This is a genomic window from Paenarthrobacter aromaticivorans (assembly GCF_019038615.1).
Taxonomy (GTDB): domain Bacteria; phylum Actinomycetota; class Actinomycetes; order Actinomycetales; family Micrococcaceae; genus Arthrobacter; species Arthrobacter aromaticivorans.
In genome coordinates this window covers 634,388-684,950 of the sequence record NZ_JAHOPC010000002.1, presented here as the reverse complement: position 1 = coordinate 684,950, position 50,563 = coordinate 634,388, and the positions used below count along the sequence as shown (strand labels likewise).

Genomic DNA, 50,563 nt, shown 5'->3' with positions numbered 1-50,563 from the left:
CATGAACCCTCCCGCGATCCCGTGTGATGGACAGCTTCAGATAAGCACCTCCATCACGCGGAACTGTGCGGTTACGGGCCTCGTGCTGCACGTCAAAGACACCCCGGTTCCGGCCCCAGATAATCTGCACGAAGGCCGCGTCATAACCGGCTTCGATCAGGTGAGTCACGTAGGAATGCCTGAGGCAATGCAGGCCCAACTCCTGCGGCAGACCGACGGCATCCCGCGCGGCAGCGAACGCATCACCGAACGAGCCCAGGGACATCCGGGCGCCACGCTCACTGGGCCACAGCGCCGAGGACCGTTCAGCGGTCGGAAACTGTTGCCGCATGCCGCCGGCTGTCCAGGTCTTGAGCTGGTCCACGACCCAGTCGAACTCCGGAACGGTCAACACGGTCCGCCTTCTGGGTCCTGAGGCTGCCGCGCCTTTGGCGAATCGGACCTGGACGGCACCGAACCGGCCGTAGTCGCTGACGTGTGGGTTCGGGCCGAAGTCCTCCAGGTCCAGCATGGTCATTTCACGGCGGCGAAGCCCGTAGGCGTAGCAGACCTTGAACGCCACAGGGTCCCGGAACAGGGGCAGCCAGCGTTTGCTGCCAGCGGCAAATTCCTGGTCGACCAGGTCATCTAGGTAGTCGAAAAGACGCTGCAGTTCCGCCTTCGTGAACGAGCGTTTCTTCGCCGGGACAGCATCATCGGTGGTGTGCCGTGGCATGTTCCACTCGAAGCAGATCTGGCTCGGAATATCGCCGAATGTCCGTTCGCAGAACTCGCCCCATCCGTAGGCAGGATGCGTGAGGTAAGAGCAGAACATCGCCACGGCGTTGCTGTACGAGCGCAACGTCTTCAGGCTGATCGGCTTCTCGCCAGAACGCAGATCGGCCAGGAAATCATCGATGTCCGCGGGGCGCCATTGCCACGGAAATTCACCCGTGAACCGCTGAAAACGCTCCAGCAGCTGGCAACGCTGCTTGATGGTGTCCGCCGTGAGGCCACGGGCAAGCATCTGTGCCCGCCAGCCATCCAGCATGGCGGTAAAAACCCGTTCATCAGCACGGAACAGCCCAATGTCCGGATCCACCAGCATCCGCGGGACAAAACCCGGAACGGCACCACTCACAACGACCCCTAAACCATGGAAACATGCATTAGATGCAGGAAACCTACAGGCGCAAAGGATCCGGGCGCAAATTCAAGTCCGAACCGAGAACACTTTCTTCCTCGTCAATGCGTTCTGACCTGCGCAAACGTTGGATACGTCGCGGGACGGGAGTTCTCGCAGCTACTTCCACTCCCGTTGTTTTAACGCCGATAATCTACATTATGTAAAGTAAAACAGTGCTGTCACCGCCACGGCAGCAGATGCCAAGGTCCGCAAGGTCGCCTCCGATGCCAATGTCGTCGACCTGAACAAGAGCGCCCGTGCCCGAACCGTTCGCCTCACGCCTAACAGAAAACCTGGCCGCACGCCCCAACATGCGGACCGGCAGCAGTTCGGGTTGCGAATGGCTGTTTCCCGGATGACGGCCCGGGTAACACATCCACCCAACACGCTCATGGAACGTCTCCGGGAAATCGGCATCGACCTCTTGGGCGCACGCAATGAATCCCTCCGCGCCCTTGTGAAGAAAGTGCCAGCCCCGCTGGTGGCCGAAATGCTCGGCTACAGCTACCAAGTCACCCAGAAACACTCCGCAGCGGCCGCCGAACCCTGGTTCCGCTATCCAATAATCCAGGCGACGCGGATTATGACTGACACCATCGGAATGGGTCGATAACCGCTCCGCACCGACGAGAGGGCGCAAGCGTCCTGCGAGCAACCGCGCGGACCGGCCAGGGTCTGAGAGCCCGGTGTCTACACCTTGCTAGCGACCACCATGTAGTTCTCGGCCTCAAGATCGAACGTGCTCACTTCCGTCCGGAGTCCGACCCGGTGCAGCTCGACTTCGAGTTCCTCGTACCGGTAGGGCCAGCAGGACAGCAGTTCCGAGCGGACAAGAACCAGCCCAGTCGTATCAACTTGGGCGATCGCAATCTCGATGTGGTGCTCATCCTCCCAATGCGGCGCAATCTCCCAGCGGTAGACCACGACGGCATCGCGACCGTTCCGGCGGACAAGTCGGTCCCCGATGTCCAGCCGGGAACCTCTGGCCCTCACGCGTTCCCAAGTGCGGGAGGTGAGCACCAAGCGCCCGCCAGGGCGCAGAAGCCGTGACATCGACTCCAGAGCAGCACCCCTGCCTGTCGCGCCCGCGGCATGGTGAAGCGAGTTGCCAACGCAGAACACCATGTCGAACGTGTCGTCCTCGAAATGTTCGGGCAACTCTTCCCAGTTCGCCCGCACGGCCCGGACGGAGGCCCCGAACTGCTCAGACAACTCTGCAGTCCGGCGAACCATCGCTTCGCTGGCGTCGGTTGCGACAACATTCATGCCAAGACCGGCGAGGCCAACCGCCAACTGTCCGGTTCCGCACGAACAGTCGAGGACGTGAGCGTTCGACGGCAGGAGACTGAGGACGTCATCGAACGACGCAGCGAACTCGGCGGGAGGCAACTTTGCATCCGAGATGAGCCATTCGTACACATCGGCAAGCACGTCATATTCGGTCACAACCACCACCTCCGTCACGCAGCACACTCATGGCGGGACGTCAGTCCATCAGCGGAGCAAGCCGGACACCAATGTTTTCGCAAGGATAACCCGTCCGCGCATGCCGCGGATAGCGCGAGATTATCAACCTGCAGCAGGGTCACGGTGATAAGACAAGCCAACCGGGACGACCAAATGGCAATAGGCAATTTGATATTCCCTTGGGACCTGGAGAACGGTCAGACCGTGGCTGCCGTCTCACCGTCGACAGACGCTGAATAGTTCCGAATCGAATATGCACCGTTTACCAGTAAGCATTGATTACAGCACTTCGTTGACATCCCTGCCGCCCCCTCTTTGTCTCCGTTAGGGTGTGCCGGTAATGGAACGATTCCTGATACTCCTGCCAGCGGCCAGTCCTATCCAGCGCCGGAACCGCCCTGTTTCATTCTTGACTGAACTTCCACCAACTCAGCCAATACCCTGGTGCACCGGAGGCAATTGTCCAGGTGCCGGCGAACTTTCTCCTGAGCGGCCCGGCGCACGGCATTGCGGGCGTATTGACCTAAGTAGCGCGAAAAGTCCATGCAGGGGTCCGTAGCTGATTCCTGCACGTGTTTTTGCAGGTACGCCTGGCGGAGACCCTCCCGTGCCCGGATGAGCAACGACGACACAGCGTTTGGAGTCAGTTCCATAGCCCGCGCCGCTGCAGCTGGCTTCATGCCCTCGACGTCCACCTGCCAAAGTACCGTCTGCCAGCGGGACGGCAGCGAACGGAAAGCCAGCAGAAGGATCGTATTCTCGAAGTCTTTAACAACAGGATCATCATTAAGAACCACGACCTGACTCACAACGCCATCCACCGTCGCCGACGCTCGTCTGCTCTGCAGATTACGTCGGTGCGACATCCGCCGAACGGTGGTCAACAGATAGGCCCTGAATGAGTCCACCGGTCCCCTGCCTTCCAGCAGGGATTTCAGGATCGATGCAAACGCCTCGGAGACCACGTCGTCAGCATCCGTTGGATTATCCGATTCCGTCCGGGCAACATGGGTGGCAACGCCTTGGTACCGGCGAAAAAGTTCCTCGAAGGATCCCGAGTCACCCCCTCGAACGGCAGCGAGCAGGCATGTGTCACTCTCGCCCGCCGGCAGCGCATGTGTGCCGGATCCCCTCCCCTGCTGACGTTGTGCAGGTTTCAGAAGCACTTGTACTTGCTGAGCCGTCGTGGAGGATTGGACGCGGCCAAACGACAGGACGGGAACAAGCATGCTTGCCTTCCGACGTGTTTGAGTGATGACGCCTAGAATCTAGGCAGCAAGTGATTGGTCACACTCAAAACGCAGGCAATTTGTTGGAAGTAGACGTTCCATGCAGGATTTCGACTTTGATGAACGGGATCTCAGGCTTTTACATGCCCTGCAAATCCGACCTCGGGCACCGTGGACGGCTTTGGCGCCTGTAGTCGGAGCCGACGCAGTCACGTTGGCCCGCCGCTGGAATTTCCTGTCCGCGGAAGGCCTGGCATGGGTAGCAACCCACCATGGCAGTGGTTCCAAAGTAGCGTTTGCCATTGTGGAAGTTGAGTGCTCGCCTGCCAGCCTGGCAGCAGTGACCGACGAACTAGCGGCCGATCTGGATGTCCTGTCAGTGGACCACACCGCGGGTGGCCGGGACATGGTCCTCTCTGTTATTTGCCGCGACGAGGCGAGCCTTGGACGGTTCATTTTGGACCGCCTGGGCGCCATCAAAGGAATCCGCAGTACAAGAACCCATGTGGGCATCAATCTGATAGCAGACGCCCGAAGTTGGCGGTTGCGCTCATTGCAGGATCACGAGGTAAAGCTCATAGAGCGGGAAGCACCCCAACCTAGTCCCGCCACCAGGGCCGCATCGACAGACGTGGAGGGCCACCTGTTCCGGATCCTTCGCTCTGATGGTCGAGCCTCGATAACGGAAATATCCCACCAGCTCGGAATCAGCCCCTCGCGCGCGAAAAGCGCCCTAAACGCTGCCTTGGCGCAAGATCGAATCGTAGTCCGACTCGAAATCGCCCGCACACTATCAGCATGGCCTGTAAGCGTTTGGTATTTTCTTCGCGTCCCAGCCACCCAGGTGGAGGCAGTTGCGGGCAAGTTGGTCGGTCTCGGAGAAGTGCGTCTCGTCGCAATGACGGGAGGGCCATACTCGCTCGTGATGTGTGTTTGGCTTCGCCGACTTGAGGACATGACCGTTCTCGAGCGGCAGCTGGGTGAAAGGTTGCCGACGGTGGAGATCATGGATCGCTCCATCGCGTTGCGTACGCCTAAGCATGTTGGTGTCAGACTGGACCCTTCCGGTCGGCGGATCATGTAGGTGCCGGACATACGAATGCCCCGTCCAGCGCGAGCCGGACGAGGCGTTCGAGGCTACATTGCCCTGCGTGGCCGCTATTGCTCCTGTTGCGCTCCTGCAATATTGACCAACCAGGCAATGCCGAACTTGTCCACACACATCCCGAAGGTGTCACCCCACGGTGCGCTTTCAAGTGGCATAGTGACGGTACCGCCGTCGGCCAGCTTGTCCCAGTAACCACGGAGCTCGCCTTCGTCCTCGGACTGGCCGCTGAGTGACACCGAGATGTTATTGCCAGGGTTGTAGTCCATACCGTTGGGCGTGTCGGCGGCCATCAGTGTTAGTCCGTTCGGAGTCACCAGCATGGCGTGCATGACCTTCTCCGCTTCGGCTGGGTCCTGACTTGCCTGGAATTCGCCAAAAGTGCTGAGTGTTAGTTCGCCACCGAAGACGGACTCGTAGAAGTTGATTGCGTCCCTGGCATTATCGCGGAACGAGATATATGGGTTGAGGCGGGTTGTCATTAGTCAGTTCTCCTCATGGTTGTAATAGGTGCGCACGTCACCGTGCGGTAATGCTAGCAGCGCCCAAGGCGCCTGTCCCCCAAACTTTCAGTCGCCGTCGTACGCCTTTTGCAGGGCATTGATATCTAGCTTCCGCATCTTCAGCATCGCTTCCATTGCCCGCTGGGAACCTGCTGGATCCGGACCATTCAACAGGCTCGGCATCCCAGCAGGGACGATCTGCCACGACAAGCCAAACTTGTCCTTCAGCCATCCGCACTGGCTTTCTTCTCCCCCTCCTTCCAAGAGCGCATCCCAGTAACGGTCAACCTCGTCCTGCGAGTCGCAGTTGACCACCAGGGACACTGCTTCGTTGAAGGTAAAGGCCGGTCCCCCGTTCAAGGCCATGAACTGCCGTCCTTCAATTTCAAAGTCCACGGTAAGAACCTGTCCGTCTGGACCCGGCATCGATGTCAGGATGGACGAATCATCAAATGTCGACGTGTAGAACTCCGCCGCCTCCGCGGCCCGGCCGTCAAACCACAAACAGGTGGATATCTTCTGCATTCTGCAAGTCCTCCAGGATCGCGAGGAACCACTTGTCCCCCGACTGAGGCTAGTCGCGTGGGTTCCACCACACAATGCCCGACGGCGGCCGGCAACCTTGCTACCCTTCGCCGATGTCGATGCCCGTAACGGGCACACCCGCGCGCTCGTAGGCAAGGGCCACTGCGCCCGTCGGGAACCCCTGCGGTGGTTGCGCGAACCGGAACGCTGCCGGCACGCCGGCACCGTCGGGGAACAACTTCTTTCCGGCTCCAAGCGTGATGGGGTAGAGGAAGAGGTTCAATCGATCAACGGCGTCGACCTTCAGCAAGGACCGCACGAGCTCGCCGCTGCCAATGACGTGGATGTCCTCGAACCGATCCTTCAGGGCAGCCACTTCCGCCACTTCGGACAACGCCGTAGTGCCCGCCCAGCCAGGATCCGTCAGCGAGCGGGAGACGACGAACTTCGGCAGGGCGTTGAAGGTGTCGGCGATCGGGTCATCGGTGCGGTTGGGCCAGTATCCCGCGAAGATGTCGTAGGTTTTGCGTCCCAAGAGCAGCGCATCCATGCGGTTGATTCCCGCGACGATCGCTTGGCCGGTTTCCTCATCCGAATATGCCGCCTGCCAGCCGCCGAATTCGAAGCCGCCCTCACGGTCCTCATCAGGTCCACCCGGGCCTTGGTACACGCCGTCAAGGGTGATGAACAGGTCGACGGAGAGGATTCCCATAATGTACTCCTTCGCATGTGAGGCAACCCGGATGCCGCCTCCAACCGTACGCCGATCGGGATTACCCGGGATCGACATCACTGCGAGCCAGACTAGCGACGCGTGCACACGATGGGTAGGGGTTTCCGTCGACGCTCCACCGTCGGAAGCGATCCGGGCGTCAATGACCAGCGGCATAGCAAACGCTTGATTATTGTCAACAATTGACGATATTGTTGTTGCATCCGTCTGCGAAAGGCAGCCCCCATGCGACAACGTCGTCGTGTCTTGCCCTGGAACTTAGCCAAGCCTGGGAAGGTTATGACGCCATGCTTAGCTTGAGCGTCATCATCGCCGCAGCACTGATGACCAGCTTCAGCGCCGTCTCCCTCATGCCACGGTCCGCGCCAAGAGGACTGCGGCGTTCAAAGGACGGCTTCCTCCTACAGCTAGGCGCGGGAATCCTCGCGCTGGCGTCCGTGGTGCTTGCCGTCAACATCCAGCTCGGCGTGTTCCGGTGACAGAGGCCCCGTCGCGTACTTTCCCCGCCAGGATTGGGGATTGCGGCGCAGTGGTATTTGGCGCAAAACGGCCATAAGTCAGCGAAGAACGGATAGTCCAGTCAGCCTGCGGTCCGCAGAATTGTGGAACGTTCGTAACACTGACTGGAGGTGGCACGTGATGTTGACTGACAGCATCCAACAGCAACCGTTTGTAGCAAAAGACCTGGAACCCTCTGAGGTTCCGCCGGACCTGAGGTCCGTCATGCGGCATTGGCCCTCGGGCGTCAGCGTCGTGACAACCGCGGCGGGCAACCGACGGGCCGGCATGGTCATGAACAGCTTCGCCTCCGTCTCGCTGGATCCGGCCCTTGTCTCCTGGTGTGTGGACAGAGCATCGTCCAGCTTTGAGACCTGGATGGCGACAGATAACTTTTCCATCCACGTTTTGGGTAAGGATCTTGGGCACTACGTCCCCCGCTTCGCCCAACGCGGCAATGACAAGTTTGAAGGCCTCACTCCTCTTGTGGGATCTACCGGTGCGCCCGCTTTGCCGGGCGTGGGACTGCGACTCGACTGCCGGCTATGGGCACGCTATGAGGGCGGCGACCACATGATCCTGGTCGGCCAAGTGGACCACATTACACAAGCGGAGCCGTTCGAGCCCCTTCTGTTTCAGCACTTGCGGAAACCGTAGAACCAGGGCCTGACGGCTCGTGTATATCACCAACACTCACACTGGACCCGAAAGAGGAATCATGCATCCCATGAACAGAAAAGACCACTTCAAGCTCGGACTATTCTCGGCAAATTGTTCCGGCGGATTGGCCGTCACAAAGATCCCCGAAAGGTGGGGGGCTACGTGGGAGGAAAACCTTCGGATGGCCCGCATAGCCGACCAGGCAGGAATTGATTTCCTGCTGCCCATTGCGAGATGGATCGGTTACAAGGGCGATACGAATTTTCATGGTTCGGTGCTCGAGCCCATCCCATGGGCCGCCGCGCTCCTGGCCGCCACCGAAAAAATTTCTGTCTTTTCAACGGTTCACACAGCGTTCAACCACCCATTGGTGACGGCGAAGCAGATCGCCACCCTTGATGCGATCGGTGGCGGCCGCGCTGGGCTGAATATCGTGGCTGGCTGGAATCAACCCGAGTACGAAACCATGGGCGTAGATATGGCGGAGGCCCATGACGATCGCTACGGTTTCGCCCAAGAGTGGTGGGACGTGGTGCGTCGGGCATGGCAAGAGGAAGAAATCTTTGATTTCGACGGGAAGTTCTTCTCGCTTAAGCATGTTGAGGCATTGCCGAAGCCCGCCGGTGGAAAAGTTCCTATTCTCAATGCGGGTTCGTCCACGCAAGGCAGGAACTTCGCTGGAAGGAACTCGGATTTCGTCTTCACGGTGGTCGGCGGACCCGAGGACGGGGCAGAAATTGTTCGCTCCGTGAAAAGCCAGGCGATGGCGAATTACCAACGTGAGGTTGGTGTTCTGACCCTCAGCCATGTGGTGTGCCGGCCAAGCCATCAGGTGGCAGCGGACTATCTGGCGTATTACGCAGAAGAGAATGCTGATTGGGGTGCGGTGGATTACCTCATGAACCTGCAGGGACTGCACGCGGAATCCTTCACTAAAGAAATGTTGGCTACCATGCGGTCGCGTTTTGCCGCCGGCCATGGCTCTTGCCCGATCGTTGGCACACCTGATGAAGTAGCCGCAGAAATTGCCCGTTTCGCCAAGGCCGGTTTTGACGGGATGACCCTTGCGTTTGTCGACTACGCCGGCGAGCTTGAGTACTTCGCCCAGGAGGTACTCCCGCGCCTGGAGAAGCTGGGCGTTCGTGAACCGGCACTTGCCAATGTATAGAAGGCATGACTATCGTCAAGAGCACTCTATATATCCGTCGGATGGTAGAGGCGGTCTCGGTGCAACCAGGATCAAGATTCCCTTCCGGGAAAGGTCATTACATGGATTCAACTGGAGCGGCCGACGCTGTCTCCCATCAGTTGCCTGCGGATAGACCCCTTGAAGCACATGCGCTAACCCGCAGCACCTCGGCAGCAGTTGTCCGCGACTCCGTCAACAGCCTGACGTCGGATGAGCATCTGCTGGTTCCGCATCAGGGACACGGAATCGACGGAACCGTCAACGGCCTGGTGGCGGGTGCCATCAGCCTGGTATTCGTCTCGTACGGTACGGGTGTCACCATTGTCAGTCCACCGTCGGGCCGCCGGGCGCTCCTCGTCATCCCGAGGGGTCCAATGCTCGTGGAATCCTGCGGCAACCAATGGGTGGCGAATACTCCGTTCGCCTTGAGCTCGCATCATCAGACCAAGATGGTTCCGGACCCACTGCGCGGAGCCCTCGTTGGCGGCGTCGACGCTGATGTGCTGGAAAACTATCTGGCTGCTACGGCCGGCCGGGTGCTGGTCAAGCCCATTTCCCTTGCCAGCGACGTTCCATTGCAGCTCAGCAATCCGAACATGGTGTCGCAAACCTGGTTGGAAGCCTGCCGCCAGCTGGACCAAGGCCTCCCCGGAGAGTCCGTGACTTGGCTTGAGAATATTCTTCTTGCCACAATGTCCGCCGGGCTTGCTCCTTTTTTGGAGCCGGCTTTCGCTCCCTTGCCCGGCAACAAGGGGGCTCCGGCGTACGTTGAGTTGGCTTGCAATTACCTGGAGCAGAACCTGGGGGCAAACATCCGGATTGATGATGTCGCCTCTGCCGTCGGGATCAGCACAAGGCAACTGCATAATGCCTTCCAAGCACACGTCGGCCAGAGTCCCGCGCACGTCCTGCGCGATATGAGGCTGGCGCGTGCACGCCGGATTCTAGAGGGACAGGCAGGTCCAGCCGCCGCAACGGTTGCCGAAGCAGCCTTCGACGCCGGGTTCTCCCACCTTGGGCGGTTTGCCGCGTATTACAGCGAAAAGTACAAGGAGTCTCCGTCCGCAACGCTCCAAAGATTGCGGGGGCGTCCTTTGGCGGCTACGGCCTTCCGGTGAAGTGAGTAGGCGGAGGCACTGACGTTGCCCCGGCTACAGGGGGCTCTGGCAAGCTCTACGGTACCGGCGGAGATTCAGATCACGTGACAGGCGGTGCACTTCAAAGGAGCCTGCTGTGGCCGGATGGAATGCAGATAACGCGGCGGGTCCTGTTGGGCAGGGTGCCGTGACACTCGTAGAAGGATCCGCGTTCTGTATCTCTTTGCAGAGCGGGGACATCTTTCCAGCGGGTGGGGCGTATCACCCTGGCCACGGACATGGGTGCCTACAATCCGGTCAGTTAGCACAACGGCTCCGTGTGGCAGCACGATAATGCACTGATTGTCGCGGGGTTGGTGCGCTATGGATTTGTTGAGGAAGCCCAGCGCCTTGCTTCAGCTTTGATGGAGGCCGCCGAACATACCGACCATCGGTAGCCTGAATTGTTTTGCGGTTACAGCCGCTCCGACTACCCTCAGGCGCTTCCCTATCCCACGGCATGTTCACCCCAGGCCTGGGCGGCGACCACTCCGATCTCCACCGCGGTACGCGCCCTTCGCTGGCTGACGTTGACCAATTGGACAGACTTCGACCAAGCGAATAGCGAATAGCTCGATATCGGATAGCGAGGCTACCGGCGAAGGCTCTCCGACGGCAGCTCGCCGAACGTGTCAAGGTAGAGCGCCGAGAAGCGCCCTTGATGGGAGAAACCGCAGCGCTCTGCGATCGAAACAATGGTCTCCTGTCCGGGGGCAGCAGCAAGAAGCAGTTCCCGGGCCCGGTCCAGTCGCACCCTCCTCAACAACTCCGACGGCGTTGCCCCCACCTCGGAGCGTAGGGCCAGTTGCAGGGTACGCACCGACACTCCCAGATTCTCTGCGATATCCGGAACCCCCAGCTCCTCAGAGGCGTGCCGTTCCAGCAGTTCCCGGAATTGTCGTATCAGGCGGCTTTCGGAAGCTGGACTGGAGTGGTCAGCCTCCGTCACGGGACTCATTGCCAAGAGCAGCCGGGAAACCATCGTGTCCGCCAGAAGCTTCTGGACGAAAGTTGGAGCCGTTTTTTCCTGCTGGCCGATCATGTCGTCGTGGAGTTCGACCACCGACCTCAGGAACGCCCGGCCGGCAGAGCCAGTGAGATCCATCGCGTAGCCGAGCTTCACGCTCTTCTCCGGATCGCCGCCCGGATCACTACTGCGCGAGTCATTACCCTGCGGATCCTCGCCATAGAGTTGCGCTGCGACAGAAGCAAGGGCGAGACGGCTCACGTAGACAATCAAATGAGGGGTTCCACGATCCCACGTCATGGTGAACGGGCGGTCGATCGGAGGAACTGTCGCGGTCTTGGGGCTCGAATCCACCGAGGATGAGCCTACCTCCATGTGCGCGTGGCCCGCGAGGGGAATCTGGATCAGATGGAAGTTCTCCAGTCCTTCCGGACTGATCCGGACGTCCGCACCATAGTCCAGGAATTCGATGCCAACATCACCGCGGTGCAACGAGCGCAGCTTCATGTCCACGAACGTCCCCCGGGTCTGCGGAACGAGGTCGTGACCGCAGAACAAATCAGCGATTTTCTGGTGCGCGTCATCGACATCCGTCGTGCTCACTGTGGGCAGGCCCCTGAGGACGTCACGTGGAAGGATCCTCACCATTGCGCGTTCCTTCCCCGGTTTTCGTTTTTTGGATGAGCCCTGCGCCAAGCGGATAGACCCGTTTTTTGCCTGTGAATAGAGTCACTCTTAGAACAAGTATGACGCACGTCATAGAAACGCAGCAACGAAACCGATGGAAGGGGTGAGCAGAGATGAAGAACGTGAAGCTGGTGCATGACCGCCGAATCGAGTGGGAACGGACTCATCCGAAGCCCGCGCCGAGGCCCACTGTCAAATAGGCAGTGAAATAAGCCGTCCGTCGGCAACGACGAGCGTCAATGCGTACATAAGACACTTTCCACCCCGCAGATTCACTACGAGCAGATTCACTACGAAAGGTTTGGCCATGTCAGCACTCTCGGGCAAGACCGCAGTCATCACCGGCGGCGCCACCAAGATCGGCCAAGGCGTCGCCGTAGCGTTGCGCGATGCCGGTGCCACCGTTGTGGTCGCCGACATCGACGCCGACGGCGGCGCGCAGCTCCACGCGTTGGGAAGCGACATCAGCTTTTCGCTCACTGACATCACAGATGATGCAGCAGTAGCCCGGCTCATGAACGACACGGCAGCCTCGCATGGAGGTATCGACATCCTCGTCAATCTGGCCTGCACCTACAAAGATGAAGGTGCGGCTTCGGACAGGAACGATTGGCTGCAGGCACTGAACATCAACGTGGTGAGCGCCGTCATGGCAAGCAACGCGGCACGCCCTTACCTCAAGGCATCCCAGCGCGGGGCCATCATCAACTTCACCTCGATTTCGAGTTCCGTTGCCCAGACAGGCCGCTGGCTCTACCCTGCGGGCAAGGCCGCCTTGGTCCAGCTGACCCGGAGCATGGCCGTAGATCTTGCCGACGATGGCATTCGCGTCAATTCGGTCAGCCCTGGGTGGGTGTGGAGCAACATCATGGACACCCTGTCCGGCGGCGACATTGACAAGACAGACTCCGTAGCAGCCCCGTTCCATGCCCTGAAGCGGGTGGGACGGCCAGAGGAGATCGGAGCCGTGGTCGCTTTCCTCGCCAGCGACGCCGCAAGCTTCGTGACAGGAGCTGATTGGGCAGTCGACGGCGGCTACTCCGCTTTGGGGCCCGAGCGCGCCGAAGAAGCCATCCCATTACTCGCCGCTGAAAAGAGGTGACGACACATGAATGACATCAAGCTCGTGCACATCGGCCTTCCCGGCTGGGAACAAACCCATCCCGAACGAACGCCGAGGCCCGGCCAAATATCTTCCCCCATCATTTACGGATGCAGAGACAGCAGAAAGACAAGGTCAACACTATGACACAGCGCCACATCACCATCGTCGGAGCAGGGCAATCGGGCCTGCAACTTGGCATCGGCTTGCTCCAAGCAGGATTTGCGGTGACCACCATCTCCAACCGCACCGCCGAAGAAATCTATGAGGGAAAGGTCTCCTCCAGCCAGTGCATCTTCCACGATGCCCTTGAGCACGAGAGGGCGCTCGGGTTGGACTTCTGGCCTGAAGCTCCCACCGTGGACGGAATATCGTTCACGATCCCCCATCCTGAAGCTCCTGGTGAGAAGGCCATCAGCTGGGCATCGCGCCTGGATAACCCGGCCAAGTCCATCGATCAGCGGGTCAAGTTCCCGAGGTTCATGGAAGAGTTCGTGGCGCAGGGAGGCGAGCTGGTGTTTGAGGACGCCGGTGTGGAGGAACTGGAACGCTACTCCCTTAACTCCGATCTGGTGATTGTGGCGGCAGGCAAGGGCGAAATAGCGCAGCTCTTCACCCGCGATGCCCAGCGCAGCACCTATGACGCACCCCAACGTGCCTTGGCGTTGACGTACGTCACTGGAATGGAACCCAGGGCAGAACACTCGGCAGTTTCCTTCAACCTGATTCCAGGGGTGGGCGAGTACTTTGCCTTCCCGGCCCTCACCACCACAGGTCCGTGCGAAATCATGGTCTTTGAGGGCATTCCGGGCGGTCCGATGGATTGCTGGAAGGGCCTGACTCCCGGGGAACACTTGGAAGCGTCCAAGAACATCCTGAAGCAGTACTTGCCGTGGGAAGCCAGCCGGGCGGCCGACGTCGAGCTGACCGATCCCAACGGCTTCCTGCAAGGCCGGTTCGCACCCACGGTCCGCCATCCCATCGCGACGCTTCCGAGCGGCAAGAAGGTCCTCGGACTCGCGGACGTCGTAGTCCTCAACGACCCCATCACCGGCCAGGGCTCCAACAACGCCAGCAAATGTGCGGCGTCCTACTTGCAGAGCATTGCGGGCCACGGCGAAGGTGCCTTCGATGCAGCGTTCATGCAGGCCACTTTCGAAACGTACTGGAACTATGCCCAGCACGTAGCACAGTGGACGAACGCACTGTTGGCTCCTCCTCCCCCGCATGTCCTTTCGCTCCTGGGAGCGGCCGGACAGTCGGCCGAAATCGCGCACCGCTTCGCCAACGGATTTAACAACCCGCCGGACTTCCAGGAATGGTTCATGGACCCGGATAAGGCGGCCGCATACCTTGCAAGCGTGGGCTCCGCGGTACCAGCGACCTGATAGTCGCTCCACTTTCCCTGGCAACAACGTTCCTCGAAGGAAAACCAGACATGCGAAAGATCGCAATTATCGGAGCCGGCGAATCCGGCGCTCAACTGGCCTTGGGCCTGCAACGGGAGGGGTATGAAGTCACCCTGTTCTCGGACCGTTCGGCCGCTCAGATCCGCACCGGCAAGGTGATGTCCAGCCAATGCATGTTCCCCACAGCCCTCGCCGCCGAAGCGCAGCTGAGCTCCGCCCTGACCAAGCTTTATGACGACGAAGCCGTGCCCGGGATCGGCGCCATCCGATTGCGTGTGGAAGGCGAACCCGGCTCAGACGCCATCGAGTGGGAGGCACCCCTTGAGGGAACCGCCCACTCGGTGGATCAGCGGATCAAGAGTGCGGCCTGGATCGAGGCCTTTGTGGCTGGTGGCGGTGATTTCCGTATAGAGAAAGTCACGCAGCGCATGCTGGAGGAACTCGCACGCGACTATGAGCTGGTTATCGTCAGCACCGGAAAGGGAGAGATCGCCCAGATCTTCCCCAAGGACAGGGCCAAGTCCCCGTTCGACCGTCCGCAAAGAGTCCTGGCCCTGAACTATGTTTCACTCGATTCGGACTCACTGGATACGGTCTCAATGGACAAATCCAATACAAATGACAGCATTCGCATGTCCGTAGTCCCCGGCGTCGGGGAATTTTTTACCTTTCCCGGACTCACAGTGTCCGGGCCTTGCCAGATGATGGTCTTTGAAGGCATAGTCGGCGGCCCAATGGATAAGTGGACCGATGTTACAAGTCCGGAGGAACAGCTGAGCCGATCCCTGGAAATCCTGGAAGAACATTTTCCCCACGAGGCGAAGAACTTCGCCAACGCGACACTCACCGATGAGGGTGCAACACTCCTGGGCCGGATCACGCCGACCGTTCGTTCAGCAGTGGGCGAACTGGGCAACGGCAACCTTGTCTTCGGCCTGGGCGACGCCGTCCTGCTCAACGATCCCCTCACCGGTCAAGGGTCCAACAACGCGACGCTGGCCGCCAAGTACTACCTGGATTCCATCATCCGGCGGGGGCAGCAGCCTTTCGACAAGCAGTGGATGGAACGGACCTTTGACGAGTTCTGGCGGGGCTGGGGCCAGTGGGCGGTGGCATGGACAAATGACATGCTCAAACCCCGGCGGGAACACCAACAGGCTGTGCTGGCCGAAGCCGCAGACCACCCTGCACTGGCCGCAAGCATCGCCGGAGGATTCGATGATCCACGCACGTTCTACCCATGGTGGTTCGATCCCGCAGCTGCCGCCGAGTTTGTGCAGGCACGCAAGGACGAAGATTCGTCAGCTTTTGACCTGAGGGACTTCCGTGGCGCACTCGGACAATTCGCCACGGGCGTCACCGTAGTCACCACCCTTGGAGTCGACGGACGGAAAGTGGGCATGACCGCCAACTCCTTCACGTCCGTTTCCATGGAACCTCCGCTGGTGTTGTGGTGCCCCAGCAAGCGTGCTCCCAGCCTGGCGGACTTCGAGGACGCCACGCACTTTGCCATCAACATCCTTGCCAGTGACCAGCACGTCCTTTCCCGCCAGTTCGCAACGCCAGCCACAGACAAATTCGCCGGCGCGGAAACCACCGAGGGAATCGCCGGAATCCCGTTGCTGGACGGCGCCGTCGCCACGTTCCAGTGCCGTACCGTCTCACGACACGATGCCGGCGACCATGTCATCTACGTAGGCGAGGTGGAGAAGTACGAGAATGCTGGAGGGGAACCACTCCTGTTCCACAGCGGCAAATACCACGCCGCGACCAACCACCCGGACTTCTGAGATGACGGTGCCCTCCATGACGGACTCGACCGATATTGCCATCATTGGTTCGGGGATCAACTCCCTGGTAGCCGCCGCGGAGCTTGCCATGGCCGGGAAGCGCGTCTGCCTCATTGAACGGGGTGGCAGGCTGGGCGGCTTCATCCATTCAGCGGAACGCACGCTGCCCGGGTTCATCCACGATTCCTTCTCCTCCTGGCACCCCCTGTTCGTTTCCGGAGGGGCTTACCAGGCTTTGGGAAGCGAGCTGCATGCGAGGGGATTGGAATACTGCAATTCCGACGGCGCGGTGACGGCCAGCGTGGCAGCCGATCCAAAGACGGGGCAACACAGGGTGGTCATGGCCCATCGCGACCCGGCACTCACTGCAGCTGCGTTGCAGGAGAACGGAGACGAAGGCGCCTACCTGGCGATGTTGGAGGACCTCGGCCGCAATGCAGGGACCATTTTCGGTGCGTTCGGTGCTGAACTCCGCTCGTTCAAAGACGTGCTGAGGATCGCCGCCGGCGCTTTGAAGCGAGGAAAAGTCAAGGGTACTGAGGCCTTTGTCCGGGATTCCGTCATGAGCGGCCGCAACTATCTCCGCAGCCGCTTCAACGGATGGCAAACCGACCAGCTCTGGTCCCCTTGGCTCCTTCACGCAGGCCTCGGCCCCGACCAAGCGACCGGCGGCGTAATGCTTCCGGTCATGGCCTTGAGCATGCACAGCTTTGGCTTGCCTGTCGTCAAAGGAGGGGCCTCGAATTTCATCGCTGCTTTTGAGGCCCTTCTGAGGGATAAAGGCGTCCGGATCATGCTGGACACAGAAGCCGAGGAAATCCTGGTCGGCTCCAAAGGTGCAACAGGCGTGAAAACCTCCAAGGGCCTGGTCAGCGCACAGACCGTGCTCGCAAATGTGTCGCCCCAGGCGCTGTATTCCAAGCTGTTGCGCCAGCCACCAGCCGGGTTGGCCGAAGCAGCCGCACGCTACCAGAATGGCCGCGGGGCCATGCAGATCCACCTGGCTTTGGATAAACCGGTCCAATGGACCGATCCGCGTTTGGATTCCGTGCCCCTGGTTCACCTGAGCAACGGTTCGGACAGTACTGCAATTGCTTGCGCCCAAGCCGAGGCGGGGCTGTTGCCTACGGAACCTACCGTCGTCGTAGGTCAGCAGTGCGTCCTGGATCCTTCCCGGGCCCCCGCAGGCAAAGCGACACTATGGCTGCAGTTACAGGAAGTGCCGTTCTCGCCGGTAGCGGATGCGGCAGGGTCGCTCGCCGTGGACGGCGGCTGGACACAGGAACTTAAGGAACAGTACATGGAACGCGTCCTGACCAGGCTCGAACAATTCGCGCCAGGCACCAGGGCCTCCGTCCTGGCCTGGGACATCCTGGCACCGACCGATCTGGCTGCGGAAAACCCCAATGCCGTCAACGGCGATCCGTACGGCGGATCCGCGGAACTCTTCCAAAACCTCCTCTGGCGGCCCTTCCCCCAGGCCGCAAACCACAAAACCCCCGTCAAGGGCTTGTGGCACATTGGCGCTTCCACCCACCCCGGTCCCGGGCTGTCCGGCGGATCGGGGCATTTAGTTGCCCAGAAACTGAAATGAACCCACACATCAACCCGACAGGAGAACAATGTCTGTTCTAAATGAGCTCACCGCAGCCTTGTCATCCGGCGCCATCGACGTCGTCGACCTCACCACGCCACTCAGCGGTGACACCCCGATTCTGAATCTTCCCCAACCCTTGGCCAACACGGTTGGACTCTCGCTCACTCCCGTCAGCAATTTCGACGACGCCGGACCGGCCTGGGCGTGGAACGACGTCACGGTGGGCGAACACGCCGGTACACATCTGGACGCTCCCGTCCACTGGATCACGGGCAAGGACGGGAAAACCGTTGACCAGATCGAGCCCTACCGCCTGGTGGGGCCGGCTGTGGTGATTGACAAGACCGCCGAAGCTGCACAGGACGCCGATTTCCTGCTGGAACCCGAACACTTCGAGCAGTGGCAGCAGGAGCATGGCCCTTTCCCGGAAAACTGCTGGGTCATCTTCCGCACCGGCTGGTCCGCCCGCGGCGGTAACGCATCGGATTTCATGAACGCTGACGACGCCGGCCCCCACACCCCGGGGGTCTCCGCCGCTGGTGCCAAATGGCTCGCCGGAAACGCCTCCATCAGCGGCTTTGGAGTGGAAACGGTCGGCATTGATGCTGGCCAGGCCGCAACACTGGATCCGATGTTCCCGGTCCATTCGTTCCTGCTCGGCGCTGACAAATATGGTGTGACGTCGCTGCGGAACGTTGATCGCCTCCCGGTCACCGGCGCGACACTGGTGGTTGCACCCCTGCCCATCGTCGGCGGGACGGGGAGCCCCAGCCGCGTTTATGCTCTGGTTGACAGCTCAGCAAAGACGGAAAGCACCGCATCGGAGCCCGGCGCATGAGCGAGCAGGTAAGGGTCTCCACGCTGGTGGGCCAGACACTGGCAAAGCTGGGAGTCGGCCACGTCTTCGGGGTGGTGGGAAGCGGCAACTTCGACGTCACCAGCACCTTGATGAACGCCGGAATTCCCTACACCGCGGCCCGCCATGAGGGTGGCGCTGCCACCATGGCCGATGCTTACTCCAGGATGTCGGGCAAGGTGGGCGTGGTGACCACACACCAAGGATGTGGCCTGACCAACGCGATCACCGGCGTCGGGGAAGCTGCCAAGAGCCGAACACCCATGATCGTGCTGACGGCCGATACGCAGGCGGCAGCCATCCGGTCCAACTTCAAGATCGACCAAGATGCACTGGCACGCAGCGTAGGGGCAGTGGCGGAACGGATCCACTCCCCCGAAACGGCTGTAGCGGACACCGTACGGGCATTTCGAACAGCGGTGAATGAGCGCAGGACCGTGGTCCTCAGCTTGCCTTTGGATGTCCAAAGCGGAACGGCCGCAGACACGGTGAGTACCGTCGTCGTGCCTGTGCCGGCGCGGCTTCGTCCGGATACCGGTGTAGTGAACCAGCTGGTAGAGCTGATTTCCAATGCGAAACGGCCCGTGTTTGTAGCGGGCCGCGGCGGCAGGGGCGCCCGGGATTCCATCCTGGCCCTGGCCCGGCATGCGGGGGCACTCGTGGCGACCTCGGCCGTGGCCAATGGGCTATTCAACGGCGATTCGCACAATTTGGGCATCTCCGGCGGGTTCTCCTCCCCCTTGACCGCGGAGCTCATTACCTCAGCGGACCTGATTGTCGGGTGGGGTTGCACCCTGAATATGTGGACTATGCGTCACGGCAGGCTGATCTCTGCCGGGACAAAAGTAGTCCAGATCGACGTCGAAGATTCCTCGTTGGGCGCCAACAGGCAGATCACACTTGGCGTGCTGGGTGATTCCGCCCTCACGGCCGACGACGCCCTGGAAGTGCTCAGGACGATCCAGCCTGCAGCGGCGGAAAAGTACCGCACTGAGCAGAACGCCCTCGCCATCAAACAGAGTTCGCGGTGGCGGGACGTGGAGACTCCGGACCTTGGCACTGCGACGTCGATCGATCCACGGGTGATCAGTCGGGAACTGGATACAATCCTTCCCGCAGATAGGATCCTCGCAGTGGATTCGGGCAACTTCATGGGCTACCCCAGCCAGTATCTGGCGGTTCCGGACGAATTCGGATTCTGTTTTACCCAAGCGTTCCAGGCGATTGGCATTGGCCTCTACACGGCAATTGGCGCTGCAATAGCGCAACCACATCGGTTGCCAGTCCTAGGTGCCGGAGACGGTGGGTTCCTAATGGGCATCAGCGAGCTGGAGACCGCCGTACGGCTGAAGCTGCCGCTGGTCTGCATCGTCTACAACGATGCCGCATACGGCGCTGAGGTCCACCACTTCGCCGAACACCACCCGCAAGAGGAATTGGGGAGCGTGTCCTTCCCCGAGACGGATATTGCCGCAATCGCCCGGGGATACGGAGCCGACGGCGTGACAGTCAGGACTCTTGAGGACCTTCAGCCAGTACGGGAATGGGTTGCAGCCTTCAGGGACGGCGGACGGGACCGGCCCCTGGTGATCGATGCCAAGATCGCCTCGGACGGTGGCTCCTGGTGGCTGGCGGAGGCCTTCCAAGGACACTGATCCCGGGACGGCTCCTTGTAAAAGGGTTGGGGCGAAATGCTGCCCCAACCCTTTTCTCGGTTGCGTACTTTCAGACGGTTGTTACTGCTGGCTCAGCTGATTTCGCAGGTGACCCAACGATGGACAGCGCATATTCATGGGCCTTCGGACCTAGGTGCTCGTGCAGCCTGGTGAAGAGCTCCTGCGCGGCCAGCCCATGCCAATTTTCCGGCAGGTATTCTTCGGGGAGCCCGGGGTCCATATAGGGAAGCCTCCGCCACTGCGTGACCATGGGAACGTAATCCACAAAGGCCTGCTTCAGCCGTTCGGCTGGCCCAGCCTCCTCTTCGTGGTCCTCCCAGCGACTGAGTACGGGCTGATGCCGTGCAATGAAGTCAGTGTAAAGGGCCTCCAATGACGGCAGATCCCACCATTGGCCCACCTTCTCATCCAGGTGGCCGCCGGTCAGATGGGTTGCCCGGAAGAGTTCCACATACTCCATGAGCCCGGCCCGCTGCAGCTGGTGTTCGACGTCGGGCGCAAGATTTCCGGGTGCGATCCACAGCCCCGGAGACACCTGGCCGCAGCCAATACGGGTCAATATGCTCCGGAGCTTGTGCCGCAGGTGTCGCTGTGTCTCGGGGACTGAGAAGGAGGCAAGGAGCCAGGCGTCGTCTTTGTCCGCACGGCGGGGAGCGAAGATTCGTTCGTCGCCGGCGCTGAAAACATCCTCGAGTTCGGGCGAGAGCTTATAAGCCGCGGAACTTCCCCGTTTCACGCTGACCAGCACTCCGCGTTTCTTCAACCGCGACACGGACGAACGTACGCCCGCTGCTTCGACTCCCAGGTCCCCGAGGAGCTGCACGAGGTCCGCGATCGCGAACGTGCCGTCCTGATGGCGGGCATACAAGCCATACACAGTGACGATCAGGTGTTGATGGCGCGGCGTCGGGGCAACGTCGGGCGCGGCGGCCTTGGCCATTCAGCGCTACCTCAATTGGTTAGGGATGGACTTAGAGTCTTAGGCTACATCCCCGATTGGGCGCGCTTTTCACGGCCCTAGCTGCTGTACATGCAGGGTTTAGTGCAAACGGTGTCTAAATGAAGATCAGGCCAGCCCACGGCGTGGCAACCGGCGTCGTCCCGTCGAATACGGAGCGGAACTCTTCATCGAGCAAAGCGCCCATGGTTAGTTCGGGTGAATTTTCCTTGATCTCATCAGTGCGTGAACCAGACATCTTTGTCTCCTTAGTACGGGGATGCGGAGCGGATCACCACTTGCGGCGCCCTCATGCTTCCAAACACCACTTTATATCGGGTCAGTGACGATCGTAAATAGATCGACATATATTTTTGGCGAATCACCCGCGCGGTCTTGTTTGGGCTTTGGTGGCGTGCTAACTTCTGTATATATGACGATCGTAAAAAAATCGACATATCCTCACAATCGTCAGATGGACCCTGGCCCACGCGGCCGCGCAGCCCAGGCTTGAGAAGGAGCATGAGCATGAAGATCGCTATTGTTGGAGGCGGCCCGGGCGGGTTGTATTTCGCGGCTTTGATGAAGCAGTTGGATCCGTCGCACGAGATCACGTTGTGGGAGCGGAATGCTGCCAGTGACACGTTTGGGTTTGGTGTGGTGTTTTCCGATGAGACCCTGGGCGGGATCGGGAACGCTGATCCGGTGGTCGCGGAGTACATGAGCCGCCGGTTCGCGCGGTGGTCCGATATTGATATCCATTTCCGTGGCGAAATGACGACGGTGGGCGGGCAGGGGTTCGCGGCGATGAGCCGCAAAGAGCTGCTGGAACTGCTGCAGCGCCGTTGCATCGAGTTGGGCGTGGATGTCCGGTTCTCCACCGTGGCTCCGCCGGTGGAGGACCTCGAAGCCAACTATGATCTGGTGCTCGCCGCGGACGGGGTGAATTCGCAGATCCGCGCCCAGTACGCGGACGCGTTCGGCCCGGACCTGGATCCGCGGTCCAATAAGTTCATGTGGCTGGGCACGGACCAGGTGTTCGAGGCTTTCAAGTTCTTCGTCAAGGACACCGAGTTCGGTGTGATGCAGATCCACGGCTACCCGTACTCCGATGAGGGCTCCACGTTCATTGTGGAAATGCACCAGGACGTCTGGCACGCGGCGGGCTTCGATGAGACCGCGGACGAGGTTTTCCCTCCCGGGGTGTCCGATGAGAAGGCGATCGCGAAGATCCGCACCCTTTTCGCCGAGGAACTGGACGGGTACGAGGTCTTGTCCAACAATTCCAAGTGGATCAACTTCACCACCGTGAGGAACCAGAGCTGGCGCAAGGGCAACGTGGTGCTGCTCGGCGACGCCGCCCACACCGCCCACTTCTCCATCGGATCCGGCACGAAACTGGCCATGGAAGACTCCCTGGCCCTGGCTGCGTGCCTGCACGAGCACTCCACGGTGGAGCAAGCCTTGGAAGCGTACGAGGCTGAGCGGCGTCCTGTGGTCGCCTCGACGCAGCGTGCGGCGCAGGCGTCGCTGGAGTGGTTTGAGCGGATCGGCCAGTACAAGGACCAGGACCCGACCCGGTTCGCGTTCAACCTGCTCACTCGCAGCCGCCGTATCACCCAGGAAAACCTGCGCCTGCGCGATCCGGAGTTCGCGGACGCAGTGGACCGGAACTTCGCCGAGTCCCAGGGCCTGGCCCAGGTCGCGCCGGCGATGTTCCAGCCCTACACCATCGGGGGTCTGGAGGTGAAGAACCGCATTGTGGTCTCGCCGATGGACATGTACTCCGCGACCGACGGGATCCCGGGGGACTTCCACAAAGTCCACCTCGGCTCCAAGGCCCTCGGCGGGGCGGGTCTGGTCATGACCGAGATGGTGTGCGTGTCCGAAACCGGGCGCATCACCCCTGGCTGCTCCGGCCTCTACACGGACGAACAGCGGGAGAGCTGGAAGGAAATCGTGGACTTCGTCCACGCCCGCTCCACCGCGAAGATCGGCGCGCAGCTGGGCCACTCCGGACGGAAGGGCTCCACGAAACTCATGTGGGAAGGCATCGACCAGCCCCTCGAAACCGGCAACTGGACCGCTGTCGGCCCGTCCCCAGTGCCGTACGGGCCGGAGAACCAGACCCCCCCCGCCTGTCCCTCCTAAAAGAACCCGACACCGAACAAACAACCACCCACCTCCGCTGGACACCCGCGTCGATGGCCAAGGAAGCCTCCCTGCGAAGCTAGACCGTTTCCGCGAAACGCGATTTCCACCAAAACCCAAACGCTCCATGGACGCCGAAGACCCCTCTTCCACGAACAAGATGGTTCGGGAACGGCTCGGCGAAGCGGCCAGAGCCTCGACGGCGTCACCGAGAACGTCATGGAGGCAATCAAGGCGCCGCAAACTACCCGAAGCGCCGCCCCAGGTAAAGGTCTGGAGTAGAGGGCTGATTCAGCGTAAATTGGCGCCAGGTTCGGCCCTCCTATGTACGGTCCGGGAGCGTGCTGAAAGTGGCAATCATGGAGCAGAAGGAGACGAGGGTTGAGTGAAGTCATAGACCGGCTCTTGCTGGCGATGAACGCGCACGACCTCGAGGCAGTGGCAGCCCTGTTCCACGCGGACTACCACAGCGAGCAGCCTGCCCACCCAGGTCGGACATTCGTTGGCAGAAGGCAGATGCATGCGAACTGGGCAGCGATGTTCGCCGGAATCCCGGACTTCCGGACAGAATTGATCCGTTCAGTCGACGACGGGAGCACCACGTGGACAGAGTGGTCATGGACCGGTAACCGTACCGACGGGCAACCCTTCCAAGCACGTGGAGTCACCCTCTTCGAAGTAGAGGACGGCCTTATTACGGCCGGAAGGCTGTATATGGAGGACGTCGAACGCGAGGTAGTGGGGATCGAGCAAGCGGTCGAAAATCTATCGGGGCGCCGGCCGGATCCATCCGGGACCTGAGCGAGGAAGGGATAAGTGTGCTGACCTGTGCAACCTGCGCCGTTGAACGCGAGGAGCCCACTCCGGAGCTCTGCCCGATCTGCACTGACGAGCGGCAGTATGTGCCCGAGGACGGGCAAAAGTGGATTTCACTCGACGAGTTGGCGCAGGCCGGCCAGCAGTTACTGCTGGAGCAGAATGAGCCGGGACTTATCGGCATCAGAACTGCGCCGAAAGTCGGGATCGGCCAAACTACCCAGCTTGTAGTGACACCCCAGGGTTCGTTGTTGTGGGATCCCGTTGGATTCGTTGATGACATCAGCGTGAAAGCAATCCTCGAACGAGGCCCGGTTCTGGCGATCGCGGCCAGCCATCCCCACATGTTCGGCGTGCAGGTGGAATGGTCACGTCGGCTCGGCGGCGTCCCCGTGCTTGTGGCGGACGCCGACCGGCGGTGGGTTGGTCGGAATGACGCGGTCATCTCCTACTGGTCCGGCAGCAGGAGAATCACCGAAGGGTTGACACTGCACCAGACCGGAGGCCACTTCCCCGGCAGCGCGGTAGCGCACTGGGCTGCAGGAGCGGGCGGCAAGGGGGTCTTGCTGACCGGAGACAGCGTGTTTCCAAATCCAGACCGCCGCTCCATCGCTTTCATGCGCAGCTACCCGAATCATCTGCCGCTTTCGGGAGCCGTGGCGTTGCGGATCGCCTCACAGCTGGAAGAACTCACGTTCGACAGGATCTACGGCAACTTCAACAACAAAATCGCCTCCGAAGCCAAAGCCGTTCTGCACGATTCGGCCCAACGGCACGCTGCCTGGGCGCGAGGAGACTTCGACCATTTGACGTGATGCGGCCCTTCTCCTGCTCCCTCGTGAAGGGCAACGACACTCGGCTACGGGGCGACGCTGACGATCCCCTGGCCGATTGCATGGGTTGCCGCTTGCGTGCGGGAGCTCACGCGGAGCTTTTCGAGAATGCTTGTTACGTGTCTGTGGACGGTCCGCTCGCTGATGAACAGCTCGCTGGCAATTGCCCGATTGGTCCGGCCACGCACGATCAAACGGAGCACCTCCAACTCGCGCGGTGAGAGTCCATATTGAGGGGGAACGCCCGGCTGCAGAAGCATGTTCTCGACCTCGGCCAGGTCAGCACGGGCGCCGAGACGCCTGAAATCCTGGCGCGCTGATTCAAGCTCAAGGCCTGCGGCCTCGTTGTCCCGCACGCCCCGACACGCCGTCGCGAGGAGGACTGAGCACCGCGCGACCTCGTAAGGGACATCCAGCCCACGCCATAGGTCAGCGGCCCGTCGAAGTTCGGGAAGTGCCTTTTGACAGTCATCGTCGGCAAGGGCAAGCTCGCCCAGGGCCTGCGCATGGGCTGCGCGAACGCTGTCGGAGGCGAAATGCTCGGCTAGGCTGCCTATCTCCTCGGCAGCTGCCGCGGCCTCCCCTCGAGCCCCAGCCGCTAGGAGGAGCGTCACCGCCGCGGGCAGCAGATCCACGCGAGCACCTGATCCCGCGGACTCCCCGAGTGCGCGCCGGATACCTGCGGCCGCCGCCGGAACATCGCCGAGGGAGAGCCTGAGCAGCGCCAGGCCCGGCTGCGTGGGTCCTCCCGAGAACGCGGCAGCCCGGAAGGCCGCCTCTGCCTCGGGGAAGTCGCCCAGAAGTCGATGCGATTCACCCAGCTCGTAGCGGGCATGACCGATAAGGCGTGTGCCTGCACCGTCCGCCAAGCTCCGACATGCCTCCTGAAGCTCGGCGAGGGCCGCCGCCCATTGTCCCGCGAGCCGGAGGTGGACTGCCCGGTACGTAAGGCAATTGCCGTAGAAGGGCCCTCCAAATGGGGGCACCGCATCCAGCCAGGATCCAAGGGCAATGCTCCACTCGCGTACCCGGGAAACCTCCCGGGCCTCCATCTGGCAAGTGCCGATCGCCGCGCAGAAGAGCAGGCTTGTGGCTCTGGGGGTGGTCTCGCCCGCCACAACGCGAAGCATTGCATCATCCAGCCAGTCGAGTCCGTCCGCAAGGTGGCCGGACTTGACCAGTGCGCGTCCGGTAAGAAGCGTCGAGAAGGCCAGCTGATCGGCGTCGTGGGCGGCAGCGGCGGTCGCTCGAGCGCGCGCCAGAAGTACGCCCGCCTCGTCGTACGCGCCCGCCGCGATGCGACCGTAAGCCATCGTTATGAGCAGCCAACCGGGTTCTCCCCCGACGTCGTCCGGACCGAGTTCGCGAGCCCTTGCCATCCAGCCGTTGGCCTGGGCGAACTCGTTATTGAGGTTGTAAGCCTGCCACAGCCAGAAGGCTGAGGCGAGGGCGGCGCGCACATGACCCTCCGCTGCCCGCACCTCGAACGAACGCTCAAGGGCGTTTATCGCATCCTCATTCAGCCCTGCGATCTGTGCGCACTCGGCGAAGCGCTCCACATCCTCTACCCCGAGGGCCGGGAGCCCGCCGGCGGCGCGAAACTCGTCGCACGCCTCCCGCCACTCGTAGTCCATGTGGAGCGTCCGGGCCCGCGCCAGGTGATCTGCCTCCACGGCCACGTCCACCTCCTGATCACCAGTATGCATCGGCGGACTGGGCAGAACTACCCAAAGCCGGGGTGGCGAAGTTGGCCCGAACTGCCGAGGTCCGGGCGGGGCGCCAGCGGGATCCTGAAGGTAATCCGCACGGTGCGGATCCCTTGATTCAGGAGGCCATCATGTCAGAGCTGTTCATCTACTTCAGCACCTATACGGTGCGGGCAGGTCATCTGGACGAAGCTTTCGAAGCATGCCGCGAGGTGGTGCGGCTTGTGGAGAGCCGCGAGCCCAGGATGCTTATTTTCCATTTCTTCGCCGACGAATCAGGCCGGAAAATCACCTGCCTTCAGGTCCATGCCGAGGCAGAGTCCATGGCCAATCACATGTCGGTGATCAGCGATCATCTGGCACAGTCTGGTTCATGGCTCGAGTCCTACACCAATGCCATCACGCTGGGCGAGCCTCCAGCCGTCCTTACGCAGTGGTACGAGGAGGCGGGCGAGCAACTGGACCAGTTCCCGCGGCGTATAGCGGGCGTCACCAGAGTAGGATCGCCCGTCGGGTGAGTAGCCGGGAGTGCAGTTCCGCCGTGTTCGACGAACACGGCGGCTACAACAACCTCGAAGTGGAGTTCCTGTCCCTGCGTGGAGTTCCTGTCCCTGCACAGCGAGTAGCAAAGGAGTTCCCGGGTTTACACTAAAGCCATACCAAATCATCAGGTTGCTTAGTGTCGATGGCGGGGAGGAACGCATGGGCGCATGTCGAAGCTACAGTTACCCCGTCCAGTCTCTTAAGCTGGGCCGCATGCGCAGATTAATCCCCGCCACTGCCGCCAGCCTTCTCCTCCTGGCTGGGACAGGTTGCGCCGTAGATACTTCGGGCGCAACCAAAGTCGCTGAGGATTTCCATCGTGCCGTCAATACCTCAGACTGGGCTGCTGCTTGTGATTTGCTCCAGCCTACGATCCGGGACAAGTCTAAAGAGAAGGACGGTGACGACTGCCAGACCCACTTGGCGTCTGTCCATCTTCGAGACCCCGGAGAAGTGGTTAAAACCGAAGGCTACGGCCGGGAAGCATTGGTGCAGTTCGAGAGGGATGCCGTTTTCGTAGCCGTTTCCGGCTCAAGTTGGCGCGTGACTGCTGCCGGATGCACTCCAAGAGAGGAAATCCCCTATTCCTGTGAAGTAGGAGGCAGATAACGATGCGTGTCACCTTTACTCTCTATCTCATTCTCATCTTCGGTGGCCTTGCATACCTGGCCGCCGTTGGACTGGTTCACGGATAGGGCGCGACGTGAAAAAAGCCTTGAGGAACAACGGATTAAGTCTATTTTTCGGTCTGATCTTCATCCTCGCGTTGGCGGGCCAGGCCATTACTGGACAGGCCGCGTTCAACGAAGAGCAACTCACTGCCGGCCTTGATGAAATCACCTTCGTCCAATACATCACGTCTTCCAGCTTCGCGGTTGACGTGTCGGAAAACTGGCAATCTGAGTACTTGCAGTTTCTCCTCTACATCACTGCCACAATCTGGCTGCTTCAGAAGGGGTCGCCGGAATCAAAGGAGCTGGACAAGCCCGGCCTGGAATCCGACCACGATCAACTCGTGGGTGAGCATGCCAACGCCAAGTCCCCCGCATGGGCCAGGGCCAAAGGCTGGCGCCTGACAGTATTCTCGAACTCGCTCGCCGCAACGATGGGACTGATTTTTATGTTGTCGTGGCTGGTCCAGTCCATCGCAGGTCACGTCGCCTTCAACGAAGAGCAACTGCGCAACTTCCAAGAGCCGCTTTCCTGGGCTGAATACGTGGCATCGCCTGACTTTTGGAACCGCACCCTGCAGAACTGGCAGTCGGAGTTCCTGGCGGTCGGATCCATGGTGGTCCTATCCATTTACCTTCGCCAACGGGGATCACCGGAGTCCAAACCTGTTGGCGCAGCCCATGATGACACCGGAACCAGTGGCTGATCCATCCGGGAATACCCCATGATGATGCACCGTTTCGGCGGCCGCGCGGCCTTTGGTCGATAACTCTATCCACTCTTGTTGGTGGCGGCGGCCCAAGCGGCGACGTCGTTCTCCGCTTATGCGGGCAGCTCCACCAAGCGGTCCGTCTTGACCACTGTGAAGAGCACTGCTGAGTCCTCCTCCGCTTCGAGGCTGTGGAGGCCGTCCGGCACGATCAGAAGGTCCCCCGCCTTCCCCTGCCACGAGTTCTTCCCCGACTTGAGCCAGACACTTCCCTTCAGCACAAAGACGGTAGCTTCGCCGGGGTTCTGATGTTCGCTGAGTCGGGTGCCTGCGCGGAAAGCCATGACTGTTTGGCGGAGTGTCTTCTCATGCCCGCCGAATGCTGTGTCGGCAGCGCGTCCGCTGGGTGCGGCAACCGCGGCTTCGATTTGCTGGCGGGCAAGGGCATCGATCGATATTTTCTGCATGAGGTCACCGTACCTACGTTTTCATGTGCTGCCGAGGGGTGCTTCGCGGCCCCGCGCGCAAGGCTATACGGAACTCTCCGCCGATATCCGTAGCTCAGTGGTCGGAGCAGGGGCCTCAAGTGGGAGAAGGTCAGTAAAAGTTCCTCGACGCACCCAATGGGCTTGCCCAACTGGTTTGATTGGATGGGAGCACACCCAGTCACGCGGTTGGGGCTGTGCGCCGTCGAACGCACCCGACAGCAACCAGGCAGGTACCAGCATGCTCGACCTCCATCGGCTCACCCTCCTCAGGGAAGTCAAGCTGCACGGCAGCATGAGTGCCGCCGCCCGCGAACTTTCCTACAGCCACTCCGCCATCTCGCAGCAGCTCGGCTTGTTGGAAAAGGAGACAGGTGTGGTCCTTCTCGAGCGGGTGGGGCGCAATGTCAGGCTCACGCCGGCGGGCGAGGAACTCGTGCGCAATACGGAGGCAATTCTGGCCGCGATGGAGCGCGCTGAGGCTGATCTTGCGACTTCCCATGAACGGCCCCAAGGGGTTGTGACCATAGCGGCATTCAGCACTATCAGCCGCAGCGTAATGCCTTTTGCGTTGGCCGAGCTGGCCCGAAACTATCCCCGTCTCGACGTCAGGTTGCGACGCGAGGATCCCGAGCAGGCGGTCGTTCAGCTGATCTCCCGGCAGGTGGATGCCGTGGTCAGTGATGCGTTTCCTGGGACTACGGTGGCTCCGCCCGGAGGAATGCACACCACCTTGATCGGCCAGGACCCAATCCGCGGCTACCTCCCCCATGGCCTGGAGTTCACCGACTTTGACGATCTAAGGAAACTGCGCTGGGTAGCAGAGCCACCGCACACTGCCTCATCACAATGGGCCATGCGGGTCTGCCGCGAATTAGGCCTTGAGCCGGTCATCGCCTATGTTTCTTCGGACCTTCTCTTCCACCTCCGCATGGTTGAACAAGGACTCGCCGCAGCCTTCCTGCCTGACATGGTGGTACGTGAAGCCGGCAGTGTGATGACGCCCAGCACCTGGCTGCCGTCGGATCAACAGCGCAGCATCCAGTTCCTGGTTCGATCCGGCTCAGAGCGCAGCGCTTCCCTGACAGCCGTGAGGGAAGCAATAACCCAAGTGCTGCAAGCCAGCAATATGTAAGCAAACCTTACATATACCCTTCAAAAAGGTTCGCTTTTATTTACTTTTCAACGTAGTTACATTTGCTTTAGGCACGAAACCATCATGCGTTGGTTATCGGTCGCGGCGAAACGCAGATCATCCGTTGATGATTTGAGCGTCTTCGTGCCGCCATCGACCAGGCCATTACCGAAAGAGAGAACCGATGAGCCTTATATCCGACGTCGCTGCACCCCTGATTGAGGCTGACTCCGCCAGCCTGAAACACGCGGATGCCGTCATCCAATCCATCGGCCTTCCCAGCGCCGGCATCGCAGTCCAGGACCCCGCGACAGGCGAAACCATAGCCCACGTCCCCGACGCGGATGTTGAGGCCGCACTGGAAGCTGTTGCGACGGCCGACAAGGCTGGAACGGTCTGGGCGAAGAGCTCCCTTCGCCAGCGCGCCGACGTGCTGCACGCCTGGTACGACAAACTCGTTGAACACACCGAAGACCTCGCCCACCTGATCTCCCGCGAAATGGGCAAGCCCCTCGCCGAAGCCCGCGGCGAGGTCAAATACGGTACCGACTTCGTCCGCTGGTACGCCGAGGAAGCAGTCCGCCCCGCAGGGAACTTCCGCGAAACACCCGATGGTGGTGCGAGCCTGCTGACACGCCGCTCCCCCGTCGGCCTGGCGGTCCTGATCACGCCATGGAATTTTCCCCTGGCGATGGCCACCCGAAAGATCGCACCCGCCCTGGCCGCGGGATGCCCCGTCGTCATCAAGCCTGCGACCCTCACTCCCCTGACGACGTACTTTGCTGTTCAACTCGCCATCGAGGCGGGGGTACCGGAAGAACTGATCCAGGTCATCACGACCTCAAAATCAGGTGCGTTCAGCGAAGCCGTCCTGCTCGATCCCAGAGTCAGGAAGGTTTCTTTCACCGGATCGACGCCGGTAGGCCGCCAGCTCCTGAAGCTCGCGTCCCAGAACGTGCTCCGCAGCTCAATGGAGCTTGGCGGCAACGCCCCGCTCATCGTCTTCAACGACGCCGATCTGCAGCGGGCGGTGGATGGAACGTTCGCCGCGAAACTCCGCAACGGCGGCCAGTCCTGCATTGGAGCCAACCGGATCTACGTCCAGGACGAAATAGCGGATGACTTCGTAGCAGCGCTCACCGAACGATTCGCCCAGGTCGCGGTGGGAAGCGGCCTCGCACAGCAGACAGGACTCGGCGCGCTGATCGATGACCGCGCCGTCGCCCAGATGCAGGCCTACACCCAGAACGCCGTGGCGTTGGGAGCCACACTGCTCACCGGCGGACACGGATACGATTCCGCAGGCAATTTCTTCGCCCCAACCGTTCTGGACCGCGTTACGGAAGATTCCGACGTCGCCCAGTCCGAGATTTTCGGCCCCATCGCCGCGATACAGCGCTTCAGCTCCGAAGCCGAAGTAATCGACCGCGCCAACGCCACAGAATTCGGCCTCGCCGGCTACGTCTTCACCGAGAACCTGGACCGCGCCCTCAACGTCGCCGACAGTCTCCAGACAGGAATCATCGGCATCAACCAAGGCGTCCCATCCAACGCAGCCGCCCCCTTCGGAGGCGTCAAGCAGTCAGGCCTCGGACGCGAAGGAAGCGCCGAAGGCCTCGAAGAATACGAGAACATCCGCTTCTACAACGTGGCCCGACGCGCCACGGCCTAGCGTACCGCCGTCGTGGGCAGGCTAAGGGCCGGACATCTGCATTGCTGCAGTTGTCCGGCCCTGGCCGACGGAACCCCTGGGCACCAACCGCCAAACGTTGGGGGTTATTGGCAGTTATTTGGGATCCGCTGCATCCAGTAAAGACCAGCAGGCAGTCTTGGTGCACGAGTAGTCTGTACTCGACTTTTAGCCGCGACCGTGGCCACGCTACCTGTCCCCCGGTTGCCCTGATTGGTGAAGGAGCCCAAGGATGTGGGTCCATCTTCGTTCATGGAGACTCCGTAGCTATTCCCGTGGCTGGACGAAGCTAGGCATCGATCACCATGTCCGTCTGGGCTGTGGAGCAGCAGGGCAGGAACTTGCCTGCCGCGATTTCCCGGGCCCGGATCCCACCCTGGTGGTTCATCTCCACTTCCCCCGAAAGCTTTACAACCTTGCAGGAGCCGCACATGCCTTCCTTGCAGTTCGCGCCGATCCGGACACCCGCACGTTGCGCCACCTCAAGGATGTGTTCGGTGGGGTCGATCCGCACATTGACGCCGGTGCGCATGAAGGACAGGGTGAGGCTTCCGGTTCCCACCGTGTTGAAGCTCGAGGCATCAGGGGTTACGGCTTCTGGCCCCGCGCCTGAATCGCCCTCGGTGGCTTCGGGGGCGTCCGGGTCCACGGTTTCCAGCGGCAGTCCTGTGGCCTTCAGGGTTCCCTCGGCGTCGTAGCCGGGCTCGTAGAGCCCGAACGCCGACGGCTGGCTTTCAAAGTAGTCCTCGGCGGAATCGGCGATTTCCTCTGCGATTTCCTCGGCTATGTCCGCTGCATGAGCCAGCTCCGCCTGGTATTCAAGGAGCGTCTGGCGGTCGCCGGTGAAGAACTCCATGTAGATGGAGGTATCGTCGACGCCCACCTTCTTGAGGAGCTCGGTGGCGGTATTGAGGTAGCCCTCGGGACCGCAGGCATAGACCTGACGGCCGTTGGCATCGGGGGCCACCTCGTCGAGCATGGCGGCCGTTAGCCTTCCGGTGAGTCCTTCCCAGCCCTCGGGCAGGCCGCGGTCACCCAGGGAATAGAAGACCTTTACGCGCGAGTCCACGGACGCGATGTAGGCCAATTCCTGGTGGAAGGCAAAACCGCCGGCTTCCGCTCCATGGTAGAGGACAATTACGTCAGCATGCCCCGGCAAGGAGTGGATGGTCCGCACCATGGACATGATGGGCGTGATGCCGGCTCCAGCAGCGAGCAGGAGGTAACGAGCACGCCGGTCTGCATCGGGCAGGTGGAACGCGCCAACCGGGCCGAGCATCTCCAGGACGGTACCGGGCTTGACGTTTTCGTGCACCCACGGCGAAACCAGGCCGCCGGCGTCGCGCTTGACGCTGATGCTGAAAGTCCACGGCTCGGTGGGCGAACTGGAGAGCGAGTAACTGCGGTCCACCGGTTCCTGGTCCTCGCCGTTCACGGGAAAGGCGACGTTCACGTACTGCCCTGCGCGGAACGCCAGGGGCGCTCCGTCGCAGCGCCGGAAGACGAACGTCATGAGGCCGCCCGCTTCCGGAACGGTTTCCACGCATTCAGCCGTGAACTCCTGAGGGTGCCAGGGGCCCAGGGCACGGGCCGCACGGGCGGGTGCCTCGGTGCTTCCCATCACCCTGTTCCAGGGCATCTCAAGACCGCGAATGCGCTGCGGTTCCTGGATTGCCGTCTGAGTGAGGAGTTCAATCATGCCAGGTGCTCCTGGACACGCTGTACGTACCAGTTGATGAACGCCTCAACCTGGTATTCGCTCTTCATGTACGGGCCGGGCTCGTAGGCAGGGCTGCCGGCGCCCTGCTGGCACAGCTCCACGAACGCTTTGTCCTGCAGGTTGGTCTGCTTCCAGGTGTAGGTCAGCTTGTCAAGGTCGTAGTCAACGCCCTCCACGGCGTCGTCAGCTACCAGCCAGGTGGTGCGGACCAGGGACTGGTGCTCATTGATCGGGAAGACACCGAACGTAATTACGTGGTCGCCCAGGAAGTGGAACCAGCTGTTGGGCTGCAGGTGCATCGAGCAGCGGCCAAGGCGGAAGTCGGGCAGGTCACCGAGCAGCTTCTTGGACAGCCGGCGTCCGTCGGCCGAGAACGATTCGCCTTCGCCGTCCAGGGATTCGCGGGAGATGCGGATTCCGGCAATGCGGGTGTCCAGTTCCTCAATTACCTCGTAAGGAAGGCCGTAGCGGCGGCAACGCTCCTCAAGCGAGGACTGCGCTTCCTTGTTGCGGTCCCACACCTCCTCAAGGTGCGTCGGAATCAGGCCCTCGGTCAGGCCCCACGTGGGGAAGAGCGAGCAGGCGAGTTCCGGGTGCCCGTCGCAGTGGTAGCACTCACGGTTGTTCTCCATGACGAGCTTCCAGTTGCCCTCTTCGATGATGTTCTGCTGGTAGGCGATCTTCGTCTTGGACAGATCGTGGGGCGCGAGGTAGGGCTCGAAGATCTTGGAGGTCTCGTCAAAGTCCGTCGGCGGTTCGTCAGCGATGCAGACGAAAATGAGGCCGGCAACTTCGCGGCTGTGGGCACGCTTGAGGGCGAAGCAGTTCTTGTCGAACTTGGCCTCGCCGGGAGCGGAGGCGTGGATCAGGTTACCTTCCGGGGAATAGGTCCAGGAGTGGTAGCCACAGACGAGGTTGCCGGTGGATCCGGCAGCTTCGGTCAGGACGCGGGCGCCACGGTGGCGGCACACGTTGTGCAGGACGTTCACGCCGCCGTCGTCGTTGCGCAGCACAATCAGCGAGTAGGGGCCATAGTCCACAGTGATGTAGTCACCCGGCTCCGGGAGTTCTGCAATGCTGCCGGCAAAGATCCAGTGCTGGCCGAAAATGGCCTCCATGTCGATCTTGAAAACTGTGGGGTCTGTGTAGAAGGGGGCATCGAGGGAGTACCCCGTGCGCCGGAACTCGAACAACTCGCTGATCTCTGCCAGCTGCTCTGCAGGCAATGATGAAGCGAGTTTTCCGCGTGAATTGAGGGGCAAGACTGGAGCAGACATGTGTTTCCTCCCGGGAGGCCTGGGTTAGCGTGCGATTCATGGCGACCAAGGGTGCTTGGGTGCAACCGATGTTGTATTCAAAATCCTTGTAGACAAGAGAGTAGGGACGATTGCGCTGCAACAAAAGCGCAACATTTAGAAGATAACCATGCACAATAGGTGCATGATCGATGCGAGACTCATCACACTTCGAGTGTTTGCCCGCTGCGGCACCATTGGCGCCACCGCGGAGCTCACAGGTTATTCTCCCTCTGCCGTCTCCGCGCAGCTGCGGGAACTCCAGCGCGTGCTTGGAATGCAGCTGTTGACGAAGGACGGCCGGGGGGTGCGGCTGACCGCCACGGGCCGCTTTCTCGTGGCCGGTTCGGACACCCTCATTGCGGACTGGGAGAGCCTACGGGCGGCAGCCATGCAGGCCGGGGACCAGGTGCAGTCACATTTTGGCCTCGGAGGATTCTCGACGGCGGCCGCCCAGTTGCTGGCGCCGCTCGCCGCAACCCTTCGCACAACACGTCCCCTGCTGGAGGTGCAAGTTCTCGAGGCCAATCCTGCCCGCTGCTTCGATTTGCTGGTTGCCGAGCGGATCGACCTCGCGGTTATTGTTGCCATGCAGTCCGATACGTACGCTGAGGACGATCCGCGCTTCGAACAGACCGTGCTGCTCGATGACCCACTGGACGTGATCATTCCCTCTGACCATCCATTGGCATCGCGGGAAACAGTGACTCTCCAAGAGCTGGCATCGGAACCCTGGATCACGGAGGCCGCCGGTTCCACGTACCACTCCCTCTTCACCGCGGCGTTTACCGCCGCGGGGGTAACTCCACGAATTGCCCATGAGGCCGTTGAGTGGGAAACCCAAATCGCCTTCGTGGGCGCGGGGCTGGGCGTGGGCCTGCTGCCGCGGCTGGCGCCGCTGCGTGGTGCAGAAAACGTAGTTCGCCTGCGTATTACCGGCAGGGGCAAGCCGTCACGCCGCATTGTCGCTGCAGTGCGCCGAGGGAGCATCACATCACCCCTGATCCAGGAGTCGCTCGGCATCCTGCAGCTCAGCGCCAATCGGATTCTCACTGCCCGGCCCGAAGACGACCTCTAAATCGCATGGCCGCCTCGGCGTTGTCGAGCCCGGTCGCCGTCTCCGGCATTTGCCTGGAAATCAAGGGTTTGGCCGCTGCCCGTCGCTAAGAGCATCGGCGTAATGTGACGCGATGGCTTCGGCTCGGCCAGGCATGCCCTTTTGAGGGTCGAGCTCATGAAGCGCGTTGGCCATCGTTTTTACTTATTTCCAACCCTTGACAGCAAGGAGTGAGATACATCACTGTTGCGTATTACGGGTGATGTTGATGCATGCACAACCAGCCACACATGCGGATCAAGCCCGTTCGCAGCGAAGAAGATTTACAGTGCCCTGGCGACATCGCGCAAGGATTTGCCCGCGGGCGTCTGGAGCATGACGTTGAGAGCGCTGCCTCCACCGACCTAACCCCAGCTTTCCCCAAGCCGAGTGGGTGACTTCGGCGAAAAAGCAAGCAGCATGACGTCCACTCAAGCCCGGCCATTGGTTCGAGCCGCCATAAGCAGGAGTACAGCAATGAACAGCCCCGACATCTCAGTACGGAACCTCTGGAAGGTTTTTGGCGCCGCTGGTGAAAAGATCCCTGGCGATCCTCAGCTTTCGTCCCTTAGCTCCGCTGAACTGTTGGCAGCCTCCGGCTGCGTAGCGGCCGTCCGCAACCTAAGTTTCGACGTCGCAAAGGGCGAGGTCTTCGTAGTCATGGGTCTTTCGGGATCCGGTAAGTCAACCCTTGTCCGCTGCCTCACCCGGCTTATTGAACCCACTTCAGGGCAGGTAATGGTGGACGGCAAGGATGTCCTGCAGGCAGGCGTTGGGGAGCTGCGGGAACTTCGACGGCGGAAAATGTCCATGGTGTTCCAGCACTTCGGACTCCTGCCCCACCGGACGGTTTTGGACAACGTATCCTACGGGCTGCAGATCCGCGGGGCGGCTAAGAACGAGCGCTACGGCCGGGCTCGGGAAATCATTGAACTGGTGGGGCTGAAGGGGTACGAACAGCACTATCCGGACCAACTGTCCGGCGGGATGCAGCAGCGCGTTGGCCTTGGCCGGGCTTTGGCGGGCGATCCGGACACCATCCTTTTCGACGAGCCCTTCTCGGCATTGGATCCCCTTATCAGGCGTGACATGCAGGCCGAGGTCATCCGGCTCCACAAGGAAATGGGCAAGACCATGGTGTTCGTCACCCATGACCTTTCCGAGGCACTCAAGCTCGGGGACCGCATTCTGATCATGCGCAACGGCGAGATGGTCCAGTGCGGCACCGGGGATGAGTTGGTGGGATCCCCGGCCGATAAGTACATTGAGGATTTTGTGTCCGAAGTTCCCCGCGCGGACGTTCTGACCTTGAAGTGGATCATGCGTCCCGTGATGGATGGAACGCCTCTGGATGCTCCGGTCCTCAGTTCGGGGACGATCATCCGCGACGCCATATCAGCGGTCATGCATTCCTCTGGCCCCGTCCTCGTGGAGGACGAAGCAGGCAGGATAATCGGGCAGATCGACCGTGACAGCATCCTTTCGGTGCTGCAGCCAGCGGAAGCAGCGGCCTGATGACTACGCTTGTCCGGGATCAGGAAAAGGTCCAGCCCTCACCCTCCCCTGTTAGGGAACCGCGCCGCCTGCCCAGTCGCCGCACCATTTTGCTGGTGGGCGCGGGCATCATCTGGATCCTGGGATTTCTGATCCTGCACGGTACGTCTACTCTGACTTTGCCTGCCTCCGAGCTGACGGATCTGCACCGCTCGTTGAACCAGTTCAACGCCTGGGTCGCGGCCAACAGGGCGGACAACCCGGTCTTCCTGTATATCTTCACACCCTTGCGGGCCGTGGTGGACAACGTCGCCAACCTCTTCATCACGCTCTTTGCGGCAAGTTCCACCGGCCTGCGGCTGCCTGAAATTGGCTGGTTTGGCACCGTAGGACTGCTGGGCTGGATTGCATTCGCTGTCGGGAACGCCCGCGTGGCCCTCCTGACCGTAGCCGTCTTTACTTTCTTCGGTTTCCAGGGTCTGTTCGTTGAGGCCACTTACACGTTCGCCTTGGTCCTCACCGCGGTGCTGCTGACACTCCTGGTGGGGATCCCGGTCGGTATCCTCGCCGGCGTCTCCACCCGAGTTGCCACGGTGATCACGCCGGTACTGGACTTCATGCAGACGCTGCCCACCTTCGTTTACCTCGCCCCCCTGGCGCTCATCTTCCTCATCGGCCCGGCCTCGGCTGTCATTGCTACAGTCATATACGCCGCGCCTCCCGTAATCCGCCTGACGGCTCACGGAATCCGGAGTATCCCGGAGAACACCCGGGAAGCCTCGGACTCGCTGGGTACTACAGGCCTGCAGCGGCTACTTACCCTGCAGCTTCCCATGGCCAGGCGGACCGTTGTCATGGGAATCAACCAAAGTACGATGGCAGCCCTGTCCATGGTCACTATTGCGGCACTTATCGCCGCGCCAGGGCTCGGCCAGGTTGTTGTCCGCGCTTTGCAATCGCTCGACGTCGGTACTGCAGTAAATGCCGGCCTCTCCATCGTCCTGCTCGCCATCGTGCTGGACCGGGTGACCACTGCAGCCAGCCGCCGCGCGGAACCGGGCGCTGCCCGGACCGGCCGGATCTCGCGCAGGAACCGATACATCGTCCTGGGCGTGACACTGGCCGTGGCCCTGGTCATGGTCCAGTTGTCCAGGAGCTCTCTGTGGGCCGCGGCTTTCCCGAAAGACTTCAACATCGGCCCGGCAATCGTCCAAGCCGTAAGCTCGGCAAGCCAGTGGATGCAGAGCAACCTGTCCCTGTTCACAGTGTCCCTGCGGGAATCGGTCACCACTGGAATCCTTAACCCGTTCCAGTCCCTGCTCACGGACACGCCTTTCTACATCCTGGTCGGTGTCATTGCCCTGGCGGCTTACGCATTGGGCGGCTGGAAGCTGGCCGCCGTTACCACTGCCTGCCTCGGTGTCATCATCTACCTCGGCCTCTGGAGCGATTCCATGGTCACCCTCGCAGGAACGCTGGTGGCCACCGTGCTGGTCATGGTCCTTGGTGTGGTCTTCGGCGTCGCGATGGGCCGTTCCCAAAGGGTAGACCAACTCCTTCGGCCAATACTCGACGCCGGCCAGACGATGCCCGCGTTCGTTTACCTTGTTCCGTTCCTGGGACTATTCGGCGCTACCCGTTTCACGGCGATCATCGCAGGCATCATCTATGCAGCTCCCGTCGCCATCAAAATCACGGCCGATGGCATCGCAGCGATCTCACCCACTGTCCTCGAAGCTGCCATTTCTTCCGGCTCAACCCCGTGGCAGGTCATTACCAAGGTCCAGTTGCCGATGGCCAGGAAATCCCTGGCACTCGCCGCCAACCAAGGGCTGATCTACGTCCTTGCGATGGTGGTCGTGGGTGCTCTGGTCGGTGCAGGCGGACTCGGGTACGACGTCGTCGCCGGCTTTGTCCAAAGTTCGCTGTTCGGCAAGGGCTTGGCCGCAGGCCTTGCCATCGTATTCCTCGGCATCCTGCTCGACAGGATGACGCAGGCCGCGGCAGCAGCCCCGCTGCGCAAAATCGCCGTGGCCAAGTCCCCCTCAACCTAGTCCCTCCAATGAACAACCTTCCCCGCCATACTCCCACCCCCAACAAGGAGACCCAACGATGAAAAAAGCCGGACCGCTGTTGAAACGAACTATCCCCCTGATGGCAGGAGTTGCCGCGGCTGCTTTGCTGCTGACAGGCTGCGGGGGTGCTTCCGTGAACCAGGTGGCCGCCGCCCCCGCAGGTGCCGGGGATGCACCCTGCGGATCTGTTAGTGTCGCGATGAACGCGTGGGTCGGCTATACGGCCAATGCCGCCGTGTACAGCTACGTAGCGAAAAACCAGCTTGGTTGCACTGTGGTGCAGAAGGACCTGAACGAACAGATTTCCTGGCAGGGTTTCGCCTCCGGTGAGGTGGACGTCATCATGGAAAACTGGGGTCATGCCGACCTCACCAAGCAGTACATTACGGATCAGCAGGTGGCTGTAGATGCCGGTCCCACCGGCAACGAAGGTCACATCGGCTGGTACGTACCACCATGGATGGCAGAGAAGTACCCGGACATCACGGACGGGAAGAACCTGAACAAGTACGCCTCGATGTTCACCACCTCCGAGTCCGGCGGAAAGGGCCAGCTCCTCGACGGCGACCCCGCTTTCGTCACCAACGACGAAGCCCTGGTGAAGAATCTGAACTTGGATTACAAAGTGGTGTTCTCCGGCTCGGAGGCTGCCCTTATCCAGTCGTTCCGGACGGCGGAGCAAAACAAGACGCCGCTGCTGGGCTACTTCTATGAACCGCAGTGGTTCCTGTCCCAGGTTCCGCTGAAGAAGGTCGCCCTTCCAGCTTGGACCGAGGGCTGCGATGCTGACGCAGAAAAGGTGGCCTGCGATTACCCGACCTACACCCTCAACAAGGTCATGTCCAAGAAGTTTGCCGACAGCGGCTCACCGGCAGCCAAACTGGCCAAGGGCTTCAAATGGACCAACGATGACCAGAATTCAGTCGCCACGGATATCCAAGGCGGCATGTCGCCAGAAGCCGCAGCCAAGAAGTGGGTGGACGCGCACGAGCAAACAGTGAAGTCCTGGCTTAGCTAACAGAAGCCCAGACCACTTACACGTCATCCACCCCGGGACCATTCCCGGGGTGGATGACATGCGTTAAGGCACAGCATTTCGTGTCTGGCTCTCGCAGGCGACTCTGGATAACCGGTACAGAACCACCTGGTCAGGATGAATTCTGGGCGACGCAACACCAACCTTTTCCAGCGCACTGCCTGAAAACACGGCACCCGGGAAAGTCACATCATTCCTGGCGGTTGTCCGCAGCGACGTTCCTTCAATGTGCCTTCCGGAGGCTGATGGCTGTCCCCACCAGTCCGGCGGAAGCAGTCCGGATGGCGTGTAGCCAGGAAAGATGGGCACAATCTCGTACCTCGCCTCAGCGTCGAGTCCCCGGAAACGTAGACGCCCGGCAGGGTCCGGGTAAAGGCTGTCCAGGGCCGCTTGCGCAAAGATCGCCCGGGAACGATCCGGGCCCACGACGCCGTGCACCACCACGTTGGTGTCGGGACCATCCATGCGAACCACGTCACCTGCGAGCAGCAAGCGGCGTTCTTGCTTGTAGAAAGAGATCCAGCGTTGGAGGCTGTCCAGTTCATCGTCGCTGGCGGTGCCGAGATCCCATTCGACTCCCAGATGCCCGAAGACTGCGGTGCCTGCGCGGAACGCGAGGTCGTGGTGGCGACCAGTGGTGTGGGAACGTGCAGAGGCAATATGCGATCCCAGGTATTCGGGTGGCAGCAACTCTGTGGTCCAGCGGAGCATTGTCTGGCGGTCGTGGGGGTCGTTGTTGTCCGAAACCCAAACCCGGTCTGTATTTTCCAGAACGCCTAGATCGACTCTCGCCCCACCGGATGAGCACGATTCGATTTCAACGTCTGGATGAAGTGACCGGATTTCTTCCAGTAGCGCGTAAAACGCCAGTGTTTGTTGGTGGACTGCCGGCCGTCCGCCAGCCTGCTGGTTTCCGGCTTCGATGAGGTCCCGGTTGTGGTCCCATTTGATGTAGTCCAGTTTGTACTCGGCCAGCAGCGCGAGTATCTGCTTCTTCACGTGCTCGTAGGCCTCGGGAACAGCAAGATTCAGGACCTGTTGGTTGCGTGACTCCACGGGCCAGTCCTTACGGGCAGCCATGATCCATTCCGGATGGGCACGCGCCACGTCGCTGTCCGGGTTTACCATCTCGGGTTCGAACCATAAGCCGAACTGCATCCCCATCTCGTGGACGCGGTCCACGAGCGGGTGGAGCCCGGAGGGCCAAACATCCGCAGATACGACCCAGTCCCCCAGCCCGGAAGTGTCGTCGCGCCGCGAACCGAACCAGCCGTCGTCGAGGACGTAGCGCTCAACACCGGCGAGTGCTGCACGTTCAGCCAAGGCGATCAGCTTTTCTTCTTCATGGTCGAAATAGACCGCTTCCCACACGTTCAGCGTGACGGGGCGGTCAGCGGACACCGGGAACGTGCGGCTCCGTACGTGGGCATGGAAACGCCGGGCAACGGGGTCGAGGCCCGTCCCGTATGAGGCGTAAATCCAGGGGCTCTGATAGATGTCACCGAGGCTGAGCCGGACTTCACCGGGAAGAAGCAGTTCTCCCCCGCCTATCAACTGATCTCCAAAAAAGCGTTCCGCGAAATGGTGGTGGTTTCCGCTCCAGGCCGTATGGACGGCCCAGATCTCGCCATGGCCGAAACCAAATCCCGGAGTTCCGGCGTGCAGAATGTAGGCGCTGTCGGAGCCGGTCCTCCCCCTTCGGTTCTCGCGAAGGTGTGTCCCTGTGCGCAGGGTTCCGCGCTGAGGCACCCGTTCAAAATTGTGGCTTCCGGCGAAATCGAGCAGTTCTGTAGCTTCACCAGGAATCGGGAAGGCCAAGGAGACGTCCTCGACTGTGTACGTTTCGTCGCAAAGATTGGTCAATTCCACCCGACCGCGGATCAGCCCGGCGGGAAGCAGTTCCAATGTCAGGTCCAAGCGCAACCGGTGTGCATCGTCTGTTCCGGTGATCAGGACCCGCCCAGCTTCGGCGGCTACGAACCCGATGGCTGGGGAATCGTTGAACGTCACCTTGTGGACCTGGAACTTTGGTGACCACCCGACTCCGTCGAACGAGCCTCGCAGTCCGGGACGTCCCATCCAGCCTGAGTCCTGTCCAGGCAAGAGGCCGGGCCGCGGTGGAACGTCAATCGTGCTGGAACCGGCCACGGGAACGCTGGCTTCCACCATTTTCCTGGCTTCTTCTGCGGTCAGCGCGGGAAGTTGGTCACCCCAGTGCACGATGGCGGGCAATTGTCCGCCCGTAGCGTCGATCAGGACGGACACGCCGGCGGCGGCCAGGTGCAGGATCGCACCCTCGTTGTCGGTTGGCATGAAAGTCCTCACGGGTTCTTGGATGGTGCAATGATGGCCAGGCCGCCGCGTTGGGGGTCCCAGTGGACAGGCAGGGGATCGGATACGAGGCCGTCGAAGGAGCCGTCGCTGTGCGCGTCGTGGCAGGCCATCATGAGCCATTGGCCGGATCGGTCTTGGATGAGTCGCCCGCTATAGAGCGGCTCGGTGGTCACCACAGTGGCAGTCGCGACGTCGAAGGGACCAGTGATCTGGTTGGTTGGCAGGCTCCAGATTCCGCCGCCGTCGAACCCTTCAGCCTTTCTCGCTGAAAGCGTGTCCACCCCGCAGGAGAACAGGAGCCCGGTTTGGCCGTTTATGGTGATGGCCTGCGGAACTTCCAGATGCCCGAACCCGGCGCCGGGCTGACTCAGCGGCGGCTGGACCTCCCACGTCTCGAGATCGGATGAAACAGCGTGGCCGATCACGCCCCGGTTGTCCACCTCGCCCTGATTTGCGCGGGCGGTGATCAGCATGTGCCAACCATCGCTTTCGGGATCCGCGAAGACCCACGGGTCCCGCCATGCCTCCTCCGGCCACGTGGAATCACCGTACCGTTCGTACCAGCGACGATCAGGTTCAAGCACGACGGCGGGCTGCTTGGTCCAGCTGTAAAGGTCACGTGACGTCGCCACGCCAATGGCCTCGATATTGTGTGCCTCGTAAAAACGGGCGCCAGTGTAGAACATCCGCCACAGTCCGTCCGGGCCTTGCAAGACACTGCCCGTCCAGGTGGACGTTGCGTCGAACGCTTCGGGATCGTCCGGCTGGAGAACCACACCGTGAGATTCCCACGTGGTCAGGTCATGTGAGGTGGCGTGGCCGATACGGGCATTGCGGTGCCGGAGTGCCGGGTCACCCAGCCTCTTAGGGGCGTGCAGGTAGTACATGTGGAATGAGTCGCCGTCGTCGGCGAGCCAGAAGTCCCACACCCAAGAGTCTTTGAGACTGAAAGCCAATTTTTTTGCCTATCTGGGTTTGCCCTGAGCGGGCATCTGGTGGAGGTGTGTTAGCCCTTGATCGCGGAGCTGCTGATGCTGGCAACGAACCAGCGTTGGAAGATCAGGAAGACCGCCAGGACCGGGACGATGAACATGGTTCCAAATGCCAGCACCTGGCCCCATTCGGGTGGCTGCTGGTTCTGGAAGATGCTGATAGCCAGCGGCAGCGGCCGGACTGTGGCGTCCGAGACCATCAGGACGGGCCACAGGTAAGAGCCCCATTGAGCCAGGAACGTCAGGATGGCTACAGTGGCAAAGGCAGGTTTGGTGATGGGAATGATGACTTGGAAGAACGTCCTGAACGGGCCCGCGCCATCAAGCCGTGCGGCCTCTTCGATCTCCCCGGGCACATCGAGGAAGAACGTGTAGAACAAGAAGATCGAGAAGGCGTTGGCAATGAACGGGATGGCCTGGATGACGATGGTATCCCGCTGCCCGGAAAACATGTAGTAGAGCGGCAGGGCCACGGCCTCAAACGGGATGATGGTCAGGATGATCACCAGCAGGAACAGGACCTTCTTTCCCCGCCACTTCATCCGTGCGAAGGAATACGCTGCCATGGAGTTCACGATCAGGCTGCCGGCCACCACTACGGTGGTGACAACAATCGAGACAACTGCGAACTGCGAAAAGTAGCCGGTGGCATCGGAATTCAGGTGCTCGAAAACGCCAACGTAATTGTCCAGGGACAGGTTGGTGGGCACGAAGCCACTCAGGCCGCTCAGCACCTGCCGCGAGGGCCGGAAGCTCCCAACAATCAAGTAATAGACGGGCAGGAAGAAGAACAGTGCCACCACTGTGAGGATCAGGTAGTGAAGCGCAGTTTGCCAACGCCGGGTACGTTTCATGCTTCCCCCGCCCGTTGTGGGCGTCGTGGTCCTTGAAATAGTCATTAGACTCCTCCCCGCTGGCGCACGGCAGCCCGCTGAATGATTGCGATCACGGTGATGATCACCATGAAGATGACCGTCATGGCGGCCGCTTGGCCAACATTGTTGTTGTCGAAGCCGGTATTGATGATCTGGGTCATGACCGTCTCGGTCGATCCGCGGTCAACACTGCCGGAACGGCTTAGGAGATACACCTGGTCGAACAGTCTGAACGAGAAGATCGTGGTTATCAGGGCGACGAAGATCAGGGTGTTCCGGATGCCGGGAACCGTAACATTCATGAACTGCTGCCACTTGTTGGCCCGGTCCAGGGAGGCAGCTTCGTAAAGCTCCGTGGGGACACTCTGCAAAGCGGCGAGCACGATGATCATCTGGAAGCTCACGCTCTGCCAGATGGACATGACAATGATCGATCCCAGTGCAGTTGACGGGCTGCCGAGCCAGTCCTGGCTTGAGAGCGCGCCTCCACTGAAGAACCCAAGGATGGCATTCAGTAATCCCTCGTCTCCGCGGGAGTAAATGAGCCGCCAGATCACGGCCGTCAATGCCAGGGGAAAAACCAGCGGCATGAAGATGAACGTCCGGAAGATCACCATGCCGCGAAGCTTGCGATTGACGAGCACCGCCAAGCCCAGGGCCAGTACCGTCTGCACCGGAACAACGATCACCGCGAAGGTGAAGTTATTCAGCAGCGCATGGCCGAAAGCGGCGGATAGGTCTGGATCAGTGAACAGGCGTGTGTACTGCTCGAATCCGATGAACCGGGCAGGGCGGGGACTATTGAGCTGCACACGATAAAAGGACAGGACAACCGCCAGCACGAACGGTGCCACGAGAAAGATGGCAAGGCCGATGAGGGCGGGGCTGGCAAAAAGCGGGCCAGCGTACTTGTGTCCTGAAAGCCCTGCTTTTGACCGGGGCCTTGGCCGCGGCGCGATGGGCGCCCGTTGGATGGGCTGGATTTGGGTGGTCATGGTGGAACAGCTCTACTTCTTGTATCCGTCGTTGTCGGCGAAGTTCTGGTCAATAGCGCGTGCCGCGGCGCTCAGAGCTTCCTTGGCGTCTTTGCCTGCGTAGATGGCGGCCTCGGCCTTCCCTACCTGGTCAGTGACCACAGGGTAGCCTGCCGTGACCGGGCGGGTGACGCTGACGCAGGACTCAGTAATCCGGTCCTCGGTCCCGCATGCTTTGCTGAGCTGGTCACCCAAAAACTGCAGCTGCTTGCCTGGGCCATAGAGCGCGGAAGCGGCCAAGGCAGTCTTGGTTGCGGGAGGGGCGCCGTTGGCGTCGGTGTAGGTGCGCACGCTCTCATCAGACATCAGGTGGTCCAGGAACTTCCCCGCTGCGGTGCCGTTCTTGGATTTTGCGCCCATTCCCCACGCGAAGGTTCCAGAGGCGGTCTTGGTGCCCTTGCCAAAGTTAGGCAGCGGGATGGAAACGAGATCGGATCCCAAGGCCTTGTACGTTGGGTAGGTCCAGTGTCCCACCCAGCTCAGGGCAACGCGTCCGCTGGTGAAGGCCAGTCCGTCCGCGTTCGGATCGGTGTACTTTTTCCAGCTGGCGAACTGGGTCAGGGACTTCACATTGGCATCTGAATCCAGGGCGCCGGCTGCCTTGTTGTCCTTGAGCATGGTGCCGCCACCGGACCAGATGACCGGGCCCGCTGAACAGCAGGTCCCCCACTCGCCGGCGAATCCGTATTGCTCGGAAAGGTCCAAGGGCTTGCCTCCCGGGACCACAGTGGCGAGCTTATCCAGGACACCAGTAAATTCCTCGGCCGTCCACGCCTCCTCCGGTGTGGTGGGATAGTGAACGCCGGCGCCGTCCAGCAGCTTCTTATTGCCCCAGAGTGCAAGGCCTGCGTTCATCATGCCCACACCGTAGACAGCGTCATCCACGGTGTTCTGCGACTTGATGGAGTCAGTCTGATTGGCCAACGTTTCCCCGGAGACCGAGTCTTTCAGTGGGGCCATCTTGCCGTTGTAGACGAAGCTGGCCAAGGTGGGACCGTCAAAATCCAGCACATCAGGAAGGTCCTCGGGAGCGGCAGAGTTCACAGCCTTGGTGTACTGGTCTGACGGAAAAAGCTTAAGGTCAACCTTGATCTTGCTCTGGGAGCTCTCGAAGTTCGCGATGATCTTCTTCAGGGCATCATTCTCGGCTGCTTGACCGTCGACTGCCCAAACTTTAATGGTGCCCTCGCCCGAGCCTGCCTCGACGGCCGAACCAGCTGTATCGGTGGACGGACCCCCGCAGGCGGTGAGGGCAAGGGTTGCGATGGAAACGGCGGCAGCAACACCGAGGATCCCTGACCTGCGGCGGGACTTTGGAATGGTCATCATCATTGATTCCTTAGGAAATGTGGAATTTATGGAAGCGATTTAGAGCCTGGATATCGGCAGGCAGGGGACGTGAGGAGGGTCACTTCTCAGCGGTTCTGGAATGAGTCTACGCGGGTAGAATCGATCTTGCAAGAAGTCCCAGCTTCGCCTTCGTTCGGGCATTTCGTTCCACTGATTCGCACTCCACCCGGGTAGACTAAAGCCGGGAGAGATAAAGGGGTCACCATGGCGGGTATTGAAACGAAGGCCGGAACAGGGAAAGTAACGCGAACCGACGTTGCGCGCTACGCGGGCGTCAGCACCGCCGTCGTCAGCTATGTCATCAACGGCGGGCCCAAACCGGTGGCTGCCTCCACCGCCAAGCGGGTACGGGAGGCCATCAAGGTACTTCAATATCAGCCGAATGCCACCGCGCGGGCGCTTACTATGGGTTCTGCCCGGCTGCTGGGGATGATCGTTCCGGACAGCACCAATCCATACTTCGCCGAACTGACGGACGCCATTGCCCAAGCAGCCGCAGCCCGCGGCTATGCGGTCCTCGCCGCCAACTCGCGCACCGATCCTGAAACTGAACGGCAGAACACCCTCAATCTTGTGTCGCGACAGGTTGATGCCATCATCATGGCAACGGTCCTTAGCCCCAGCGAAGTAGCAGCCATGCCTGTCCATGGCATCCCGCGGGTCCTCATTGACCAGTCAAGTTCAGTACACGGCATCCCCACCATCAGCACGGACTTTGAGCAGGGTGCGGTCCTGGGAGTGCAGCACCTCATTGGCCACGACCACCGGGACATCGCCATCCTCGTAGGCAAGGACATCGACCCTGCTCGCACAGACCCGCGTCACAACGGCTGGAGGAAAGCCCTCCGGGAAGCCGGGCTGCGTGAGGGTCCCGCGGAATTCACGGACTTCACGCGGCAGGGCGGCTACGAAGCAACGCTGCGCCTGCTGGAACTCCAGCAAAGGCCCACCGCCATCTTTGCCAGCTCCGACCTCCTTGCCGTGGGTGCGTTGCGGGCTATCCACGAAGCGGGTCTGTCCATACCGGATGACATCGCGGTGGTGTCGTTCGATGGAACCTCCGAATCGGAATTCAGCTGGCCGCAACTCACCACCGTCAGGCAGCCCATCAATCAAATAGCAGAGCGGGTCATCGCCGCAGCCCTCTCCCCTGCCAGCTTGGGCGATCACGCTCTGCTCCTCGCCACGGAACTCGTAGTGCGGAAGTCATGCGGCTGCTGATCCCTTCAGACCAGGGCGACGCCCGTCCAGGCCAAAGCTTGGGCGCGGCGCCGTTCTTGGAGGTGTCAGGCGCTCACTGACTTCAGTTGCGGGTAGACGGCGTCCAAGGGTGCACTGAAGCCGGCCTTGAGCTGCACGGACGTTTCATCTCCGAGGACTTCCTCCGCGCCCGTCTCAACGGCGTCGAATGCTGTTCCCACCAAGTCAGCAGGCGCCGTTTTAGGTTCGACGACGACATGCCTCCTTGCACGAGGAGACCGATGAGGTCTGGAACCGGGTGTTCACGGTCTACGTCGACGGAATGTTCCGCCTGACCCGCGCCATACTTCCGATCACCCCATCTGTAGCTTTGGCCTCACGGTTGGCTGCCTCCATGATCTTCCTCATCGAGGACCGAACAAACATCTCCGGCGCCGTCCTGCCATCGGACGGCGCGTGGTCAGTGCAGTAAGAACAGCCCGAGCAGTCCTTACTGCAACCGTGCAGTGAGGACCTCAACTTTTCAGCCCAGCGAATCCGCGGCATCGGTCAAGAGCAGCAGGCGTCTCAACCTTGGCATCGTGTGGCCCGGCCGAGGAGCAATGACCAGGCGGGCCTCTGAGCTGCCGTTGCTGTTGAACTCAATCTCACTGACACCGTCCGGCCCTTGCGTGACTGTTACTGCCGTCCCGTTGTCTGCCCTCGAGAGAAGGAACGATTCCTGCTCGTTACCCTGCACGCTTTCAATGCGAAGGCTCGTGCCGATCATCGTCCAGTCGCGCATCACGAGTGTGAGCGGCTCTTTGGGGCGCAGCCAGTGTGCCCCGTCCGGTGTCATTCCACGCTCGGCATGCTGAGCGTTAACTTCGTGATCGAGTTCAGGCTGCTGCTCCCCGAAGGTGATCCCGTCCACCACCCGTGCTTCCAAGGCGGTAGATGCCCGGTCTTGCTCCGCTAACTTCTCCTGGATTTCTCTGACCTGCATTTCGTCCTGAGCCATGGGCCAAGAGAGCCTGTACCGGGCGTCGTGGATCCTGTGTAGAGGCTTTAGCCTCAGCCTCTGCCCATCAGAGGCGCGAACCGAGAGCTCGTCGCTCCCTTCGTAGTTGGTTTCCAGCCCACTGGCAAGCAGGACAGGCGTCTCCGCCAGCGGCCTGAGCGGCCCTGAAGCGATGTGGCCCGTCCTGGCCCCCGTTGCCCGGTAGCGCAGTCCATGGTCGGGAATCTCTTCGGCCAGGACCGTTGGTCCGTACCTGATCCAGGCCCACGGGGAGTTATCCGCCGCCCGGACCACCTGCAGTTCACGGTCCAGACTTAGCAGGATTTCCTCCGACCCCTCCCACACGCGGCGCAACCGCCACCAACCACCGTCCTCGTCGATCCTCCGGCCGTCGGGGAGCTTGCCCTTGGCACCTAGCGACCATTGCGGTATGCGGATTGCGAGGGTGAATTCCTTCGGTTCCTCCACGCTCACCCGGACGGTGGCGGTGTTCCCGGAGGGTAAGGCAGAGTCAATGGTGACCCGGACGCCCTGCTCGCTCCAGTGGACTTCCGTGGCCAAAAGCCAGGTAATACGGAGTTCGTCGCCATCGGTGACGTACACATGGGATCCATGCTTTGCGTGAGCTTCGTATCCAGACCCCATGCAGCACCAAAAGCCGTCCTGTTCCGGCGAGTACACCCGGTAGTGGCCGGGACGGTGGGAAGTGAAGTAGACCAGTCCGCCGTGCCAAGGGTGCTGCGTGGATAGCACATGGCTGCATTGAGTGACCTCGATGTAGTCCAGATACCGGTCCTCCCCATCCAGGAGGTAGAGCTCCGCTGCCAGCTTGACCATGTTGTAGCTGTTGCAGCTCTCGGGGCCCTCCCGTCCGAGGAACATTGGGGAGAAGTCATCCCTACGGTGGAAATGCTCCCGAACACTGTTGCCGCCAATGGCGCTGCTGCGCCGGCCAACGACGTCGTCGAAGAAGTTTCGGGCGGCTTGCCCTATGCGCGCCGTCGCTGCATCGTCCAACCCGAGTTCGCGTGCAGCCCTGGCAATTGCGGCGTAGCCCACTACGACGGGAATCTGAGTGTTGGCATGAAGAC

At 61.0% G+C, this 50,563-nt stretch carries 44 protein-coding genes and 2 pseudogenes (1 of these 46 only partly in view); 26 read left to right on the top strand and 20 right to left on the bottom strand.

The window, feature by feature from the left end:
• Positions 1-1,120, bottom strand: a 1,120-nt coding sequence (locus KSW38_RS06670) for a tyrosine-type recombinase/integrase (protein WP_308169295.1), incomplete at its 3' end; no start/stop codon positions are given.
• Positions 1,121-1,505: 385 nt separating this feature from the next.
• On the opposite strand from KSW38_RS06670, the gene KSW38_RS06665 reads away from it, so the two are divergent.
• Positions 1,506-1,778 carry a hypothetical protein gene (locus KSW38_RS06665; protein WP_254186114.1) on the top strand — a complete coding sequence of 91 codons (273 nt, stop codon included), beginning with the start codon at positions 1,506-1,508 and terminating at the stop codon, positions 1,776-1,778.
• A gap of 77 nt (positions 1,779-1,855) precedes the next feature.
• Here KSW38_RS06665 and KSW38_RS06660 read toward each other — a convergent pair whose 3' ends face one another.
• Complete coding sequence (locus KSW38_RS06660) at positions 1,856-2,611, bottom strand: class I SAM-dependent methyltransferase (RefSeq protein ID WP_216923791.1); 756 nt, start codon at positions 2,609-2,611, stop codon at positions 1,856-1,858.
• 398 nt (positions 2,612-3,009) lie between these two features.
• A complete protein-coding gene (locus KSW38_RS06655; protein ID WP_216923790.1) occupies positions 3,010-3,798 on the bottom strand; it encodes an RNA polymerase sigma factor in 789 nt (262 codons plus the stop codon).
• 163 nt (positions 3,799-3,961) lie between these two features.
• On the opposite strand from KSW38_RS06655, the gene KSW38_RS06650 reads away from it, so the two are divergent.
• The gene (locus KSW38_RS06650) at positions 3,962-4,945 is read left to right on the top strand and encodes an Lrp/AsnC family transcriptional regulator (RefSeq protein WP_216923789.1); all 984 of its coding nucleotides are present in this window, start codon (positions 3,962-3,964) and stop codon (positions 4,943-4,945) included.
• Between the two features lie 74 nt (positions 4,946-5,019).
• Here KSW38_RS06650 and KSW38_RS06645 read toward each other — a convergent pair whose 3' ends face one another.
• The 3 genes from KSW38_RS06645 to KSW38_RS06635 form a co-directional block, all read right to left on the bottom strand.
• Positions 5,020-5,448, bottom strand: a complete 429-nt coding sequence (locus KSW38_RS06645) for a VOC family protein (protein ID WP_216923788.1) — start codon at positions 5,446-5,448, stop codon at positions 5,020-5,022.
• An 87-nt stretch (positions 5,449-5,535) separates the two neighbouring features.
• A complete protein-coding gene (locus tag KSW38_RS06640; RefSeq protein ID WP_216923787.1) occupies positions 5,536-5,994 on the bottom strand; it encodes a VOC family protein in 459 nt (152 codons plus the stop codon).
• 100 nt (positions 5,995-6,094) lie between these two features.
• Positions 6,095-6,706 (bottom strand): dihydrofolate reductase family protein, encoded by a 612-nt coding sequence (locus tag KSW38_RS06635; protein ID WP_216923786.1) that lies wholly within the window; start codon positions 6,704-6,706, stop codon positions 6,095-6,097.
• A 308-nt stretch (positions 6,707-7,014) separates the two neighbouring features.
• Between KSW38_RS06635 and KSW38_RS06630 the strand changes: the two genes are divergently transcribed.
• The 5 genes and pseudogenes from KSW38_RS06630 to KSW38_RS23390 all read left to right on the top strand — a co-directional run.
• Positions 7,015-7,206 (top strand): hypothetical protein, encoded by a 192-nt coding sequence (locus KSW38_RS06630; protein ID WP_216923785.1) that lies wholly within the window; start codon positions 7,015-7,017, stop codon positions 7,204-7,206.
• A 160-nt stretch (positions 7,207-7,366) separates the two neighbouring features.
• Positions 7,367-7,882 (top strand): flavin reductase family protein, encoded by a 516-nt coding sequence (locus KSW38_RS06625; protein ID WP_254186183.1) that lies wholly within the window; start codon positions 7,367-7,369, stop codon positions 7,880-7,882.
• Positions 7,883-7,952: 70 nt separating this feature from the next.
• Positions 7,953-9,053 (top strand): LLM class flavin-dependent oxidoreductase, encoded by a 1,101-nt coding sequence (locus KSW38_RS06620; protein ID WP_254186113.1) that lies wholly within the window; start codon positions 7,953-7,955, stop codon positions 9,051-9,053.
• Between the two features lie 101 nt (positions 9,054-9,154).
• Positions 9,155-10,192, top strand: a complete 1,038-nt coding sequence (locus KSW38_RS06615; RefSeq protein ID WP_216923782.1) for an AraC family transcriptional regulator — start codon at positions 9,155-9,157, stop codon at positions 10,190-10,192.
• 225 nt (positions 10,193-10,417) lie between these two features.
• Positions 10,418-10,734: pseudogene (locus KSW38_RS23390) on the top strand (glycogen debranching N-terminal domain-containing protein); the annotation flags it as partial.
• A gap of 68 nt (positions 10,735-10,802) precedes the next feature.
• Here the strand turns inward: KSW38_RS23390 and KSW38_RS06610 are convergent.
• A complete protein-coding gene (locus KSW38_RS06610; RefSeq protein WP_216923781.1) occupies positions 10,803-11,825 on the bottom strand; it encodes an AraC family transcriptional regulator in 1,023 nt (340 codons plus the stop codon).
• A gap of 346 nt (positions 11,826-12,171) precedes the next feature.
• Between KSW38_RS06610 and KSW38_RS06605 the strand changes: the two genes are divergently transcribed.
• From KSW38_RS06605 to KSW38_RS06580, 6 genes are all read left to right on the top strand, one after another.
• Positions 12,172-12,966 (top strand): SDR family oxidoreductase, encoded by a 795-nt coding sequence (locus KSW38_RS06605; protein WP_216923780.1) that lies wholly within the window; start codon positions 12,172-12,174, stop codon positions 12,964-12,966.
• Between the two features lie 110 nt (positions 12,967-13,076).
• A complete protein-coding gene (locus tag KSW38_RS06600; RefSeq protein WP_254186112.1) occupies positions 13,077-14,354 on the top strand; it encodes a styrene monooxygenase/indole monooxygenase family protein in 1,278 nt (425 codons plus the stop codon).
• Between the two features lie 50 nt (positions 14,355-14,404).
• Entirely contained in the window at positions 14,405-16,165 is a 1,761-nt protein-coding gene (locus tag KSW38_RS06595) for a flavin reductase (RefSeq protein WP_216923779.1), read from the top strand.
• Between the two features lie 16 nt (positions 16,166-16,181).
• The gene (locus KSW38_RS06590; RefSeq protein WP_216923778.1) at positions 16,182-17,759 is read left to right on the top strand and encodes a phytoene desaturase family protein; all 1,578 of its coding nucleotides are present in this window, start codon (positions 16,182-16,184) and stop codon (positions 17,757-17,759) included.
• Between the two features lie 28 nt (positions 17,760-17,787).
• Positions 17,788-18,600 carry a cyclase family protein gene (locus KSW38_RS06585; RefSeq protein WP_216923777.1) on the top strand — a complete coding sequence of 271 codons (813 nt, stop codon included), beginning with the start codon at positions 17,788-17,790 and terminating at the stop codon, positions 18,598-18,600.
• On the top strand, positions 18,597-20,273 hold the full coding sequence (locus KSW38_RS06580) for a thiamine pyrophosphate-binding protein (RefSeq protein ID WP_216923776.1): 1,677 nt from the start codon (positions 18,597-18,599) through the stop codon (positions 20,271-20,273). The genes KSW38_RS06585 and KSW38_RS06580 overlap by 4 nt, the downstream gene beginning before the upstream one ends.
• Positions 20,274-20,343: 70 nt before the next feature.
• On the opposite strand, the gene KSW38_RS06575 is transcribed toward KSW38_RS06580, so the two are convergent.
• Both KSW38_RS06575 and KSW38_RS06570 read right to left on the bottom strand, forming a co-directional pair.
• Complete coding sequence (locus KSW38_RS06575) at positions 20,344-21,234, bottom strand: PaaX family transcriptional regulator (protein ID WP_216923775.1); 891 nt, start codon at positions 21,232-21,234, stop codon at positions 20,344-20,346.
• A 115-nt stretch (positions 21,235-21,349) separates the two neighbouring features.
• Positions 21,350-21,490: a hypothetical protein gene (locus KSW38_RS06570; protein WP_216923774.1), complete on the bottom strand. Its 141-nt coding sequence runs from the start codon at positions 21,488-21,490 to the stop codon at positions 21,350-21,352.
• A 269-nt stretch (positions 21,491-21,759) separates the two neighbouring features.
• On the opposite strand from KSW38_RS06570, the pseudogene KSW38_RS06565 reads away from it, so the two are divergent.
• From KSW38_RS06565 to KSW38_RS06555, 3 genes and pseudogenes are all read left to right on the top strand, one after another.
• A pseudogene (locus KSW38_RS06565) lies at positions 21,760-23,364 on the top strand (oxidoreductase); the annotation flags it as partial.
• A gap of 399 nt (positions 23,365-23,763) precedes the next feature.
• A complete protein-coding gene (locus KSW38_RS06560) occupies positions 23,764-24,183 on the top strand; it encodes a nuclear transport factor 2 family protein (protein WP_216923773.1) in 420 nt (139 codons plus the stop codon).
• A 17-nt stretch (positions 24,184-24,200) separates the two neighbouring features.
• Complete coding sequence (locus KSW38_RS06555; RefSeq protein ID WP_216923772.1) at positions 24,201-25,013, top strand: MBL fold metallo-hydrolase; 813 nt, start codon at positions 24,201-24,203, stop codon at positions 25,011-25,013.
• Positions 25,014-25,057: 44 nt separating this feature from the next.
• On the opposite strand, the gene KSW38_RS23385 is transcribed toward KSW38_RS06555, so the two are convergent.
• On the bottom strand, positions 25,058-26,737 hold the full coding sequence (locus KSW38_RS23385; RefSeq protein WP_254186110.1) for a helix-turn-helix transcriptional regulator: 1,680 nt from the start codon (positions 26,735-26,737) through the stop codon (positions 25,058-25,060).
• A gap of 131 nt (positions 26,738-26,868) precedes the next feature.
• On the opposite strand from KSW38_RS23385, the gene KSW38_RS06545 reads away from it, so the two are divergent.
• Together KSW38_RS06545 and KSW38_RS06540 are read left to right on the top strand one after the other, a co-directional pair.
• Positions 26,869-27,255 carry a hypothetical protein gene (locus KSW38_RS06545; RefSeq protein WP_216923771.1) on the top strand — a complete coding sequence of 129 codons (387 nt, stop codon included), beginning with the start codon at positions 26,869-26,871 and terminating at the stop codon, positions 27,253-27,255.
• A gap of 728 nt (positions 27,256-27,983) precedes the next feature.
• On the top strand, positions 27,984-28,658 hold the full coding sequence (locus KSW38_RS06540; protein WP_216923770.1) for a DUF6766 family protein: 675 nt from the start codon (positions 27,984-27,986) through the stop codon (positions 28,656-28,658).
• A gap of 116 nt (positions 28,659-28,774) precedes the next feature.
• Here KSW38_RS06540 and KSW38_RS06535 read toward each other — a convergent pair whose 3' ends face one another.
• Positions 28,775-29,128, bottom strand: coding sequence for a cupin domain-containing protein (locus KSW38_RS06535; RefSeq protein WP_216923769.1), 354 nt, complete (start codon positions 29,126-29,128; stop codon positions 28,775-28,777).
• Between the two features lie 259 nt (positions 29,129-29,387).
• Between KSW38_RS06535 and KSW38_RS06530 the strand changes: the two genes are divergently transcribed.
• Positions 29,388-30,281, top strand: coding sequence for a LysR family transcriptional regulator (locus KSW38_RS06530; RefSeq protein ID WP_216923768.1), 894 nt, complete (start codon positions 29,388-29,390; stop codon positions 30,279-30,281).
• Positions 30,282-30,465: 184 nt separating this feature from the next.
• Positions 30,466-31,953, top strand: coding sequence for an NAD-dependent succinate-semialdehyde dehydrogenase (locus tag KSW38_RS06525; RefSeq protein ID WP_216923767.1), 1,488 nt, complete (start codon positions 30,466-30,468; stop codon positions 31,951-31,953).
• Positions 31,954-32,260: 307 nt separating this feature from the next.
• Here KSW38_RS06525 and KSW38_RS06520 read toward each other — a convergent pair whose 3' ends face one another.
• Both KSW38_RS06520 and KSW38_RS06515 read right to left on the bottom strand, forming a co-directional pair.
• Positions 32,261-33,670, bottom strand: coding sequence for a ferredoxin reductase (locus KSW38_RS06520; RefSeq protein WP_216923766.1), 1,410 nt, complete (start codon positions 33,668-33,670; stop codon positions 32,261-32,263).
• Complete coding sequence (locus KSW38_RS06515) at positions 33,667-34,968, bottom strand: aromatic ring-hydroxylating oxygenase subunit alpha (RefSeq protein ID WP_216923765.1); 1,302 nt, start codon at positions 34,966-34,968, stop codon at positions 33,667-33,669. The genes KSW38_RS06520 and KSW38_RS06515 overlap by 4 nt, the downstream gene beginning before the upstream one ends.
• Positions 34,969-35,131: 163 nt before the next feature.
• On the opposite strand from KSW38_RS06515, the gene KSW38_RS06510 reads away from it, so the two are divergent.
• From KSW38_RS06510 to KSW38_RS06495, 4 genes are all read left to right on the top strand, one after another.
• Positions 35,132-36,064 carry a LysR family transcriptional regulator gene (locus KSW38_RS06510; protein WP_216923764.1) on the top strand — a complete coding sequence of 311 codons (933 nt, stop codon included), beginning with the start codon at positions 35,132-35,134 and terminating at the stop codon, positions 36,062-36,064.
• Positions 36,065-36,559: 495 nt separating this feature from the next.
• Positions 36,560-37,597 (top strand): quaternary amine ABC transporter ATP-binding protein, encoded by a 1,038-nt coding sequence (locus tag KSW38_RS06505; RefSeq protein ID WP_216923763.1) that lies wholly within the window; start codon positions 36,560-36,562, stop codon positions 37,595-37,597.
• Complete coding sequence (locus KSW38_RS06500) at positions 37,597-39,630, top strand: ABC transporter permease (RefSeq protein WP_216923762.1); 2,034 nt, start codon at positions 37,597-37,599, stop codon at positions 39,628-39,630. Before KSW38_RS06505 ends, KSW38_RS06500 begins: the two co-directional genes overlap by 1 nt.
• A 58-nt stretch (positions 39,631-39,688) precedes the next feature.
• A complete protein-coding gene (locus tag KSW38_RS06495; RefSeq protein ID WP_216923761.1) occupies positions 39,689-40,669 on the top strand; it encodes an ABC transporter substrate-binding protein in 981 nt (326 codons plus the stop codon).
• A 63-nt stretch (positions 40,670-40,732) separates the two neighbouring features.
• Here the strand turns inward: KSW38_RS06495 and KSW38_RS06490 are convergent, their stop codons facing one another.
• Genes KSW38_RS06490 through KSW38_RS06470 form a run of 5 tightly spaced genes read right to left on the bottom strand, consistent with a single transcriptional unit; the run spans position 40,733 to position 47,254 of the window.
• Complete coding sequence (locus KSW38_RS06490) at positions 40,733-43,000, bottom strand: alpha-galactosidase (RefSeq protein ID WP_216923760.1); 2,268 nt, start codon at positions 42,998-43,000, stop codon at positions 40,733-40,735.
• Positions 43,001-43,008: 8 nt separating this feature from the next.
• Positions 43,009-43,977 carry a glycoside hydrolase family protein gene (locus KSW38_RS06485; protein ID WP_216923759.1) on the bottom strand — a complete coding sequence of 323 codons (969 nt, stop codon included), beginning with the start codon at positions 43,975-43,977 and terminating at the stop codon, positions 43,009-43,011.
• Positions 43,978-44,027: 50 nt separating this feature from the next.
• Positions 44,028-44,912: a carbohydrate ABC transporter permease gene (locus KSW38_RS06480; RefSeq protein ID WP_216923758.1), complete on the bottom strand. Its 885-nt coding sequence runs from the start codon at positions 44,910-44,912 to the stop codon at positions 44,028-44,030.
• The gene (locus KSW38_RS06475) at positions 44,912-45,883 is read right to left on the bottom strand and encodes a carbohydrate ABC transporter permease (RefSeq protein WP_223945862.1); all 972 of its coding nucleotides are present in this window, start codon (positions 45,881-45,883) and stop codon (positions 44,912-44,914) included. Before KSW38_RS06475 ends, KSW38_RS06480 begins: the two co-directional genes overlap by 1 nt.
• Before the next feature lie 12 nt (positions 45,884-45,895).
• Positions 45,896-47,254 carry a sugar ABC transporter substrate-binding protein gene (locus tag KSW38_RS06470; RefSeq protein ID WP_223945861.1) on the bottom strand — a complete coding sequence of 453 codons (1,359 nt, stop codon included), beginning with the start codon at positions 47,252-47,254 and terminating at the stop codon, positions 45,896-45,898.
• Positions 47,255-47,476: 222 nt separating this feature from the next.
• Between KSW38_RS06470 and KSW38_RS06465 the strand changes: the two genes are divergently transcribed.
• Entirely contained in the window at positions 47,477-48,493 is a 1,017-nt protein-coding gene (locus KSW38_RS06465) for a LacI family DNA-binding transcriptional regulator (RefSeq protein WP_216923757.1), read from the top strand.
• 65 nt (positions 48,494-48,558) lie between these two features.
• On the opposite strand, the gene KSW38_RS23620 is transcribed toward KSW38_RS06465, so the two are convergent.
• Entirely contained in the window at positions 48,559-48,693 is a 135-nt protein-coding gene (locus tag KSW38_RS23620) for a hypothetical protein (RefSeq protein WP_256449684.1), read from the bottom strand.
• Between the two features lie 44 nt (positions 48,694-48,737).
• Here KSW38_RS23620 and KSW38_RS06460 point away from each other — a divergent pair, with 44 nt between their 5' ends.
• A complete protein-coding gene (locus tag KSW38_RS06460; protein WP_216923756.1) occupies positions 48,738-48,944 on the top strand; it encodes a hypothetical protein in 207 nt (68 codons plus the stop codon).
• 51 nt (positions 48,945-48,995) lie between these two features.
• Here KSW38_RS06460 and KSW38_RS06455 read toward each other — a convergent pair whose 3' ends face one another.
• Positions 48,996-50,563, bottom strand: the 3' portion of a protein-coding gene (locus KSW38_RS06455) for a beta-L-arabinofuranosidase domain-containing protein (protein ID WP_216923755.1). 727 nt of this gene lie beyond the right edge of the window; 1,568 of the gene's 2,295 nt are visible here — the last part of the coding sequence; the start codon falls outside the window, past its right edge — the gene reads right to left on this strand; it ends in the stop codon at positions 48,996-48,998.

Bases quoted from the DNA above. Each gene is read 5' to 3' on its own strand.
- KSW38_RS06665 (WP_254186114.1), top strand. From the start codon at position 1,506: ATGGCTGTTTCCCGGATGACGGCCCGGGTAACACATCCACCCAACACG.
- KSW38_RS06650 (WP_216923789.1), top strand. From the start codon at position 3,962: ATGCAGGATTTCGACTTTGATGAACGGGATCTCAGGCTTTTACATGCC.
- KSW38_RS06645 (WP_216923788.1), bottom strand. From the start codon at position 5,448: ATGACAACCCGCCTCAACCCATATATCTCGTTCCGCGATAATGCCAGG.
- KSW38_RS06640 (WP_216923787.1), bottom strand. From the start codon at position 5,994: ATGCAGAAGATATCCACCTGTTTGTGGTTTGACGGCCGGGCCGCGGAG.
- KSW38_RS06635 (WP_216923786.1), bottom strand. From the start codon at position 6,706: ATGGGAATCCTCTCCGTCGACCTGTTCATCACCCTTGACGGCGTGTAC.
- KSW38_RS06630 (WP_216923785.1), top strand. From the start codon at position 7,015: ATGCTTAGCTTGAGCGTCATCATCGCCGCAGCACTGATGACCAGCTTC.
- KSW38_RS06625 (WP_254186183.1), top strand. From the start codon at position 7,367: ATGTTGACTGACAGCATCCAACAGCAACCGTTTGTAGCAAAAGACCTG.
- KSW38_RS06620 (WP_254186113.1), top strand. From the start codon at position 7,953: ATGAACAGAAAAGACCACTTCAAGCTCGGACTATTCTCGGCAAATTGT.
- KSW38_RS06615 (WP_216923782.1), top strand. From the start codon at position 9,155: ATGGATTCAACTGGAGCGGCCGACGCTGTCTCCCATCAGTTGCCTGCG.
- KSW38_RS06610 (WP_216923781.1), bottom strand. From the start codon at position 11,825: ATGGTGAGGATCCTTCCACGTGACGTCCTCAGGGGCCTGCCCACAGTG.
- KSW38_RS06605 (WP_216923780.1), top strand. From the start codon at position 12,172: ATGTCAGCACTCTCGGGCAAGACCGCAGTCATCACCGGCGGCGCCACC.
- KSW38_RS06600 (WP_254186112.1), top strand. From the start codon at position 13,077: ATGCAGAGACAGCAGAAAGACAAGGTCAACACTATGACACAGCGCCAC.
- KSW38_RS06595 (WP_216923779.1), top strand. From the start codon at position 14,405: ATGCGAAAGATCGCAATTATCGGAGCCGGCGAATCCGGCGCTCAACTG.
- KSW38_RS06590 (WP_216923778.1), top strand. From the start codon at position 16,182: ATGACGGACTCGACCGATATTGCCATCATTGGTTCGGGGATCAACTCC.
- KSW38_RS06585 (WP_216923777.1), top strand. From the start codon at position 17,788: ATGTCTGTTCTAAATGAGCTCACCGCAGCCTTGTCATCCGGCGCCATC.
- KSW38_RS06580 (WP_216923776.1), top strand. From the start codon at position 18,597: ATGAGCGAGCAGGTAAGGGTCTCCACGCTGGTGGGCCAGACACTGGCA.
- KSW38_RS06575 (WP_216923775.1), bottom strand. From the start codon at position 21,234: ATGGCCAAGGCCGCCGCGCCCGACGTTGCCCCGACGCCGCGCCATCAA.
- KSW38_RS06570 (WP_216923774.1), bottom strand. From the start codon at position 21,490: ATGTCTGGTTCACGCACTGATGAGATCAAGGAAAATTCACCCGAACTA.
- KSW38_RS23385 (WP_254186110.1), bottom strand. From the start codon at position 26,737: ATGCATACTGGTGATCAGGAGGTGGACGTGGCCGTGGAGGCAGATCAC.
- KSW38_RS06545 (WP_216923771.1), top strand. From the start codon at position 26,869: ATGTCAGAGCTGTTCATCTACTTCAGCACCTATACGGTGCGGGCAGGT.
- KSW38_RS06535 (WP_216923769.1), bottom strand. From the start codon at position 29,128: ATGCAGAAAATATCGATCGATGCCCTTGCCCGCCAGCAAATCGAAGCC.
- KSW38_RS06530 (WP_216923768.1), top strand. From the start codon at position 29,388: ATGCTCGACCTCCATCGGCTCACCCTCCTCAGGGAAGTCAAGCTGCAC.
- KSW38_RS06525 (WP_216923767.1), top strand. From the start codon at position 30,466: ATGAGCCTTATATCCGACGTCGCTGCACCCCTGATTGAGGCTGACTCC.
- KSW38_RS06520 (WP_216923766.1), bottom strand. From the start codon at position 33,670: ATGATTGAACTCCTCACTCAGACGGCAATCCAGGAACCGCAGCGCATT.
- KSW38_RS06515 (WP_216923765.1), bottom strand. From the start codon at position 34,968: ATGTCTGCTCCAGTCTTGCCCCTCAATTCACGCGGAAAACTCGCTTCA.
- KSW38_RS06510 (WP_216923764.1), top strand. From the start codon at position 35,132: ATGATCGATGCGAGACTCATCACACTTCGAGTGTTTGCCCGCTGCGGC.
- KSW38_RS06505 (WP_216923763.1), top strand. From the start codon at position 36,560: ATGAACAGCCCCGACATCTCAGTACGGAACCTCTGGAAGGTTTTTGGC.
- KSW38_RS06500 (WP_216923762.1), top strand. From the start codon at position 37,597: ATGACTACGCTTGTCCGGGATCAGGAAAAGGTCCAGCCCTCACCCTCC.
- KSW38_RS06495 (WP_216923761.1), top strand. From the start codon at position 39,689: ATGAAAAAAGCCGGACCGCTGTTGAAACGAACTATCCCCCTGATGGCA.
- KSW38_RS06490 (WP_216923760.1), bottom strand. From the start codon at position 43,000: ATGCCAACCGACAACGAGGGTGCGATCCTGCACCTGGCCGCCGCCGGC.
- KSW38_RS06480 (WP_216923758.1), bottom strand. From the start codon at position 44,912: ATGACTATTTCAAGGACCACGACGCCCACAACGGGCGGGGGAAGCATG.
- KSW38_RS06475 (WP_223945862.1), bottom strand. From the start codon at position 45,883: ATGACCACCCAAATCCAGCCCATCCAACGGGCGCCCATCGCGCCGCGG.
- KSW38_RS06470 (WP_223945861.1), bottom strand. From the start codon at position 47,254: ATGATGATGACCATTCCAAAGTCCCGCCGCAGGTCAGGGATCCTCGGT.
- KSW38_RS06465 (WP_216923757.1), top strand. From the start codon at position 47,477: ATGGCGGGTATTGAAACGAAGGCCGGAACAGGGAAAGTAACGCGAACC.